Genomic DNA, 55,228 nt, shown 5'->3' with positions numbered 1-55,228 from the left:
CACCGTGGCGGTAGGAATGCTGGACGATCTGGTTGGCAATATCCTCGACAAGATTTCGGGCACCAGTCTGCTGGCGACCGGGCTTTTGCTGTTGACCGCCTTTGTCAGCGCGCTTGTGGCCTATTGGCGCACGGTCGAGGAGAAGAGCTGGAAGGAGTTCTTCGAGTTCGTCATCCCGCACGAGGTCATCACCCATCCCTCCGCGAAGGCCGACCTTCTGTTCTGGGTCACGAAGAAGGCCCTGATGCCTTTCCTGATGCTGCCCGCCGGAATCGTCTTTGTCACGGCGGTGGGGTATGGGACCAACTGGCTGTTTTCGACATTGTTCCACTTCCAGGCGCCTCTGACGGAGGGGCCGGCAGGGCCGATGACGGTTCTGATCTTCACCGTCAGCATGCTCCTCGCCTACGACATTTCCTATTATCTCTATCACGTCGCCCAGCATCGCTATCCGCTGCTTTGGGAACTGCACAAGGTGCATCACTCGGCCGAGGTGATGGTCGGGATCACCAAGGACCGGGTCCATCCGCTCGACGAGTTGATGAACCGAGCCTGGGACGGCATCATCGTGGGGCTCTGCTTCGGCATCTGGTCGCTGATTTCGCTGAATCTTGTCGAACTGACCGTTTTTGGCGTCAACGTCTATGTCATGCGTAACATCCTGATGATGGATTTCGTCAGGCACACGCATTTCAAGATCTCGTTCGGCCCGCTCAACAATTTGATTCTGTGTCCTCACTGGCATCAGTTGCATCACAGCGTCGATCCGCGCCACTACGACAAGAACTTCGGGCTGCTCTTCTCGTTCTGGGACCGGCTCTTCGGAACAATGTGTGTGCCGAGGCCTGACGAGGACTTCAAGTTCGGGCTGGTCGACCGCGATGTGCGCGACTATCAGTCGCTCGCAGGCCTCTACGTCATGCCCCTGAAGCGGATGTGGGGACATATCGCCAGGCGCATCAGGCCCGGAAAGCCACGGTCACGCACCTCGCGAGCGTCGGAGGGGACACGGCCATGAACGCCCCTGTTGTGCTCGCAATCCCGCGGATACGCACCTTCGAAGTCGTGACATCGGCGGCGCGCCTGGCCGAGATCGCACCAGCCTGGAGCGCGCTCTGGCAGCGGGCTGGTGGGCTTGTCTTCCAGCATCCGGACTGGATCGCGGCCTGGTGGCGCACCACCCCGCAGCAGGAGCGGCGCGCGCTCAGGATTGGGCTTGCCTGGAACGGCGACCGGCTCGATGGCGTGATAGCGCTAGCGACCTTCACGCGTTCAGGCATCCGCATACTCGAATGGGCGGCGAAGGATCACAGTGACTATGGCGACGCGCTGGTTGCACCCGACAGCGACCCGCGGGCGATCTCCCGCCTCTGGCAATATGTTTTTGACCAGGGTGGCTTCGACCTGATCTATCTCAACCGCCTGCTACCGGATGCCGGTGTTCATGCCCTGCTGGAACCGGCTCAAGGCAAGGCGCTTCGGCCCAATCACCGCACTGAAATCAGCTATCGTGTCGCTGGCTCCTGGCAGCGTGGGGCGGAATGGTTCGAGACGTTGTCCAAGAAGGGCCGGCAGAACTATCGTCGAGGCCGCAAGTTCATGGAAGAAAGCGGTGCATTGCGTTTCCGGCTGCTGGATGCGGCGGAGCCGCGCGAGCCGGTGCTCGAGCGCGTCGCGACGTTGAAGCGCCTCTGGCTCGCTCGCCATGGTCGTGCCTCGGATCTGTTCGATAGGGGCTCGCCGGTTCTCGCCGCGCTTACCTCGGTGCTGGCCGACCTAGGGCTGTTGCGCATCTTCGTGCTGGAGCTTGACGACACGATCGTCGCCGTCTCGATCAATTTCGAGCAGCACGGTGCGATGATGGCTTTTGTGACCACCTATGATCCCGAATACGAGCGCGCCTCGCCGGGCATGGTGCTGATGATGGACTATATCCAATGGTCGTTCGACCGTGGCCTTGCCACCATTGATTTTCTCTGCGGCGGCGAGGATTTCAAGCGGCGCTTCGCCACGCAATCAGTCACTCTGTCGACCATGATGGGCGCGCGCGGCTTGCGCGGCCATCTTGCCGCGCTGGCCGATCAAGTGAGCCACGTTTCGAAATCATGGAGGACGCGGCGGCAGCCGAAGGCCGAGCCACCTGACGAGTAACGAACATAATCGTCGATTGCTTTGGTGGGCTTTGCCGACGCTTAGAGCGCGCGAACGGCTTCCAGCACGGATTCGGCATGGCCCTTGACGCGGACCTGGCGCCAAATGCGGGCGATGCGCCCGTCCTTGCCGATCAGAAAGGTGGCGCGCTCGACGCCCATATATTTGCGCCCGTACATCGTCTTCTCGACCCACAAATGATAGGCCTCGATCACCTTGCGCTGCTCGTCGGCGACGAGATCGACGGTGAGATCGTGCTTCGCCTTGAATTTGTCGTGTTTCTTGACGTTATCGGGAGACAGCCCGATCACCACGGCGCCGGCCTTCTCGAACTCGGGCTTCAATTTCGAGAAGCCGATCGCCTCGTTGGTGCAGCTTGTGGTGTCGTCCTGCGGGTAGAAGTAAAGTACAATGAGCTTGCCCCGGAACGCGTCGAGGCTGAGCGAGCCGCCGCCGTCACGCGGAAGATCGAATTGGGGCGCTGCGTCGCCCACCTCGAGATCAGCCATATCAATGCCCTTGTTGGCGGTTACGCGCGGGAAAGCATCGATATAACGTGAGGGGGGATTCGTCCATGACGAGTTCGTCACAACGGAAGATTGCTTGGATCAGGAAGACCCGCAGCACGAGAAGATCAGGTTCAGGCGTGACGAGATCACCGACCTGGCGAAGCTCCCGTCCGCTTGCAGCGTGCCGCCGCTTGGCCGCGCGGTGGTGCGGCGACGCTTCCGCATCTTCGGCCGCTTGTTTGCCGGACTTTGCGCGCTCATGCTACTGGCGGCGGCGGGCGTCTATGTGCTCGGAGCCTCGGGCATCGGCACGGAACGGCTCCGCGCCGAGGCGGAGACCGCCATCGAGAAGCTGGCAGGCGTCGATGTCAATGTCACTGTCGGCGCGGCGCGGCTGACGCTGGACGGATCGAGTTTCGTCGCCCTGCAGGTGAACGATGTCAGCCTCAAGACTGCCGACGGCAAGCCGATGGCCGAAATCGGGCGCGTGCGCTTCGGCATGCGCCTCCTGCCGCTGCTTTCAGGCGATGTCAGACTGACCAGCGCCAAATTTTCCAATGCACGCATCGTCGTGGCCGCCATGCCTTCGGGCGGCGGCGACTGGACGGCTGCGCTGCGCAACGAGAATGGGCTTGTCGACCCAGAGAAAGTGTCGGCGGCGGTGTTCGCCAGCGTCAACGATGCGCTTGATGCCGTGCGCGAGGACTCGATGCGCCAGATCGATTTGCGCAACGTCGAGTTCGAACTGGCGGATACCGGGCTGGTCAAGCGTGTGACCGTCACCTCGGCAACCGTCGCGCAGACAGGTACGGGGCGCATGCAGTTCTCCTACGATGCCGATGTCGACGGCCGGCACGCGACCTTGATGGCCTCGGCGACTCGCGATGCGACGGCAAGGCGCATTTCGTCGCTGGACGCCAATCTTGAGATAGAGGGCCCCTCACGCGGGGACAATTCTACAGAGATCGCCCAGGCGGACAATGGCGCCAAACTGGGCTCGATTGCGCTGAAGCTTTCGGGCTCGCAAGCGTCGGGCGACAGCCCGTCGCGCCTGGCGGCCTCGCTCTCGCTTGCCGGTTCCGTGGTCGACCTGGACGAACGCGGGCTGCTGCCTGTCGATGTCCATGCCGATGCCACGCTGATGGCCGGCTCGAACAAGATCTCGGTCGACCGGCTGCTGATCAAGAACGGTCGCTCCAGCTTCGACTTTGCCGGGTCGATCGGACCGAAGCCGGCGGCTGCCGGAGAGGAGCCCGCATACCGCTACGACCTCACCAGCGACGGCTCGACGCTGGCGCCCTCGGAATCGCCCGAACCGGCGCTTCAGTTCCTGGCCCGCGTCGCGGGCGTCTATCAACCGAAGAGCCGTAAGCTCGTCGCCGAGCAGATCGGCGTCCGCTCCGGCGGAGCAGGTGAAGTCTTGGGCGCGGCCACAGTCGCCTTCGTCGACAATGGTCCGCCAGGAGTATCGCTGTCACTCAACGTTCACGAAATGCCGGTCTCGCATGTGAAGCAATTGTGGCCATGGTTCTCGGCCCGCAATGCGCGGCTTTGGGTGCTGGGCAACCTGTTCGGCGGCACGGTTACCGATGCCAACCTGCAGTTTCAGGTCGCGCCTGGGCGCCTGCACAACGGGGTGCCGCTCACCGGCGACGAAGTGTTCGGCCGTTTCCAGATCGAAGGCTCGCGCTTCGATACCGCCGGGCGCATCCCGCCGGTCCGCGACGCCGTCGGCGTCGTCGCCTTCCACGGCAACGATGTCGATATCGCGCTCTCCTCGGGCAGTGTCTACATGCCGAGCGGCCGCACCGTGGCGGCAAGCGGCGGCACGCTGACGATCAAGAACGCGAACCTGCCGATTGTGGTCGGCGGGCTCGACATTGACGTCGCGGGTGAGGCGCCGGCGATCGCCGAGCTTGCCTCCTATGAGCCGATCAATGCCATGCGCCATGTCGGGCTGGCGCCCGAGGACCTGTCCGGCACCGTTACCGGCCACGTCAGGGCGGACATCCCGCTGACGAAGGGGATGGACACCTCGAAGCTCGATTGGCTGGTTTCCCTCGACTATCAGGACCTGTCGCTCGCCAGGCCCTTCGAAGACCAGACCGTGACCGGGGCGAACGGCTCGATAACTGTTGGGCCAACGCAGGCGGTGATTTCGGCGGCGGCGAAGCTCAACGGCATTCCGGCCGAGCTCGATCTGGTCGAGCCGCTTGCCGATGACGGGCCGGCGCGAAGCCGCAAGGTCACGCTGGTTCTTGACGACAAGACGCGCAACGCCAGCATGCCAGGCCTGTCGGACCTGCTCTCGGGAACCATCAAGGTGGCGATCGACAAGAGCGGCGAGGGCGCCCAGCAGGTCTCGGCGGACCTGACCAATGCCAGACTCGACATTCCCTGGGCAGGCTGGAGTAAGGGTGCCGGCATTCCGGCCAAGGTCGCTTTCAACATGGCAAGGTCCGGCAGCACCACCACGCTGTCGGATTTCGCTCTCGACGGAAAGAGCTTTTCGATCGACGGCGATGTGACGCTGGTCAACGGCGCGTTGTCCGCGGCCCGCTTCAGCAAAGTTGCGTTGAACCGAGGCGACGACGTTGCCGTTTCGGTTAAGCGCGCCGGCAAGAGCTACGCCGTCGACGTCAGCGGCGCGTCGCTCGACGCCCGCTCGCTGATCAAGCAGTTTACCTCCGATGTCGACACTGCCACCAAGGGCGCCGGCAGCAACGCGATCTCGGTGAGCGCCGATGTGACATCGCTGACCGGTTTCCACGACGAGGTGCTTTCCAATCTGAAGCTCGAATACAGCGCGGCCGGATCGCGCGTGAACGGGCTCAATGTCAGCGCCGCGGCAAGCTCGGGCGCCCCGATTACGATCAATAACACCGCCAGCGAAGGGGGCCGGGTGCTCAGGGTGAAGTCGGCCGATGCCGGCGCGATCCTGCGTTTCCTCAACGTCTACGAACATATGGAAGGCGGCGCGATCACGCTGTCGCTCTCGGGCGCCGCCGACGGGCCGATGAAGGGACAGGTGGATGCCCGCAACTTCTATGTCGTCAACGAGCCCAAGCTCGCCTCGATCGTATCGACCACGCCGGCCGGCGATACACGCAGCCTGAACGAGGCCGTCAAAGGCAACATCGATACGTCCAGGGTGCAGTTCGAGCGCGGCTTCGCCGAGATCGACAAGGGTTCCGGCTATCTGAGGCTGGCGAACGGGCTGCTGCGCGGTCCACGTATTGGCACCACCTTCCAGGGAACGCTCTACGATCCGAACAACAACATGGACATGACCGGGACCTTCATGCCGGTCTACGGCCTGAACCGCATCTTTGGCGAATTGCCGCTGTTCGGGCCGCTGCTCGGCAACGGTCGCGACCGTGGCCTGATCGGCGTCACCTACCGGCTGCGCGGCAATGCCAACAAGCCGACCCTCAACATCAATCCGCTGTCCGTGGTGGCGCCCGGGATATTCCGCTCGATCTTCGAGTACCGGTAATCTTGATCCCGTAAGCGGTCTCCGGTTGTGGGGAAGGATGGCGATCGAGAAGGCGCGCCGATCAGCTCGGCCGCACCAGCACGTGCTTCTTCTTGCCGAGCGAGAGCTTCACTACGCCTTCCGGGCCGAGGTCCTGAAGCGTGACGACGCGCCGGTCGTCAGTCAGCGGTTGGTCGTTGACGCGCACGGCGCCGCCCTGGATATGGCGGCGCGCTTCGCCGTTCGAGGCGGCCAGCCCGGCTGCGACGAACAGCGCCAGGATGCCGATCCCGGCTTCGAGGTCCGATCTGGCGACTTCGACCTTGGGCAGCGTGTCGGCGAGCGCGCCTTCCTCGAAAGTCTTGCGCGCCGTCTCGCTTGCCGTCTCGGCCGCCTCGCGGCCGTGCAGCATGGCCGTGATCTCGGTGGCGAGGATTTTCTTCGCTTCGTTGATTTCCGAGCCGCCGAGCTTTTCCAGCCGCGCCACCTCATCCAGCGGCAACGTCGTGTAGAGCTTCAGGAAGCGGCCGACGTCGGCATCCTCGGTGTTGCGCCAGTACTGCCAGAACTCGTAGGGGCTCAGCATGTCGCCGTCGAGCCAGACCGCACCCGAGGCCGATTTGCCCATCTTGGCGCCCGACGAGGTGGTGAGCAGCGGGGTGGTCATGGCGAAGAGCTGCACGCCCTCCATGCGGTGGCCCAGGTCGATGCCGTTGACAATGTTGCCCCACTGGTCCGAGCCACCCATCTGCAGCCGGCAGCCGACGCGCTTGTAGAGCTCGACGAAATCGTAGGCCTGCAGGATCATGTAGTTGAATTCGAGGAAGGACAGCGACTGCTCGCGGTCGAGCCTGAGCTTCACGGAATCGAAGGCCAGCATGCGGTTGACGGAGAAATGCCGGCCCACATCGCGCAGGAAATTGACGTAGTTGATCTGCATCAGCCAATCGGCATTGTTGATCATGAGCGCGTCGCCGGGGCCGTCGCCGAATTTCAGGTAAGGCGAGAAATTGCGGCGGATGCCGACGAGATTGTCTTCGATGTCCTGCGGTGTCAGCAGCTTGCGCGCCTCGTCCTTGAACGACGGATCGCCGATCATCGTGGTGCCGCCGCCCATCAGCGCGATCGGCCGGTGGCCGGTCTGCTGCAGCCAGTGCAGCATCATGATCTGGATCAACGATCCCGCATGCAGGCTCTTGGCTGTGGCGTCGAAGCCGATATAGGCGCTGACAATTTCCGTGGCGAAGAGCTTGTCGAGGCCGGATTCGTCCGAGATCTGGTGGATGAAGCCGCGCTCGCTCATGATGCGCAGGAAATCGGATTTGAAGGCGTGCATGTTCTCTTCCTGGAGATTGCCGGGCACCAAGACCAAGCTGGATATGAAGGCGCGCGTTTAGCATCCAACCGCCGTTAGCAAAAGTGGTTTCCAGTTTCGCGTCCGATCGCGCGGGCCCCGGCGTATCCTTGCTTCACCCATCTTGCTGGCGTAATGGAGGCGCCGCGCAAAGACAGGCGCCCACGCGCCGCCACGGGGCTATCCCGCAGTTTCAGATCGGACGAGCTCCCGCGATGAACAGGAACTATCTCTTCCTCTTTCTGTTCAGCATCGTCATGACCTTCGCCGGTCTGGCCAGCCTGCCGCCGGTGGATCGCGATGAATCCCGCTTCGTCCAGGCGACCAAGCAGATGGTCGAGACAGGCGACTACGTCGACATTCGCCTTCAGGACGTCACGCGATACAAGAAGCCGATCGGCATCTACTGGCTGCAGTCGGCGGCGGTGGCGCTGAGCGGCGAGGGGGCCGCGGCGCCGATCTGGGTCTATCGCCTGGTCTCGATGCTGGGCATCGCGATCGCGGTGGTCGGCATCGGCTGGACCGGAACAAAACTCTTCGGCGCCAATGCCGGGCTGGCCGCTGGCCTGATGATGGCGGCGATCTTCGCCACCGCCTTCGAAGGGCGCGACGCCAAGACCGACGCCATGCTTCTCGCCTGCTGCGTGATCGCGCAGGGCGCGCTGGCGCAGGTTTATCTGGCCGCCAAGCGCAACGAGCCGGTTCCCGGGCACCTGCCCTGGATCTTCTGGATCGCGCAAGGCTTGGGCATCCTGATCAAGGGTCCAGTTTCGCCGTTGCTGTCTCTGCTGACGGCAGCGGTCCTCTTTGCCTTCGATCGCGATTGGCGCTGGCTCACCAAGATGAAGCTGGCGCGCGGCGTGGCGATGGTGCTCTTGATCGTGCTGCCGTGGCTCGTCCTCATCACCTGGAAGAGCGGCGGCGCCTTCTTCCAGGAAGCGGTTGGGAAGGACATGCTGAACAAGGTCGCGCAGGGCGAGGAATCGCACGGCCTGCCGCCCGGCTTCTACATGCTGACTTATTCGCTGTTCATGTGGCCATTCGGATTGATCGCGGTCGGCGCCGGGCTGCAGGCGATCAACCGGTTCTGGGACGATCCGCGCCTGCGCTTTTGCCTGGCCTGGTACATCCCGTTCTGGCTGCTCTTCGAGGCAATCCCGACCAAGCTGCCGCATTACGTGATGCCGGCCTATCCGGGCATGGCGCTGTTGATCGGCTGGCTGCTCACTCTGCCGGCGGACCAGGCCAACGCGCCACTGAAGCGCTGGCAGACATGGCTGTGGTGGGCGACCGCCTTCGGCCTTGCAGTGGTGGCGATCAGCCTTGCCGTGGTCTGCGTCGGCGCGCCGCTTTATCTTGCCCAGACCTTCTCCTGGTGGAGCATACCGGCGGCGGTCTCCGCTCTCGTCACCGGCTATCTTGCTTTCCCGCGGCAATTGCAGGTGCCGCTTCCGCGCATCGCCGCAATCGCGGTCGGCGCCGGAATCACCTTCAGCCTGCTGTTCGGCGTCATCGCGCCGTCGCTGAAGCCGATCTGGCTTAGCTCGGCCATCAAGGCTGCGGTCGACGCCAACCGGCTTTGCGACACAACCGTGCTTGCCTCGGCGAAGTTTCAGGAGCCCAGCCTGGTCTTCCTGGTCGGCACCAAGACCTTGCTCACCGACGTCGAGGGCGTGGCGCGGCATCTGCTCGACGATCCGTCCTGCGCGCTTGGGCTGGCGCCGATCAAGGACGAGCAGAAGCTTGCCGATGTCCTGGCCGCCCAGGGCAAGTCGGCCAAGCGCCTGACCGAGATCGACGGCATCAACTATTCGTCAGGAGACAAGCTGTCGCTCGGGCTTTACCGGGTGGCGCCGTGATGAATAGCGTCCGATATCGAATGCCTCTATAGACTCGCGCTATAGCCATGTCCGCCGCGCCCCTTGCCCTTTACCGCCGCTCGCTCGGCAATTTCCGCGACACGATCTCGATCGTGATGCGGCGCTTTGCCGTGCGGCCGGCGCGCTATCCGCGAATTCTATGGAGCGTCTGGCTCATAGCCTGGGCGCTGCTTACCGTGGCGGTCTTCCTGCGCCTCGACGCCGGGGCGGGCGAGATGCGCGGGGAATGGTCACCCGGCTTCGTGCGCTTCACCGATTTCTTCACGCAATTCGGCCTCGGCGGCTGGTATCTCATCCCGGCGGCGCTTTGCCTCGTCGCCGCCAATTTGACGGATTGGCGCGGCCTTTCCCGGCAGCGTCGGATGCTGGTCTACAACTGGACCTGCTTCGCCTTCCTGGTGCTCTGCGCCGCCGGTCTGTCCGGTCTTGCGGTGAACCTGTTGAAATACGGCATCGGCCGCGCCCGGCCGCTCTATTTCAACGATTTCGGCGTCCTGTCGCTGCATCCCTTCGCCATGGACGCGCGCTTTGCCGGCTTTCCGTCCGGCCATGCCACGACAATGGGAGCGGTCTTCGGCATCCTGCTGCTCTTGTTCCCGCGGCGCTGGTATATCGCGCTGGCGGTCACCGCCTGCATCGCCTCGACCCGCGTCTTCGTCGGCGCGCATTATCCGAGCGACACGGTCGCGGGCTTCGGCCTCGGGCTGGCGTTTGCAGTGGTGTCGGGGCTGGTGTTCGCCCGGCTCGGTTTCATCTTCGGCCAGACAAGCTCGAAGCTGCCGGTGCGCAAGCGGACATTCCGGCTGGCACCCTTCCGTGCGCCGAGACACAGGGTTTCGATGGCCGGCGAAAACGGTGAGTTAGGCGCCGACCGGACGCCAACCCATTAAAGCTCTTCGACTGTACAACTGTCCCGCTTAGCGCAGGCGCTTCGGCCTCGGATCGGCGAGCTCGCCGGCCAGGCGCCGGTCGAGATAGTCGGCGCATTCATGGATCAGCAACTCGGCGTCATTAGCGAAGAAGTGGTTGGCGCCGGGCAATGTCTTCTGGGTGATGGTGATGCCCTTCTGCGTATGCAGCTTGTCGACCAGGCCCTGCACGTCCTTGGGCGGAGCCACCTTGTCCGCATCGCCATGAATGATCAGGCCGGATGACGGGCAGGGCGCCAGGAATGAGAAATCATAGGTGTTGGGCTGCGGCGCGACCGAGATGAAACCCTCGATCTCGGGCCGGCGCATCAGAAGCTGCATGCCGATCCACGAGCCAAACGAATAGCCGGCGACCCAGCAGCTCTTGGAATCCGGATGCAGCGACTGCACCCAGTCGAGCGCCGCGGCCGCGTCCGACAATTCGCCGGTGCCGTGGTCGAATTCGCCCTGGCTGCGACCGATCCCGCGGAAATTGAAACGCAGCACGGTGAAATCGCGCTTCTGGAACATGTAGAAGAGGTCGTAGACGATCTTGTTGTTCATCGTGCCGCCGAATTGCGGGTGCGGATGCAGCACGATGGCGATCGGGGCGCTCTTTTCCTTGGAGGGCTGATAGCGTCCCTCCAGGCGACCAGCCGGACCGGCGAAAATGACCTCAGGCATAAAATACTCCACGTGGCATATGAATGCGCTAGCCCGGAACTCTTTCGGCCCTAACTGTCCTGCGGCCCCAAACCTTCCGTGGCCTTGACGCCGGGCGAGCGTCTTCCTAGAAGCTAGTTTAGAATTGTTCAAAACTGGGAGGCCGAAACCCGATGGTCCGGCCGCCCGCGCCGCAAGCCGGGTAAATAGGACGGCTTGCCTTGCAATTTCAAGGAAATAACGCGCTATCCTCGCGGGATAGTTGGCGGAAGGACGAACTGAGCGAAAATGGCCGCAACCCGCGCCTATCTCGACTACAACGCCAGCGCGCCGCTCATTGCGGAAGCGCGGGCGGCGATGGTCGCCGCGCTCGATGCCGCCAATCCGTCATCAGTCCATACTGAAGGACGTGCCTCGCGCCGACTGGTCGAGGACGCGCGCCGCGACGTGGCGCGACTGGTCAACGCCAGGCCCGAACATGTCGTCTTCACCTCCGGCGCCACCGAAGCGGCCTCGACGCTGCTTACGCTCGACTGGCAGATGGGGCGCGGCGCCATCCGTATGAGCCACCTTTACGTCTCGGCGGCCGACCATCCCTGCGTCCTGAATGGCGGGCGCTTCGCGCCGGCGCAGGTGACGAGGATCGGGGTCGACAGCAACGGCATCGCCGATCTCGAGGCGCTTGCCGCCGCGCTCGCCCAGCATGACAAGGCGGCCGGCTTGCCGCTGGTGGCGATCCATGCCGCCAACAACGAGACCGGCGTCGTCCAGCCGGTCGGCCGCATCGCCGAGATCGTCAAGGCCGCCGGCGGGGTTCTGGTGGTTGACGCCGTGCAGGCGGCCGGACGGATTCCGCTCGATATGTCAGCTCCTTATGCCGACTATCTGATCCTGTCCTCGCACAAGATCGGCGGTCCTAAGGGCGTTGGCGCGATCGTCGCCGCGTCCGACCTGATGATGCCGCGGCCGCTGGTCAATGGCGGCGGCCAGGAGAAGGGCCACCGCGCCGGCACGGAAAACGTCGCCGGGATTGCCGGTTTCGGCGCCGCCGCGCGGGCGGCACTTGCCGGCCTCGACGACATGGACGCCATTGCGCGCCGACGCGACGAGATCGAAGCCATCGTGACTGAACTGGCGCCGGACGCGGAAATCTTCGGAAATGGCGTTCAGAGGCTTGCCAACACGACATTCTTCGCTATTCCGGGCATCAAGGCCGAGACGGCGCAGATCGCTTTCGATCTTGCCGGCGTCGCTCTGTCGGCGGGCTCGGCCTGTTCGTCGGGAAAGGTTGGGCCAAGCCATGTGCTGAAGGCCATGGGCCGTGGCGACAGCCTGGGCGGGTTGCGCGTGTCGATCGGCCGCGCGACCGGCGCCGAGGAGATAGAGGCCTTCCGGGCCGCGCTGGCGGGCATTGTCGCGCGCCGTGCGGGCAAGGAAGAAGCCGCCTGAGGGCGGCGAAGACGAATTCAGGCCCTGCGGCCTGGTAGAGCCGTGCGTTTTGTCCTGGCCGGGTGAATTTCCGGCGGAAACGCACTATATGGAGCTTACTCCGTTGCGCACCCCTGCTGGGATGCGACCACAGCGGTGCCATAGTTTGAAAACTGCCGGGCCTTGACCCCGGCGTGGATGGAGAACGCTTATGCCTGCTGTGCAGGAGACGATCGATCGAGTCCGAAAGATCGACGTCGACCAGTATAAATACGGATTCCAGACAGAGATCGAGATGGACAAGGCCCCCAAGGGCCTGAGCGAAGACATTATTCGCTTCATCTCGGCCAAGAAGAAGGAGCCGGACTGGATGCTGGAATGGCGCCTGGGGGCGTATCGCCGCTGGCTGACGCTGGAAGAGCCGACATGGGCGCGCGTGCACTATCCGAAGATCGACTTTCAGGACATCTATTACTACGCCGCGCCGAAGAGCACGCCGGGGCCGAAGTCGCTGAGCGAAGTCGACCCTGAACTGCTCAAGGTCTACGAAAAGCTCGGCATTCCGCTCAAGGAGCAGGAAATCCTGGCCGGCGTGCAGAAGCCCGCGGTAGCGGACGAGGAAGCGGAGATAGGCGACAACGTCTACAAATCCGGCCGCGTCGCGGTCGACGCCGTGTTCGATTCGGTTTCCGTGGTCACCACCTTCAAGGAAGAGCTCGCCAAGGCGGGCGTCATCTTCTGCTCGATCTCGGAAGCGATCCGCGAGCATCCGGAACTGGTGAAGAAGTACCTCGGTTCGGTCGTGCCGACCTCGGACAATTTCTACGCGACGCTGAATTCGGCCGTGTTCACCGACGGCTCCTTCGTCTTTGTCCCCAAGGGCGTTCGCTGCCCGATGGAACTGTCGACCTATTTCCGCATCAACGAGAAGAACACCGGCCAGTTCGAGCGCACGCTGATCATTGCCGAGGAGGGGGCTTACGTCTCCTATCTCGAAGGCTGCACGGCGCCGCAGCGCGACGAGAACCAGCTGCATGCGGCGGTGGTCGAACTGATCGCGCTCGACGATGCAGAGATCAAATATTCGACGGTGCAGAACTGGTATCCGGGCGATGCGGAGGGCAAGGGCGGCGTCTACAATTTCGTCACCAAGCGCGGCGATTGCCGAGGCGACCGTTCCAAGATCTCCTGGACGCAGGTCGAGACCGGCTCGGCCATCACCTGGAAATATCCGAGCTGCATTCTGCGCGGCGACGATTCCTCGGGCGAATTCTATTCGATCGCGGTGTCGAACGGCTACCAGCAGGTCGACAGCGGCACCAAGATGATCCATCTCGGCAAGAACACGTCGAGCCGTATTATCTCCAAGGGCATCGCAGCAGGCTTCTCGCAGAACACCTATCGCGGTCAGGTCTCGGCGCATCGCAAGGCGACCAACGCGCGCAACTTCACCAATTGCGATTCGCTGCTGATCGGCGACCAGTGCGGCGCGCACACCGTACCCTACATGGAAGCCAAGAATGCGACGGCGAAGTTCGAGCACGAGGCGACGACGTCGAAGATCTCCGAGGACCAGAAGTTCTACGTCATGCAGCGCGGCATCCCTGAAGAGGAAGCGATCGCGCTGATCGTCAACGGCTTCGTCAAGGACGTCATCCAGCAACTGCCGATGGAGTTTGCCGTCGAGGCGCAGAAGCTGATCGGCATCAGCCTCGAAGGCAGCGTCGGATGAACGGAGATAAATGGTTCAGGCCGAAGCGCCACGGCTATGGCGCGACACCCGACAATTGGAAAGGCTGGGCTTTCGTGGTCGCCTTGATCCTGATTGCTGCCGCGCTGTCGGTAGGTCTGATCAATCTCGGTGCGCCTGCTTGGCTGATCATCCTCGTCGTCATTGCCCTGACGGGCGCAACCATCCCGCTCATCAAGGCCAAGACGGACGGCGACTGGCGCTGGCGTTGGCATTGAATTTGGACGGATAGTTTTGGAACGGAACGAAAATGCTTGAGATCAAGAACCTCCACGCCCGCATCGTCGATGACGGCACCGAGATCATCCGTGGCCTGAACCTGACGGTGAAAGCCGGCGAGGTCGCGGCCATCATGGGGCCGAACGGCTCGGGCAAGTCGACGCTGTCCTATATCCTCGCCGGACGCGAGGACTATGAGGTCACCGAGGGCGACATCCTCTACAACGGCCAGTCGATCCTCGAAATGGATCCGGCCGAGCGCGCCACCGCCGGCATCTTCCTGGCCTTCCAGTATCCGATGGAGATACCGGGCGTGGCGACAATGGAATTCCTGAAAGTGGCGATGAACGAGCAGCGCAAGGCACGCGGCGAGGAGCCGCTGAAGGTTCCGGAGTTCCTGAAGCGCGTGAAGGAAGCGGCCGCCTCGCTCAGCATGGACATGAACATGCTGAAGCGGCCGCTCAATGTCGGCTTCTCCGGCGGCGAGAAGAAGCGTGCCGAGATCCTGCAGATGAAGCTGCTCGAGCCAAGACTCTGCGTGCTGGACGAGACCGATTCCGGTCTCGACATCGATGCGCTGAAGATCGTGTCGGACGGCGTCAACGCTTTGCGTTCGCCGGAGCGCGCCATCGTCGTCATCACCCACTACCAGCGCCTGCTGGAGCATATCGTGCCGGACTCGGTGCACGTGCTCTACAAGGGCCAGGTGATCAAGTCGGGTGACAAGTCGCTGGCGCTCGACCTCGAGGCCAACGGCTATGCCGGCGTGATCGGCGAAGCCGCGTGAGATGGGAGCGGTCGAGGCAAGAACGATGAACATGCACGCACAGCCCCAGCGGACCTTGGCCGAGACGGCGCTGATCGATGCCTTCGGCGAGCGGCTGTCGCAGCTGCCCGGCGACGGCGCGGTGATGGTCAAGCGCGACGACGCGATCGAGGCGATCAAGCACGGCCTGCCGACGCGGCGCGTCGAATCCTGGCACTATACGGACCTGCGCCGGCTGCTGACCTCGGTGCCGGCATTCGAAGCGGGCGCGGTTGTAAAGGCGCTTGCGCCGGTTCTTGAAGGGTCGGTCGTGCTTCCGGTGCTGAACGGCGTCTCCAACACCAAGCTGCCGGATATCGAAGGCGTCACCGTGCAGCGCCTGTCGGAGAAGCTGACCGACGGCAGCGTCGCGCCCGGGCTCGAACGCTATGGCGACGACGACGCGATCGGCGCGCTGAATACGGCTTTCGTGGCCGACGGCTTTTTCGTCGATATCGCCGACGGTGCCGAGTTGGAAAAGCCGGTCGAATTGCAGAACCTGCAGGCCGGCGGCCAGTCGCATGTGCGGCTCTTGGCGCGTGTCGGTGCTGGCGCCAAAGCGGTGATCGTGGAGCGCCAGACGGGTGAGGGCGACGAGGCGCTCGTCTCTTCGGTCAGCGAGCTCGTGGTCGGCGACGGTGCCGAGGTGACCTGGCTGATCGTGCAGGAGCAGCCGGAGACGGCCACGCATCTCGCCCAGTTCAAAGCGCATATCGGCAAGGACGCAAAGCTGACGCTCTTCGTAATGAACGCCGGCGGCAAGCTCGTTCGCCAGGAGGTCGTCGTCAGGACGACGGGCGAGGGCGCCGATTTCAAATTGCGCGGCATCAACCTTCTCGCCGGCGACACGCATACCGACACAACCATGGTGCTCGACCACGCCGTGCCGCACACGACCTCGACGGAAGTGATCCGCAACGTGGTGACAGGCAAGGCGCGCGGCGTCTTCCAGGGCCGCATCAACGTGCATCAATACGCGCAGAAGACCAACGCCAAGATGGCTTGCAACACGCTGCTTCTGTCGGACGACGGCGAGTTCTCGACCAAGCCGGAGCTAGAAATCTTCGCCGACGACGTTGTCTGCGGCCATGGCGCCACCGTCACCGAGATCGACCACAACCATCTGTTTTACCTGATGGCGCGCGGCATCGACGAGAAGTCGGCGCGAGGCCTGCTGGTGAAGGCGTTCGTCGCCGAAGTAATCGAGGAACTGGATGACGAGGCGCTGGTCGAAGCGCTCGAAGAGCGGCTCGACGGCTGGTTTTCGACGCACGGGTAGCGGCTTCCCCTTCCCCTTGTGGGAGAAGGTGGAGCGGCGCGCAGCGCCGAGACGAATGAGGGGTGCTGGACGGAGTGAGGCGGTGCCTCGAGAGAGCTTGTGATGGACCAGAAGATCGAAACCACCCCGTATGACGTCGAGGCGATCCGCCGCGACTTCCCGATCCTGTCGCGCCAGGTCTACGGCAAGCCGCTGGTCTATCTCGACAACGGCGCTTCGGCGCAGAAGCCGCAGGTGGTGCTCGACACCATCCAGCACGCCTATTCCCAGGAATATGCCAACGTCCATCGCGGCCTGCATTTCTTGTCGAACGCCGCGACCGATGCCTATGAGAACGCCCGCAAGTCGGTACAGCGGTTTTTGAATGCGCCGAGCACCGACAACATCGTCTTCACCTCCAACACCACCTCGGCGATCAATACGGTCGCCTATGGCTGGGGCATGCCTCGGATCGACGAGGGCGATGAGATCGTGCTGTCGATCATGGAGCACCACTCCAACATCGTGCCGTGGCATTTCATCCGCGAACGGCAGGGCGCCAAGCTGGTGTGGGTGCCGGTCGACGATCTCGGCGCCTTCCATATCGAGGAATTCGAGAAGCGGCTGACCAACCGCACCAAGTTGGTTGCCATCACGCATATGTCCAATGCGCTGGGCACGGTGACGCCGATCAAGGAGATCGTGCGGATCGCGCATTCGCATGGAATTCCCGTGCTCGTCGACGGCAGCCAGAGTGCGGTCCACATGCCGATCGACGTGCAGGACCTCGACTGCGATTTCTTCGTCTTCACTGGGCACAAGGTCTACGGCCCGTCGGGGATCGGCGTGCTCTATGGCAAGAAGGACAGGCTGGAAGAGATGCGGCCGTTCATGGGCGGCGGCGAGATGATCGAGGAGGTGACGGAAGACATCGTCACCTACAACGAGCCGCCGCACCGTTTCGAGGCAGGCACGCCGCCGATCGTGCAAGCGATCGGGCTGGGCGCGGCGTTGGACTACATGGAAAAGGTGGGCCGCGAGCGCATCGCAGCGCATGAAGCCGACCTCAAGACGTACGCGCATGAGCGGCTCAGGGCGATCAATTCTCTGCGCATCTTCGGCGACGCGCCTGGCAAGGGCGCCATCATCTCGTTCGAATTGCAGGGCATCCACGCGCATGACGTGTCGATGGTGATCGACCGGCAGGGCGTTGCCGTCCGCGCCGGCACCCACTGCGCGCAGCCGCTGTTGAAACGCTTCGGCGTCACCTCCACATGCAGGGCATCGTTCGGCATGTATAATACCATGGCTGAAGTCGACGCTTTGGCCGAGGCGCTGGAAAAGGCGCGAAAGTTCTTCGGGTGATGATGATGAACGATGTGAGCGCGACCCAAGAGACTGCTCCGGAAACGGCTAGCAACGGCATCGTCTCCGCCTCGGAGATTCCCGCCGACGAGTTGGCGCGGCTGACCGATGACATCGTCTCGGCGCTGAAGACGGTCTACGACCCGGAAATCCCGGCGGACATCTACGAACTCGGCCTCGTCTATAAGATCGACATAGAGGACGACCGTTCGGTCAAGATCGACATGACGCTGACCGCGCCCGGCTGCCCGGTGGCGGGCGAGATGCCTGGATGGGTGGAGAACGCGGTCGGCGCCGTCGAGGGCGTGTCCGGCGTCGAGGTCAACATGGTGTTCGACCCGCCATGGACGCCCGACCGCATGTCGGAAGAGGCGCAGGTCGCGGTCGGGTGGTATTAGGCGAGCACAGGCTGGCGCACTTGCGCCAGTGGCAAAACTTCACCATTTTAGGTGAGAATCATTCGGCAGGCCTTGAACCTGCAGGGAATGGAGAAGGAAAAGCATGGGACGCTTTGCCGTCATCACGATGACCGAAAAGGCCGCCGACCGCGTGCGCGAGATCGTCGCAGCGCGCGACAACGCGCACGGCATCCGGCTCGGCATCAAGAAGGGTGGTTGCGCCGGTATGGAATACACCGTCGACCTGGTGACTGACCCGAACCCCAAGGACGATCACATCGAGCGCGACGGCGCGCATGTGTATGTCGCGCCGGAAGCCGCGCTCTTCCTGTTCGGCACCGAGATGGATTTCGAGCAGACGACGCTGCGCACCGGCTTCACATTCAAGAATCCGAACCAGAGCTCGGCCTGCGGCTGTGGCGAATCCGTTGAATTGAAGCCTGCCGACCTCAAGGCGCTTGCCGAGGCGCGCGCTTCGGCCTGACCAAGCCCGCCGGCGCTTCCGCTCAGTCCGGCAGCGCGGCAATAACGACCAGCTCAACAACAAGATCGGGCTGCGCCAGCGCAGCGACGCCGATCACTTCCGATGGCGGCGGGTTGTTGTAGCTGCAGTGCTTCGGGCAATGTTCGGCAAAGAATTCGTCCAGCACGTCCAGACGGAAGTTGGGCGAGCTGAGGACGCCGCCGGACGGAAACGGCCCTTTGACGTAGAACGTCACCTTGACCAGATGGTCGAGCGAGCTGCCAAGTTCCTCCAGATCGGACTTGATATTCGCAAGGATTTCGCGCCATTGCGTGGCCGCGTCACCCACGGCGCCGCCCTGATGTTTCGAGGGATCATAGTCGTCGACGGTGGCTGTGTTGCCGGAGAGAAAAACATATCCCTTCGCGCCCGAGACCACCGTCCCCTTGCCCCAAGGCATCAAACGATCGCCTTTGAATTTCTTGTGCGTCGTGAGGTTCATTTCTGCTCCTGTCGCCAGATGGTTGCCTTGACGCAATTCCGGGTGGAACACCGATGGGCGGTTTTGGTGGAATTGCTCTAATCAACCCACATGCCCGTGCGCTTGTGCCAGTCGGCGATTGATTCCTCTGGATAGACCTCGAAGACCTTGTCCTTCTTGCCGACCACTGGCTCGACCCAGTTCGCCTTGTATTTCAGCATCAGATGCACCTTTTCCGGTGGCTTCGGCAGGTCGGTGTCGATTGCCGAGGCGAAGGGATGGACAAGCTCCGGCCAGGTCGGGTCGTAGAGCCAGAGCGCCGAGCCGCATTTGCGGCAGAAATTGCGCTCGCCGGTCGAGACCTCGCAATGCGGATGCTCGTCATCCTCGATTTCGGCGCGATAGACGCCAATGCTGCGCTTGCCCGCGATTTTCAAGGTCTCGTAGTCGGCGCCGAGATTGATGGCGAAACCGCCGCCGCCCTGCTGCTTGCGGCAGATCGAGCAGTAGCAGAGCATAAACGGCACGGGCGTGTGGCTTTCCACCTCGAAGCGGACAGCGCCGCAGCGGCAGGAGCCTTTGAGCAGGACGGGCATGGCGGGAACTCCGATTCCAGGTTTCAACCTGTCAGCATGCTTTTGGTTGCGGCGATGACAAGGCCGATGACGGATGAGATGATCGCGCCATGGATAACACGCGACTTGAAGAACTGTTCGAAAGTCTTGGTCCGATCAGCATCCGCAAACTGTTCGGCGGCAAGGGTATCTATTGCGACGGCGTCATCGTCGCGGTGGTGGTGCGCGGCGAGCTGATGCTCAAGGCGGATGAGGAAACCATTCCGGTTTTCGAGGCCGCCGGCTGCGGCCAGTGGACCTACACCGGCTCGCGCCACGGCAAGGCGGTGGCGATGCCCTATTGGAGCGTTCCCGACCAGGCTTTCGACGATCCTGACGAGATGGCCGTGTGGGCGCGGCGGGCTTATGAGGCGGGACGGCGGGCGGGGAAATAGGCGCTACAGCGCCTTTGCTATCTCCGCCGCCAGCCGCGCATTGTTCTCGACCAGCGCTATATTCGTCTTGAGGCTGCGGCCGCCGGTGAGTTCCAGGATCTTCGACAAAAGGAATGGCGTCACCGCTTTGCCGCTGACGTTCTGCGCCTGGGCCGCCTTCTGCGCGGCCTCGATATAGCCGGCCATTTCGTCAGCCGGGATCTCGTCATTCTGCGGCACAGGGTTGGCGACCAGAATGCCGCCTCCCAGACCCAACGCCTGGCGCGTGCGGTAGAAATGGGCGATGTCCTCAGGCGCCTGCAGCGTCAGAGGCGCGCGGAAGGGCGACTGCCTGGACCAGAAGGCGGGCATCGTTTCGCTGCCATGGCCGATGACCGGCACGCCGCGTGTTTCGAGCACCTCCAACGTCTTTTCGATGTCGAGGATCGCCTTGGCGCCGGCCGAGACGACGATGACTGGCGTGCGCGCCAGCTCATCGAGATCGGCTGAGATGTCGAAGCTTTTTTCGGCGCCCTTGTGGACACCGCCGATGCCCCCGGTGGCGAACACCTTTATCCCGGCCATATGCGCGGCGATCATCGTCGCCGCGACCGTGGTGCCGCCCGTGCGCTCTTGAGCGACTGCGAAGCCGAGATCGGCGCGCGACAGCTTCATTGCGTCGCCGGTCATGGCGAGCGATTCGCGTTCGCCGTCGGAGAGGCCGATCTTGATGCGGCCGTCGACCACGGCGATCGTCGCCGGCACCGCGCCGCCCTCGATGATGATCTGCTCGACCTTGGCGGCCATCGCGCCATTGTCGGGGTAGGGCATGCCGTGGGTGATGATCGTCGATTCCAGCGCCACCACGGGCCGGCCGGCGGCAAGCGCCTCCGCCACGGGCGGGTGGACATCGACGAAGGGGCGGGCGGTTTCCGGCGTCATGGCTGTTCTCCGGCAAGGAGGAATTGGATCGTGGTCGCCCTATGCCACCTCCCGTGCCTCCGGCACAAGGGCAAGCGCCTGCGTGAAGTCGGCGGTCGTGAAGGATGGCACCGCCTCCGGACTCTCGATGGCGAGCATCGCCGCCGCGACGCCCTCGCGCAGCGCGGCGCGCAGCGGCAGTCCGCGCAGCAGGGCGGCGACCGTCGCGCCGGTCAAGGCGTCGCCGGCGCCGGTTACATCGGCGATCCGGCGCGGCGCAGGCGGCTCGATTTCAAAGATGCCGGTGTCGTCAAAGCCCAGCACCGGGGCGTTGCCGGCCGTAATCACACCGGCATCCAGCCGACATGCCTAAGTGCGTCGACAAGCGTGGTCCCAGACAATTCGGGACCGACCAAAGCGGCGGCTTCGCGGCGATTCATGAAGAGCAGCGACAGATCTTTGAGCAGCGGCGTCAGGCGGACGACCTTGGCCGGCGAGACGGCGATGGCAAAGACCGGCCGGCCGCCGGCGAGCGCCACCAGACGCTCCAGCGCCGCCGTCGGCAGGTTGGCGTCGCACAGGATGGCGTCGGCCGCGGCGATCGCCTCGCGCACCTTGGAACGCCTTATCTGCTTGGGAAAGGCGAGATCATAAAGCGCCATGTCGGCCAGCCCGACAATCAATTCGCCCTCGGCGTCGATCAGCGCCGTGTAGCTCGGCGTTGTGCGGTCGAGGAACACCACCGAGAGGTCCGTTATCCCCGCGCTGTCGATCGCCGAGGCAACCGAGTCCGCCGCCGCATCGCCGCCGCGCACCGAGATCAATGAGGCCGACACGCCGCGCTTCACCACGCTGCGCAGGGCGTTGAAAACGACGCCACCGACATCCTCGCGCATCATGCCGGGATTGGAGGCCGCCGGCACATAGGTGCCCGAGACCTGGCCACGCCGGTCGATATGGGCGCCGCCCAAAGCCAGGATCGTTGGGGCCAGGATAGTTGGGGATGTGGGCATTTCGGGTCAGTGACTTTCATTGATCGTGCGGCTGCGCACACTAGGTTCCATCGGGTCGCCCTGCAATCGGAGTCGCGATTCGGATGGCCGGACATCGAAATCCCTTCTGGACCAGCGGTTCTGGTTTGCCCTATCCCGGATGTATCCCCTTCGAACATGTGAGAATTTTCCGGCCGGTTGCCCAGCCGCGCGCCTCTCACCATATACGGTGATTCCCTTGCATATTGACGAACCGGCGCGGAGGTTGAAGTAATGCCAATAAAATGGCGGGGTCCGGGGGAGCAAATGGGGATTGTTGATCTTCGCAGGTTTGGCGACGACCAAATCGTGATTCACTATGGCGGCGAACTTACAAGTGTTGACGCCTATACGTTCGCCAATTCTCTCGTTGCCTTTGCCGACACGCTGCGGGCCGTCAACGGCGTACTGAACCCCGGCCAGAATATTGAAATTCGGCTCGACGCCGTTGGAACTGGAAGTTTCCGCGCTCGGATTAAAAAGATCAAAAAGGGGCTTGGGGGATTCTGGTCACGCGCGCCGGAGCAACTCTTCTGGGCCGTCTTTGCCGCAGTTGTATTAACCCCTTTGGTTACCGACAAAGAGACGGTAGACGTGTTTGATGACCGCGTCGAAATTCATCGCGGCGGCGACACGATCATAATTTCTCGGGAAGCCTACGAGCAGCTTCCTAACGTCCGGCATAACCCAGAGGTGCAAAAGCACCTCCAACGGGCGTTTGAGGTGATAGAGCACGATGAGGCTATCGAGAATTTCGGGGTCACCCCCAAAATCGATGACCCTCAACCGCTTGTCCAAATTCCTCGCGACGAGTTCGCCCGGCTCGCCTCCGGTCCAGACCTAATCGAGGGGGACGGATCAAAGCGTCGCTCGCGCAAAGAGAATGCTCGCTTAGTCATCCTCAAGGCATGGCTCAAAGGTGGAAAACGGAAATGGTCATTCGAGTGGAATGGCGTGCCGCTTTCGGCCCCTATCGCTGACTTGGGTTTCCAAGGGCGCCTTGACAGACACGAGCAACTAATCGGCAACGGCGACGCTATGGACGTGGTTCTTGAGTACTACCAGGATTTTGACGAATCGATCGGAACGTGGGTCAATGACCAGCATTCTTTCGTCGTGTCGACCGTGGTAGAGTATCTTTCGCGTGGCGGCGCACAGGGACAGATACTGAATGGCTCATAATCCCGAAAAGCGGTTCGACCGACTTTTAAGGGCGATGGCGACCAAGCCACCGCTCACGGTCCCGGGCGCGGGAACGATTGCAGCAAAAGGTCAAGCATCAAGTGCGGATGCTTCCGCAGGTTCTGCCGGAACTCGAACTCCCAAAGGTAGCTCTGCAACCACTTCTCCGAAACGGCCACGTAAGTCCCGCGCATAGAGCGCTTAACGTGCGACCAGAACGCTTCGATGTTGTTGGTGTGGACTGCACCGTTCACGTACTCGCCGGCACTGTGGTTGACGGTGCCATGAAGATAGCCAATCTCTGACAGTTCGCGGAACGCGCCAGCCTCATCGGTGGCGATGCGAGAGCCGGGCTTAACCCAAGCGAAGATCGCCGGCATGACATGCTTGCGGCCACGGCCCGGCAGGATGCGGGTGATAACCTCACCGCCCCGTTCGATGGCACCGAAAACGACCGTCTTGTCGTCCTCGCCCATCTTGTCCTTGCCGCCGTAAAACATCTTGTCGGCTTCAACGATGCCGCCGTCCTTGCCACCAAGCGGAGTGTCACCGTCAACGTAGCCCATGTACTGGCGGATCAGATTGCACATGCGCCAAGCGGTCTTGTAGGTCACGCCGATAGTGCGCTGGACTTCCTTAGCCGACACGCCGTTGCGGGACGCGCAGAACAGGAACATGACGGTGTACCAGTCGCGCAAGGACGTGCGCGTGGCTTCAAACGGCGTGCCAGCGGTCGGATAGACCTGATTGCCGCAGAACTGGCATTCGTAGCAACGGCGAGCCTTCACGCGGTGGAAGCCAGCTTCCTTGCCGCACTTGGCGCAAACGTGCCGCTTGCCGTACCGCGTCGCCATGAGGTGATCGAGGCACGAATCATCGGTCGGGAACCGTTCGAGGAACGATTTGAGGGTTTCGGGTTTAGGGGTCGTGCTCATGCGACAACATATAGCACTTCATGCTACATGTTTCAAGGGGATACATCTGCCCTATCCCTGGTGAGACAAAAATAGAACAAATCCAGATATTGATTGTGTTTCAGATATTTGCCGCCTCTTGCCAAATGAGAACAAAAAAGGTACAAAACAGCAGGGATCACGGATTGTCCGGCCTTCATTGACGACCAAGGGGTGATGTATCATGGCTCAGAATACTTTGCGGCTTGTAGAGGATAAGGCAGTGGACAAATCAAAGGCTCTGGATGCGGCGCTGTCGCAAATCGAGCGCGCTTTCGGCAAGGGCTCGATTATGCGGCTCGGCGCCAACGAGCAGGCGGTCGAGATCGAAACCGTACCGACCGGCTCGCTCGGCCTCGATATCGCGCTCGGCGTAGGTGGCCTGCCGCGCGGCCGTATCGTCGAGATCTACGGCCCGGAAAGCTCGGGCAAGACGACGCTGGCGCTGCACACGGTTGCGGAAGCGCAGAAGAAGGGCGGCATCTGCGCCTTCGTCGATGCCGAGCACGCGCTCGATCCGGTCTATGCCCGCAAGCTCGGCGTTGACCTAGAAAACCTGCTGATCTCGCAGCCCGATACCGGCGAGCAGGCGCTGGAAATCTGCGACACGCTGGTGCGTTCGGGTGCCATCGACGTTCTGGTGGTCGATTCGGTCGCGGCACTGACGCCGCGCGCTGAGATCGAGGGCGAGATGGGCGACGCGCTGCCGGGTCTCCAGGCTCGTCTGATGAGCCAGGCGCTGCGCAAGCTGACTGCCTCTATCTCGCGCTCCAACACCATGGTCATCTTCATCAACCAGATTCGCATGAAGATCGGCGTCATGTTCGGCTCGCCAGAGACCACGACCGGCGGCAATGCGCTGAAATTCTACGCCTCGGTGCGCCTCGACATCCGCCGCATCGGCTCGGTCAAGGACCGCGACGAGGTCGTCGGCAACCAGACCCGTGTCAAGGTGGTCAAGAACAAGCTGGCTCCGCCCTTCAAGGTGGTGGAGTTCGACATCATGTATGGCGAAGGCGTGTCGAAGACCGGCGAGCTTGTCGATCTCGGGGTCAAGGCCGGCGTGGTCGAGAAGTCGGGCGCCTGGTTCTCCTATAATTCGCAGCGTCTCGGCCAGGGTCGAGAGAACGCAAAATTGTTCCTGCGCGACAATCCCGACACGGCACGCGAGATCGAGATGGCGCTTCGGCAGAATGCAGGGCTGATCGCCGAGAAATTCCTCGAGAATGGCGGCTCCGAAGGCGGGGACGACGGTTTCGGGGACGAAGCCGGTGCCATGTAGTCCGGTTCCAGGAAGTTCGCGCAGCGGTTTCCTGTTCTGGATTGTGCGAAAGCAATTCGTCGGCTTAGCCGGAGTTCGGCCACAATCCTGGTTTATTTGGTTATGCTTATGTAATTGAGTTCTTAAGTAATGCGTACCCCGAGCCGCCGGCCTTCGCGCCGGCGGTTTTGCGTTTCGGGTAGCGTCGAGCGGCCGACGGAATTGGCCTAAAGCGCGTCGCGATGTTTCAGATTCGCTCCATGCGCTTTAGGTCTTTGGTTTTACGCATGTCTTTATCCCCGAAACCGGTTCCCACTTTCGGGAGACGTGCTTTAACTCCGTGTTTCTGGACAGGCTCAAGAGCTATCGCTAAAAGGCCCATCTATCTCTGAAATATCAGAGCCCATTTGCCGCCGGCCGGGCCGGCGGTTCTTGCGAAAAAGGCAGTGTGCAATGAGTGGCGTGAACGACATCCGGTCGACATTCCTCGACTACTTCCGCAAGGAGGGCCACGAGATCGTCGCCTCCAGTCCGCTGGTGCCACGCAACGATCCCACGCTGATGTTCACCAACGCCGGCATGGTGCAGTTCAAGAACGTCTTCACCGGCCTGGAGAAGCGACCTTATTCGCGCGCCGCGACCGCGCAGAAGAGCGTGCGCGCCGGCGGCAAGCACAATGACCTCGACAATGTCGGCTACACCGCGCGCCATCTCACCTTCTTCGAGATGCTCGGCAATTTCTCGTTCGGCGACTATTTCAAGGAGCGCGCGATCGAGCTTGCCTGGAACTTGATCACCAAGGGTTTTGGGCTCAAGAAGGACAAGCTGCTTGTCACCGTCTATCACACCGACGATGAGGCGGCCGGGTACTGGAAGAAGATCGCCGGCTTCTCCGATGACCGCATCATCCGCATTCCGACCTCGGACAATTTCTGGGCGATGGGCGACACCGGCCCGTGTGGTCCCTGCTCGGAAATCTTCATCGACCGCGGCGAGCATATCTGGGGCGGACCGCCCGGCAGCCCGGAGGAGGATGGCGACCGGTTCCTGGAATTCTGGAACCTGGTGTTCATGCAGTACGAACAGGTCACCAGAGAGGAGCGCATCGACCTGCCGCGCCCCTCGATCGACACCGGCATGGGCCTGGAGCGCATGGCCTCCATCCTGCAGGGCGTCGAAAGCGTCTTCGACACCGATCTGTTCAAGCATCTGATCGATGCGGCGTCCTCCGCGCTCGGCCAAGGGCCGAACCAGGAGAACGTGGCGTCGTATCGGGTTATCGCGGATCACCTGCGCTCGTCCTCCTTCCTTGTGGCGGATGGCGTGCTGCCCTCCAACGAAGGCCGAGGCTATGTGCTGCGCCGCATCATGCGCCGCGCCATGCGCCACGCGCAGCTGCTTGGCGCCAAGGAGCCGCTGATGTGGCAGTTGGTGCCGGCGCTGGTGCGTGAGATGGGCCAGGCCTATCCCGAGCTGGTGCGTGGCGAGGCGCTGATCGCCGAGACGCTGAAGCTCGAGGAAACACGTTTCCGCAAGACGCTGGTGCGCGGCCTCGGCCTGCTTTCGGACGCGACCGAGACGCTCAAGGCCGGCGACATGCTGGACGGCGAGACGGCCTTCAAGCTTTACGACACCTACGGCTTCCCGCTCGATCTGACGCAGGACGCGCTGCGCCAGCGCAGCATCTCGGTCGATATCGCCGGTTTCACCAACGCGATGGAGCGGCAGAAGGCCGAGGCGCGCGCGCATTGGGCGGGCTCGGGCGAGGCCGCGACCGAAACGGTCTGGTTCTCGGTGCGCGAAAAGACCGGCGCAACCGAATTCCTCGGCTACGAGACTGAAGCTGCGGAAGGCATCGTCCAGGCGCTGGTCAAGGACGGCAAGACCATAGACAGTGCCTCTCAGGGCGACGCGGTCGCCGTGGTCGTCAACCAGACGCCGTTCTACGGCGAATCCGGCGGCCAGATGGGCGACACCGGCGTCATCTCCGGCGACGGCTTCTCGATCGAGATTTCCGACACGCAGAAGAAGGCGGATGGCCTGTTCGTTCACATCGGCAAGGTGGTGAGCGGTACGGTGAAGACGGGCGCCGCCGTCGAGCTGAAGGTCGACCACGCCCGCCGCTCGAAGCTGCGCGCCAATCATTCCGCGACGCATCTGATTCACGAGGCGCTGCGCGAGGTGCTGGGCACCCATGTGGCGCAGAAGGGTTCGCTGGTCGCGCCCGACCGCCTGCGCTTCGACATCTCCCACAACAAGCCGATCTCGCCTGATGACCTCGAGGAGGTCGAGCGCATGGCAAACGAGATTGTCGTGCAGAACAGCCCGGTGACGACGCGGCTGATGTCGGTCGACGACGCGATCGCCGAGGGCGCCATGGCGCTGTTCGGCGAGAAATATGGCGACGAGGTGCGCGTCGTGTCGATGGGCACCGGCCTGCATGGCGCCAAGGCCAATCGCCCCTATTCCGTCGAGCTTTGCGGCGGCACGCATGTCCGCTCGACCGGCGACATCGGCCTGGTGCGCATCCTCTCGGACAGCGCAGTGGCGGCTGGCGTGCGCCGCATCGAGGCGCTGACCGGCGAGGCGGCGCGCAAGCATCTGGACGAGCAGGACAGGCGCCTGAAAGCCGCGGCGGCGACCTTGAAAATTGCGGCGGCCGATGTGCCGTCACGCGTCGAGGCGCTGCTTGAAGAGCGCAAGAAGCTAGAAAAGGAACTGACCGAAGCGCGGAAGAAACTGGCGCTGGGCGGCGGTTCGGCCGTTGCCGATGCCCCGGCTGCGAATGAGACCGTCGCCGGCGTCGGTTTCCTCGGCAAGGCTGTCAGCGGCGTGGCGCCAAAGGACCTGAAGCCGCTAGCGGACGCCGGCAAGAAGACGCTCGGCTCCGGCGTGGTGGTCTTTGTCGGCGCCGGCGAGGACAACAAGGCGAGCGTGGTCGTCGGCGTCACCGAGGACCTGACCGGCCGCTTCAGTGCCGTCGATCTCGTCCGCGTCGCGTCGGCCGCGCTTGGCGGGCAGGGCGGCGGCGGGCGGCCAGACATGGCCCAAGCCGGCGGCCCGGATGCCTCCAAGGCCAATGATGCGATCGCAGCGGTAAAGGCGGCGCTCGAGGCGGCATAAGCTGGTTGGCTTAGCGTAGGCCGGCTCCTAATTCTGCGAGGTCAGCGCTGCCCTTCATCTGGCTGCCGCCATCTTCTCCCCGGTGAACGGGCAGAAGGGCGCTGTCATCGCGGCTTTCGCAAATCGCCGGCGTTGCACCCGCTTCTTGCTCCCCTCGTTCACGTGGTGAAATCCCCGGTTCACCCTCCGTAGCTGCAGCGAAGGAGGGCAGGGCAATGAGGGGCAGCGCCGACGCTGAGCGCGCTACGCGACTTTTTCCGTATTCATAAAGGTCAGGCGTTCAGCTATCCGCGCATACCAATCGCGCATCTCCGCGAACCGTGCCAGCAGATCGCGCCCTTCCTCGACCTTTAGGAAATAGGCAATGATCGGCGCAGCGTGCAGGTCGGCCAGCGTCAGCTGCTCGCCGAGCAGCCAAGGTCCCCTTGCCTTCAGCGATGTCACTACCTTGAGCACCGTCTCGGCCTGGCGGAGCCCGCCGGCAATCAGCGCCTCGTCCGGCGGCATCTTCTCCAGCCGCTCGACCGCCACATCCCAGACCATGGCGCGGTAGCCATAGGCGTCGAGCATGCCGATGATCTGGTTCATCCTGGCACGGCCGTGGGCGTCGGCCGACTGCAGGGCCGGACCATCGAAGGCTTCGTCGACATAGCGTGTGATGGCGCCCGTCTCGAACAGACGGAAGCCGTCATGCTCGAAGGCCGGGATGCGGCCGAACGGGTGAAGCTCCAGATACCAGGCCGGAATTCCCTCGGGGGCGAAGATGTCGAGCGGGACAAGCTCGTAGTCGACGCCCTTTTCCTCCAGCGCTAATCGCGCGATGCGCACATAGACACTGTAGTCGGCGCCGTAGAGGATCGGCTTTGCCATTTTGCTATTCCTCTTTGTCTTGGCTGTCCCGTATCCAGACACGCAGCGGGCCGGTGGCCTCAAAGCCGCAGGCCAATGCTTCGTCCAGCCCCTCGCCGGCGTCATACCCGACCAGGGCGCGACTTCCAGCAAACGCATTGGCAGCCGCCCGCACCGCATTGCGATATATCGGACTGCCATCCGTAGCAAAGACATTTGACACCCTAGTCACCCGCTCGGATCTATTGGCTATGCAGCCGGCGGTGAAGCCGTTAGTCGTCCGTCGGCCAAGGACAGCGATGGCGGGGTCGGCCAGGACTGCTTTTGGAAAGACACGGCAGCTGGAGGGACTTGCGTGATCCGCCCAGGCAAATTCCCACATCTCCAAGCTGGCAGCGTCCTCAACACGTTCCCAACCCGAAGGCGTCGTCACCGGATGACTTAGGTCCATCCAGGTCCAGCTTGCCTCGAAGAGCTGACTGAACCCGAGCGGCTGGAGATCAAGACGGCAGAACCCATCCTTGACCGAAAAGCTGGCGGCAAGGACGGATGTCAGTCTGGCAATTTCCGCAAGTTGAACCGCTCCGGCATCGGCCTCCAGAGTGGCGACATTGGGGTAGTAGGGAGGTGCTTGCCCGTCGCTGGACCAGTAGGAGTCGCTTCTCCGGTCGCTTAGGCCATGCGCCTTGAAAATAGCCTGACAGAGATCGACATTGTTGCCAGCGCAAAGGCGAGCCCTTTTGCTGGCAACGCTCGACACTTCTCACCCCATGGCCTTCTGCAAATTCTCGTCGATCTTGTCGAGGAAGCCGGTGGTCGAAAGCCAGGGCTGGTCGGGGCCGATCAGCAGCGACAGGTCCTTGGTCATGAAGCCGCTCTCGACGGTCTGGATGCAGACTTTTTCCAGCGTTTCGGCGAAGCGCTTCAGCTCGGCATTGTCGTCGAGCTTGGCGCGGTGGGCGAGGCCGCGCGTCCAGGCGAAGATCGAGGCGATCGAATTGGTCGAGGTTTCCTCCCCCTTCTGGTGCTGGCGATAATGGCGGGTCACGGTGCCGTGCGCGGCTTCCGCTTCCACCGTCTTGCCGTCCGGCGTCATCAGCACCGAGGTCATCAGGCCGAGCGAGCCGAAGCCCTGCGCCACGGTGTCGGACTGCACGTCGCCGTCATAGTTCTTGCAGGCCCAGACATAGCCGCCGGACCATTTCAGGCTGGAAGCGACCATGTCGTCGATCAGGCGGTGCTCGTACCAGAGTTTCCTTGCCTTGAACTCGGCCTCGAATTCCTTGTCGTAGACTTCCTGGAAGATGTCCTTGAAGCGGCCGTCATAGGCCTTGAGGATGGTGTTCTTGGTCGACAAATAGACCGGGAAGTTGCGCAGGAGGCCATAGTTCAGCGAGGCGCGGGCGAACTCGCGGATCGACTCGTCGAGGTTGTACATGGCCATGGCAACGCCGGCGCCCGGCGCGTCATAGACCTCGTGCTCGATCACCTGGCCGTCCTCGCCGACGAACTTGATCGTCAGCTTGCCCTTGCCGGGGAAGCGGAAGTCGGTGGCGCGATACTGGTCGCCAAAGGCGTGACGACCAACGACGATCGGCTTGGTCCAGCCCGGCACCAGGCGCGGCACGTTCTTCATGATGATCGGCTCGCGGAAGATGGTGCCGCCGAGGATGTTGCGGATGGTGCCGTTGGGCGACTTCCACATCTTCTTCAGCTTGAACTCCTCAACGCGCGCTTCGTCGGGAGTGATCGTCGCGCATTTCACGCCGACGCCCCATTTCTTGATGGCGTTGGCCGAGTCGATCGTCACCTGGTCGTTGGTGGCGTCGCGGTGCTCGATGCCGAGGTCGTAATATTCAAGCTTCAGATCGAGATAGGGGTGGATCAGCTTGTCCTTGATGAACTGCCAGATGATGCGGGTCATCTCGTCGCCGTCGAGCTCGACGACCGGGTTCGCCACCTTGATCTTCGCCATGGAAAGAGTGCCTCGTTGCTGGGGAACTGAACGGCCTTGCCCGCATGGTTTCGGCCGGGGATGCGGAGCGTATATCAAAGGCGTTTTCGGCGCGCAAACCACGATCCACGCCGGGATCGACGTGTGCCGCCGTTGTGAATGCTTCATTTTCCGGTCCGGATGTGGCAGGGGACGCCGAAACGCCGCAAACCCCGGTTACCCATAGCCATGCCAGCCATCGAAGATAGAGCCAACACCACATCCGCCGGACCGGCGATCATCCTGGTCGAGCCGCAACTCGGCGAGAATATCGGCATGGTCGCGCGGGCGATGGCGAATTTCGGCCTGTCCGAGCTCAGGCTGGTCAATCCGCGCGACGGCTGGCCGAGCGAGAAGGCGCGCGCGGCCGCCAGCCGCGCCGACCACGTCATCGACGCCACCCGGGTCTTCGACGATCTGGCGTCGGCCGTTGCCGACCTGAACTTCGTCTTCGCCACGACGGCGCGCGAACGCGACGGCTTCAAGCCTGTACGTGGCCCGGTGGAAGCGGGCAGGGCGCTCAGGGCACGCGTCGAGGCGGGCCAGCGCACCGGCATCCTGTTCGGGCGCGAGCGCTTTGGCCTCTATAATGACGAGGTCGGGCTCGCCGACGAGATCGTCACTTTTCCGGTCGATCCCGGTTTCTCCTCGCTCAACATCGCGCAGGCGGTGCTTTTGATGTCCTATGAATGGATGAAATCCGGCCTGGCCGACGAGACCCAGACCAATTTCTCCGGGCCGGAGCTGGTGCCGGCCACCAAGGAGCAACTGCACAGCCTGTTCGCCTATCTTGAGAACGCGCTCGAAGCGCGCGGTTACTTCCGTCCTGAGGAAAAGAAGCCGAAGATGGTCGACAATCTGCGCGCCGTATTGACGCGCGCGGGCTTTGCCGAGCCGGAGCTGAAGGTTCTGCGCGGCATCATCTCCTCGCTCGATCGGTTCTCACCGGCCATGCCGCGCGGCGACGGCTCGCCTGGCGATGATCCGAGGCGGCTGCCGGCGGCTGCGCGAAGTCGCGCCAAAGACGAAGAAAGTTAACATCGATAAGCTGTGAGCATTTGAAGTAACCGTTTTTTATTCGATTGTGCCTCATCCTTGCTGCGATAGTGGGGGCGGCACATGTTTACATCCAATATTGGCCGGCTGAGCTTTTTCCTTTACTCTCTCGGTCTCGCCGTCGCCGAAACCGTGGTGATCGTTGTCTGCATTGTCAGCACGATCGGTTTCCAAGGACTGATCAATTCGGGACCGGGCCCGGCGCGGCAGGGCATGGCAGGCGCCGTCCTGATTGCGTCGCTCATCTTTGTCGTGCTGCGCGGCAACCTCGCATCGCGCCGCACCCGCGACGCCAATGGACGCCGGTGGATCCTGTGGGCCTATGTCGCCCTTTCCACCGTCTATGCTCTTCTGCAAGCGGGCGTGCTGCTGGTCGTCAAATTCGACGATCCCGAGAGCATTCCGGGCGGGCTGAACCTGCTTGGGCTTTCGATATTCGGGCTCTGGTGCGCGATCCTCTGGGCGAAGTCTGTCGCCGGCAGCAATATCGATGAATTGACTGATGTTTTCGAGTTCGACGGCCCGCTTCCGGCATCGACACGCACTGCACGCACCGCTGTGCCCGCGCCACGTGCCGCGGCGTCAGCCGCACGCGTTCCGCCCGCGCCGCAGCCTTTCGGCAGGCCGTGCCCCGCCGGCTTCGGCAAACGCGGGATATGAATGAGCCTTGAAGCAGAACGATTTCAGCTTGGATCGATCTGAAATCTGAAGCCGACTCCAAATCCACGAGATGGAGACTGCGCAAAAGCTGCTCGCATTCGCCTCTTCAAGACCATGATCATCCGCGATAGAAGCGCGATCGATCCATCACGGATCGAATGCTTTTCACGGTCGGATGATAATGAGCGATCAATCAAGCCAGCGCCCCATCCTGATGTTCGATTCCGGCGTTGGCGGCCTGACCGTGCTGCGCGAGGCGCGCGTTCTGATGCCGGATCGCCGCTTCGTCTATGTCGCCGACGACGCGGCTTTTCCTTACGGCGCCTGGGAGGAACCGGCGCTCAAGGATCACATCCTTACGCTGTTCGGCAAATTGCTCGACCGTCTCCAGCCGGCGATTTCGGTGATTGCCTGCAATACCGCATCCACCCTGGTGATCGAGGCGCTACGCGACAAATTCCCCGGACATCCCTTTGTCGGCACGGTGCCGGCGATCAAGCCGGCCGCCGAGCGCACGCGATCCGGGCTTGTTTCGGTGCTGGCGACGCCCGGCACGGTGAAGCGCCAGTACACGCGCGACCTGATCAGCAAATGGGCGCAGAAATGCCATGTCCGCCTGGTCGGCAGCGACCGCCTGGCGGGGTTGGCCGAAGTCTATATGCGCCAGGGCTTTGTCGACGAAGAAGCCGTGCGCGCCGAAATCGCGCCCTGTTTCATCGAGCGCGAGGGCAACCGCACCGACATCGTGGTGCTCGCCTGCACGCACTATCCGTTTCTCGTCAACCGCATGCGCAAGACCGCGCCCTGGCCGGTCGACTGGATCGATCCGGCCGAAGCGATCGCTCGGCGCGCCATGTCGCTGCTCGAGCCGGTTGGAGAAACGTCCGGCGACAGCGAGCCTGATTTGGCCGTCTTCACATCCGGCAAAGTGGATTTCGCCACTCGGCGGCTGATCCAGGGCTTTGGACTGACCGCCCGCTAGGCCGCGGCAGGCTCGAAGACAATGCTGCGCTGATCCGGATCGGCCGAGACCAGTCTTAACGTGAGATCGTCGCCCTGCCTGAGCCCGTAGGCCTTCACGTTGGCAACGACAGGCATGTCGGCAAGCTGTGCGCGCACGCCATGATCGACGAAGTCGGTGACGACGGCCTTGAATGTCTCACCCTCGTGCCCCTTGAGCATGACCGCCTCGGCAAGGTCGATAGCCGCATGGTTGATCTGCGAGGCTCGGGCATCGCTTCGCCCCATTACCTTCGGCAATCTGGTGAAAGCGTCGCTCACGGCCTGCGGCACGGGCTGGCCGTTGGCGATTGCCAGCGTGCAGCGCACGACGTATCGGTCGGCCAACCGCCTGAGCGGCGCCGTGGCATGCGCATAGGTCGCGGCCATTGCCTCGTGCCAGGGCACAACACCTTCCTGGTAGGGCTGGTAGGACGCGCCGTTGCCCGCGCGGCGGATTTCCAGCATCAGTGCGGCCTGTTTCGGATCGGCCGGATCGAGTGTGCGCTGATAGTCGCGCAGGCTGGTGGAGGCCGGCCAGGAAAGGCCGAGCGCCTGTGCCGCGTTGCGCAGCCTCTGCACCTTGGATGCATCCGGCCCCGACATCACCCGGAACAGCCCGGTCTTGTGCGCCAGCATGGCATCGGCGATAGCCATGTTGGCGGCCAGCGAAAGCGCGGCGTTGTCCTGCTCGGATTGCAGCAGCGGCCTGAACGAAAGGCGGAACGTGCCGTCGGCGAGCCTCTCCACTTCCTGTTCCGGCGGGTCGACGCGCGAAGCGCCGCGGCCCTCTTCGTTTGCCGCCATGCGCCGCGCCAATTCCGTGAAGCCGGCCGGAACGTCGGAGGGTTGCACGCTGTCATAGGCGAGCTTGGCGCGGCTTTGGATGATGGCGCGCTCCGCGCCGTCCAGCTTCACCGCGCCGTCCCCGGCAACCCTGATCGTGAAGATGACTGAGGGACGCGGTCCATCGGGCAACAGGCTCGCCGCAGCCTCGGCAAGCACCGGCGGGTAGAGCCCGGCCTTGCCGTCCGGCAAATAAAGCGTCTCACCTCGGTTCCAGGCTTCGAGATCAATCGCGTCGCCGTCCTCGGCGAACCAGGCCACGTCGGCGATGGCATAATGCAAGAGGAGATCGCCGCCGCTCGCCTCGATAGAGAAGGCCTGATCAAGATCGGTGGAGCTCGCCGGATCGAGCGTGACGAAAGGCATCGCGGTGCGGTCGGCATGCTGGCTAGGCACACGCTTGGCCGCCGCTTCCGCCGCAGCCATCACCTCCGGCGGAAATCGATCCGGCACGTGGAACTCGGTGCGGATCTTCGCGAGGCCGGTAGAGAGGGCCTGTGAGGGATCGGTCAGCGATTTCATGCCGTTGTCCTACACTGGGGTTCCGGACACGGGAAGTCTGCCAGCGAAGGTCGGGCTTCCCGGGATTGAAGCTGCGGACGCCGGAACTGGCGCCGGAGCGCGGCGTTTCTACTCTATCTGATTGACGCAATTCCTGACGGAAAACGTTTCACACTTTTCCTGGAATTGGTCTCCAGCAAAGGAGAAACGACCATGCCCGCCACATCGCAAGCCCAGCAAAAGGCAGCCGGCGCAGCGCTTTCCGCCAAGCGGGGTGAGACCAAGAAGAGCGAGCTCAAAGGCGCGTCGCGTGAGATGTATGACTCCATGAGCGAAAAGCAGCTCGAGGAATTCGCCGAGACTAAGCGCAAGGGCCTGCCCAGCAAGAAGTCATAGATCGCGGGATCGGATGAAAAAGCCCGCGGTGTTGGCCGCGGGCTTCCGTCGAAGTCTTGCCGAAAGAAGGCTAGCGGCGCCACCAGCAGTATTTCGTCTTGTAGCGCACGACATGGCGGTGGCCGTGGCGCCAGACGACTCTTTTCTTCACCACGACGCGGCACACCTGCTTGTGGCCGTGCCAATGCCTGGCCATGGCCGGTTCAGGCGTCATGACCGCCATCGACCCAGCCAGGACGGCGGCTCCGGTCAGGGTAAGGAAGAATTTCTTCATGGGAATTCGCACTCCTCTGCTCCAGTCCCTTCATCATGTGCGGGCGTTCGCATCCGAAGACGCCGCATCCGCCCCCGATACCGCCGGCGTGCAACTTTCCGCCACATCCAGCGCCGCATGCAACGCAGGAATGGTATAGGCTTGCCCTCAATGTCGCCAGCCGCAAGCTTGACAGCGGTTAAATCTGTGTTTAACAGGCCCCCAAACACCGGGTGGCGACGCCCGGTGGTTTCTTTTGACGTGTCCCGTGGGTTTTCCGTCGCGTTGCGTGGAAAACCCTGTCAGGTCTCGAAAACGGAGGCCAGAGGAGGGCGCGTTTCCTTCACCCGGAGCCATGGGGTTTCGGGTATATTGTTTGAAAGGGAATGCGATGAGCAAGCGCGAATCCGCGAAATACAAGATCGACCGCCGTCTCGGCGAAAACATCTGGGGCCGCCCGAAGTCCCCGGTCAATAAGCGTGAATACGGCCCCGGCCAGCACGGCCAGCGCCGCAAGGGCAAGCTTTCCGACTTCGGCCTGCAGCTGCGCGCCAAGCAGAAGCTGAAGGGTCACTATGGCGACGTTTCGGAAAAGCAGTTCCGCAAGGTCTATGAAGAGGCCAACCGCCGCAAGGGCGACACCTCCGAGAACCTGATCGGCCTGCTGGAGTCGCGCCTCGACGCGATCGTCTATCGCGCCAAGTTCGTGCCGACCATCTTCGCCGCCCGTCAGTTCGTCAATCACGGACATGTCAACGTCAACGGCAAGCGCACCAACATCGGTTCGTATCGCTGCAAGCCGGGCGACGTGATCGAGGTGCGCGAGAAGTCGAAGCAGCTCGTGATCGTTCTGGAATCGGTCGCTCTCGCCGAGCGCGACGTGCCGGACTACATCGAAGCCGACCACAACAAGATGACCGCGACCTTCGCCCGCGTTCCGGGCCTGTCGGACGTTCCTTTCGCCGTGCAGATGGAACCGAACCTGGTCGTCGAATTCTACTCGCGCTGATCGGATCAATCAGCCGCAGCATCAAAGGCCGCCTCTCGGGGCGGCCTTTTCTTTGGCGGTCAGGTCCGCTAAGCCGGGCGCTGACAACGCGGAGCCAGCACCATGAACATGCTGCCAGATGTGAAATCCCTCGAGCCGATCGGCGACGATGCGGAAGGCGGTTTCCATCCGCTGTTCCGCGACGTCCCGTCCTCGGTCGAGTTCAACAAGCTGCGCAAGCGGCTGCTCAGGCTGACGCGCCAGGCGATCGAGGATTTCGCCATGGTGAGGCCCGGGGAGCGTTGGCTGGTGGCGCTTTCGGGTGGCAAGGATTCCTACGGCCTGCTCGCGCTTCTGCTCGACCTAAAATGGCGTGGCCTGCTGCCGGTTGAGCTGCTCGCCTGCAATCTCGATCAGGGCCAGCCGAATTTCCCGAAACACATCCTGCCCGACTATCTCAACGCCAACGGCATCGCGCATCGCATCGAATACCAGGATACCTATTCGGTGGTGACCGACAAATTGCCCGAGGGCAGCACCTATTGCTCGCTCTGCTCGCGGCTCAGGCGCGGGCATCTCTATCGCATTGCGCGCGAGGAGGGGTGTTCGGCGCTGGTGCTCGGCCACCACCGCGAGGATATCCTCGAGACCTTCTTCATGAACCTGTTCCATGGTGGCCGTCTCGCCGCCATGCCGCCCAAGCTTCTCAATGACGAGGGCGATGTCATGGTGCTGCGGCCGCTCGCCTATAGCGCAGAGGCCGACCTCGAAAGGTTCGCCAACGCCATGAAATTCCCAATCATCCCGTGCGATCTGTGCGGCAGCCAGGAAGGGCTGCAGCGCAACGCCATGAAGGCGATGCTCGACGATATCGAGAAGCGCATGCCGGGCCGCAAGGACACGATGATACGCGCCATGACCAATGTGCGGCCTTCGCACCTGCTCGACCGAAAACTATTCGATTTCGCCGCGCTCGATGCGCGACTCACCACAGGGCAAGATATTTCCGATGACATTTGACGACCGCGCGATCGACTGGCTGGCCGACCTTCTTGCCGAAGCGGCCACGACCGAAATCATGCCGCGTTTCCGGCGGCTGGGCGAGGGCGACGTGCGCCAGAAGACATCCGCCGCCGACCTCGTCACCGAGGCGGACGTCAATGCCGAAAGGCTGATCACCGCCAGGCTGCGGGAGCGCTATCCCGACGCCATGGTGGTTGGCGAGGAAGCGTGCTCCGATAACCCGGCGCTGCTCGCCGGCCTTGGCGATGCCGCGCTTGCCTTCGTCATCGATCCGGTCGACGGCACTTTCAACTTCGCCTCCGGCGTGCCGCTGTTCGGCGTCATGGGCGGCGTCGTCGTCAATGGCGAGACCGTAGCCGGCATCATCCACGATCCGGTCGGCAAGGATTGGCTAATCGGCGCCAAGGGCGCGGGCAGCCATATCCGCCACGCGCATGGCGCGCTGGAAAAGGTGCGCGTCGCGTCGCCGGTGCCGATGTCGCAGATGACCGGCGCCGTTTCCTGGCAGTTCCTCGAAGAGCCTGAGCGCTCGCGGCTCGCCCGCAACCAGACCAAGACGCTGTCGCAATTCGCCTATCGATGCGCGGCGCATGAATATCGGCTGCTTGCGAGCGGCCACGCGCATTTCGTGCTCTACAACAAGCTGATGCCCTGGGATCATCTGGCGGGCGCGCTGATCCATCAGGAAGCCGGCGGCCATGTCGCGCGCGTCGACGGCAGCGCCTACCTGCCGTCGCATGTCGACGGCGGCCTCCTGGTCGCGCCGGACAAGCACAGCTGGGAAGAGCTGCGTCGCGAGCTCTGGGCTGAATAGGAATAGACCGCGCGCCGGCCGGCGACCCCCCGGCCAGACAGCAGCAATCTAGTGCAAATCGGTGACATGCCCCGAAACAGGGGGATTATGGGGCTGGAACATCCTGCCCCGCTCGGCGATCAGGATCATCAGCAAGGCGGCAACCGAGACGCTGCAGAAGCCGGCGGCCAGAGGCGTGACCGTGCCGTTATAGGCCTGGCCGATCGCCGCGCCGATCAGGGCGCCGAGAAAAGTCTGCATGAAGCCCAGGATGGAGGCCGCCGTCCCGGCGAGTTCGCCGAGCGGCTCCATGGCCAGAGCGTTGAAATTCGCGCCCAGTCCGCCGAACGGCAGCATCGCGCCAGCAAAGAAAGTGACGAATAGCCAAAGCGGCATCTGCATCTCCAGCGAGACCACCAGCCAGGCAAGGCTGATGCACAGGAAGATGAGCAGCGCGCCCTGCGACAGGCGGCGCATGCCAATCTGTCCGACCAACCGCGAATTGAGATAGTTGGAGAAGGCAAGCACGGCGGCGACACCGGCAAAGATCAGCGGGAACAATTCGCCGACATGGAAGATGTCGATGTAGATCTGCTGCGCCGAGCTGATGAAGCCGAACATGGCGGCGAAGATGAAGGTGCTGGCGAAGGCATAGCAAAGCGTAAGCCGATTGGTGAGCACGATGCGGAAGCCGCCGACGACCGAGCTTACCGTGAGCGGCCGGCGATATTCCGCATGCAGCGTCTCCGGCAGGCGCAGCAGAGCCCAGGTCGAAACGATCAGCGCGCCGATGGCCATGGTCACGAAAATCCAGTGCCAACTGGCAAACAGCATCACGAACTGGCCGATGCCCGGCGCGATGACGGGGATGGCCATGAACACCATGAAGATCAGCGACATCACCTCGGCCATACGCCGGCCTTCGAACGTGTCGCGCACGATCGAGACGGCGATGACGCGGGTTGCGGCCGCACCGATGCCCTGGATGAGACGCCAGGTCAGCAACAGAGCGAAACCGGGCGCAATGGCGGCGGCAGCCGCGGCCACGACATAGACAACCAGGCCAAAGACCAGTGGCGCGCGGCGTCCGAAGCGATCCGAAATGGGACCGAACAAAAGCTGTCCGCCGCCAAAGCCAAGCATATAGGCGGTGATGACATATTGGCGGTGGTTCTCGCTCTCGACGCCAAGCGAGGCGCCGATCTGCTGCAGCGCAGGCAACATGATGTCGATTGCCAGGGAGTTGAGCGCCATCAGCGCTGCGCACAGCGCGATGAATTCCCAGCGCGGAATGGGCAAACTGCTTGCCCGTTGCGACGCTTCTACCTGCTTGTCCACGGCAAAGTCCGATCTTTCAAACGAACAAGCGCCGGCTTGCCGGCGCGCTGGTTCGTCTCATCCCCGCGATGCGGGTTCATAATTGCCGAGGTGGGGGCGGCCCCGGGCGATGCTTGCCGGCCGGAGGGTCAGCCTCTGCGCCGGCGAGCGCGATTGAATCAGGCAGCGCCTTTCACGCTGACGCCCTTTTCGACCAGGAAGTCCTGCAGCTCGCCAGCCTGGAACATCTCACGCACGATGTCGCAACCGCCGACAAATTCGCCCTTCACATAGAGCTGCGGGATGGTCGGCCAGTTGGAGTAGTCCTTGATGCCCTGGCGCAGTTCGGCCGAGTCGAGCACGTTCACGCCTTTGTAGTCGGCCCCGATGTAATCGAGGATCTGCACCACCTGGCCGGAGAACCCGCATTGCGGGAAGCCGGGCGTGCCCTTCATGAAGAGCACGACGTCGTTGCTCTTCACTTCATTGTCGATGTAGTCGCTGATGCCGGTCATGGACAATCCTTTCACGCCTGTGGGAGTCAGGCTCGAAACATGTCCATCAAATAAACCCATAGGGTGGCTGAAACAAGACGTTAGCCGTGACGCTACTTGAATGGCGCAAGGGATAACGCGATTTTGGGCCAAACCTGAGGGCGATGCGCTCAGTCCGGGACGCTGGTCTGCAGCGCCAGCGCATGCAGCACGCCGCCCATATTGCCCTTCAGCGCGTCATAGACCATCTGGTGCTGCTGGACACGGCTCTTGCCGCGGAAACTCTCGGCCACCACTTCGGCTGCGTAATGGTCGCCGTCGCCGGCGAGATCACGGATCGTCACCTTGGCGTCTGGAATGCCTTGCTTGATCAGTTTTTCGATGTCGTGGGCATCCATTGCCATGGCAAAATCCTGTCTCGTGCACGGGCAGCTAGGCAGCACCGGTATGATCTGACTCGCGAGCCTAAAGCCTTTCCGGCCCGGATTGAAGCCGTTCTGTCCGCGACAACGGCCTAAGAATTATCCTGCTTCGAATGGACTACGCCGTCCTCGGTGATGTCATCGCGGGTCGAGAAGGCCCGGCCAAGGCTGAAGGTCAGTATGTAGAGCGGAATGTTGATCAGCAGGCCTACGATCGGAAGATAGCTCGTCATTCGCCAGCCGGACGAGAAGAAGGGTTGGCCATAGCCGTCGCAGACCAGAGACGAGCCATAGTCCCAAGTCGCTCCGATGATCGCGGCAACGAGGAAGAGCTTGATGCAGGTCGCGATATGTCGTGTCCGCGCCGGCTGCGGCGCGAGCCTATCCCACAGCACCAGGCAGACGACCGGAACCGCGTAGATCAGTGTCTGCAGGACGAGCATCGGCAAAGCGGCGTTGGCCGCGGCAAGGAACTCGGCGCGGGTTTCCAGCCGCGGACAGACCTCGCTCGAGGTGGTCGACAGCAGCAGGAAAACGAACGGGCCGAGGAACCAGAAGAAGAACAGGGACGGCCAGAAGACGACTGCAACCAGGGCCCTGGCGGGTAAATCATGTCGCACAAAAAAGGATTCATGCGACATGATTTAGGTCTTTTGTCGCAAGCATGTCTTCTTCCCGAAACCGCTGCACACTTTCGGGAGACATGCTTCTGGTCAACTGGCCTGGTCCATGAAGCGCGGGAACCAGCCTTCATGGGCGGCCTTCAGCTCGCTCACCGGGATCGGCCGTGCGTCACCCAGCTTCAATTCGCGTCCGCCAGTCGTGCCGATCCAGGGGGCGAAGATGCCGAGCTTGCCCTGCTCCTGGCGGATCCTGTCCCATTCGCCGCTTTGCGGATCAGTCGACAGCGTCAGCAGGTAGCGGCCCTGGTCCTCGCCGAACCAGACCGGGATCGGATCGGTGCCGGTCAGCCCCGGAATGGTGGCGCCGATGCCGGAGGCCATCGCCATTTCGGCGAGCGCTATCGCCAGGCCACCGTCCGAGACGTCATGGGCGGCGGTGGCGATGCCGGAAGCGATCAGCGCGCGCACATGGTCAGCGACGCGCTTTTCATGCGCGAGATCGACGGGCGGCGGCGGACCGTCGGCGCGGCCATGGATGTCGCGCATATAGATCGACTGGCCGAGATGGCTGCCCCAGCTCGGTGGCGCGCCGACCAGCACGATCATCTGCCCCTCGGCGGCAAAGCCGATGCGGGCCATCTTCGACCAGTCGGCAATCAGCCCAACGCCGCCTATGGTCGGCGTCGGCAGGATGCCGCGGCCATTGGTTTCGTTGTAGAGCGAGACATTGCCGGAGACGATCGGGAAGCCCAGCGCGCGGCAGGCATCGCCGATGCCCTTAACGGCGCCGACGAACTGGCCCATGATCTCGGGCCGTTCCGGATTGCCGAAATTGAGGTTGTCTGTGGCGGCGAGCGGCAGCGCGCCGGTGGCGGTCAGGTTGCGCCAGCATTCGGCCACGGCCTGTTTGCCGCCTTCGTAAGGGTCGGCTTCGCAGTAGCGCGGCGTGACGTCGGAGGAGAAAGCGAGCGCCTTGGTCGGATGGCCTTCGACGCGCACCACCCCGGCATCGCCGCCCGGAAGCTGCAGCGAATTGCCCTGGATCAGCGTGTCGTATTGCTCCCACACCCAGCGGCGCGAGGAGAGATCCGGCCCTCCCAGCATTTTCAGCACCGCATCCGCGACATCCGCCTTCGGCACATCGTTTGCGGCCAGCGGCGCCGGCTTTTTCGCCTCGACCCAGGGGCGGTCATATTCCGGCGCCTGGTCGCCCAACTCCTTAATCGGCAGGTTGGCGACTTCGTCGCCCTGGTGGATGACGCGGAAGCGCAGATCGTCGGTGGTCTTGCCGACGATTGCGAAGTCGAGCCCCCATTTGCGGAAGATCGCCTCGGCTTCCTTTTCCTTTTCGGGGCGAAGCACCATCAGCATGCGTTCCTGGCTTTCCGACAGCATCATTTCATAGGCGCTCATGCGCTCCTCGCGCACCGGCACCTTGTCGAGATCGAGCTCGATGCCGAGATCGCCCTTGGCGCCCATCTCGACGGCCGAGCAGGTGAGACCGGCGGCACCCATGTCCTGGATGGCGATGACAGCGCCCGACGCCATCAATTCAAGGCAGGCTTCCAGCAGGCATTTCTCGGTGAAGGGATCGCCGACCTGCACGGTCGGGCGTTTCTCCTCGATCTTGTCGTCGAACTCGGCCGAGGCCATGGTGGCGCCGCCGACGCCGTCGCGTCCGGTCTTGGCACCGAGATAGACCACCGGCAGGCCGACGCCCTTGGCCTGCGACAGGAAGATGGCGTTGGTCTTGGCAAGGCCCGCCGCGAAGGCGTTGACCAGGATGTTGCCGTTGTAACGGGCATCGAAATTGACCTCGCCGCCGACCGTCGGCACGCCGAAGGAATTGCCGTAGCCACCCACGCCCGAAACCACGCCGGCGACCAGATGCCGGGTCTTGGGATGGTCCGGCGCGCCGAAGCGCAGCGCGTTCATCGCCGCAACCGGCCGCGCGCCCATGGTGAAGACGTCGCGCAGGATGCCGCCGACGCCGGTTGCCGCGCCCTGATAGGGCTCGATGTAGGAGGGGTGGTTGTGGCTCTCCATCTTGAAGACGACGCAATCGCCGTCGCCGATATCGACCACGCCAGCATTCTCGCCTGGACCCTGGATCACCTGCGGTCCGCTGGTCGGCAGGGTGCGCAGCCATTTCTTCGAAGACTTGTAGGAGCAGTGCTCGTTCCACATCGCCGAGAAGATGCCGAGCTCGGTGAAGCTTGGCTCGCGTCCGACCAGATCGAGGATGCGCTGGTATTCGTCGGGCTTCAGGCCGTGCGCGGCGACGAGCTCAGGGGTGATCGGCACGGAATTGGAAATGGTCATGAGCGGCGATTTTTGTCCGTGGGAAAGGGGAGTTTTCGAGTCCTCCTCTTATCGCAAGCTTTTCGCGCGATACACCCCATAGGATGACGAAAATGCCGGAAAACTGCGCCTGCCGGTGATGCGCAGGCCCGGAGCCCGAGGCTCGATCAGGAAAAACTGTCGTAGCCGGCGCGGCCTTCGTCGAGCAGGCGGCGGATGACGGCGACGCCGCCGGCGACATCCTTGCTTTGCCGCGGTTGCGAGACGCCGAAGCGCACGCCGTGAAAGACCTGCTCGGAGCGGCCGGCCTTGAACTCGTCCTCGTCGTCGATCAGCACGCCTTGCGCCAGGCAGGCATTCTTGAAGGTGCCGGACAGCCATGGATCGGGCAGGGTCAGCCAGGCGAAGGGCACGTTGTCCCTCGCCTTGAAGTCGAATCCTGCCAGCACGTCTCGCACGATAGCGAGGCGCGCCTGGATTTCGGCAATGCAGCGCTTGCGGATCTCGCCCGCCTGGCCCGACGTCACCAGCCGCGTGCCGACTTCGGCCAGCAGGAAGGGCAAGCCGCCGGTCATCATCTTATGGGCGACACGGATGCGGTGACGGTAGGCCGGCGGGCAGGAAAGCCACCCGCCGCGCACGCCAGCCGCGACCGACTTCGACAGGCCGCCTGCGACGATGGTGCGCTCGGGCGCATATTCGGCCAGCAGCGGAGTCGGATCGTCAGTGAGCTCGCCGTAAAGGTCATCCTCGATCAACGCGACATTGTATTCGCGCGCGATTTTCGCGATCGCCTGGCGCCGCTCCGCCGACAACGTCACCAGCGTCGGGTTCTTCGCGGTCGGCATCAGGAACATGACCTTTGGGTGTTTCTGCGCGCAGACGCGCTCGAAATCATCGGGGTCGATGCCATTGTCGTCGGTCGAAACCAGCGCGATGCGTCGTCCGATCAACCCCGCGCTGCGTGCGATCTGCGAATAGGTGAGGTGCTCGAAGACCACGTAGTCGCCGGGCATGGTCAGGGCCGCGATCGCCGCCATGACCGCGGCATGGGTGCCCAGCGTCGGCACGATCGAATCGGGCGAGGGGCGGAAAGCATTGCGCGCTAACCAGCGGCTGCCTGCCTCGTACCAGCGTTCGGGAAAATCGCGCGTGTAGCTCGATATTTCGTACGGATGTTCCTGGGCAGTGCGCGCCAGGATGTCGGCAATCACGGCACCTTGGCCGACATCGGGCGCGGCGGTGCTGTCGAAGCGCAGCTTGCCGCTCGGCGCGTCGATGGGGCGTGTGCCTTGCAAGCCAGATTCGACGTCAGGTTTCGGGGCTTCGGCGCGCTGGCCAAGCACATAGGTGCCGCGACCGACCTCGCCGCTCACCAGACCTCGTTCACGCAGCAGCTGATAGGCCCTGCCGATGGTGCCGACAGTCGTGCCGATGTCATAGGCGAGATCACGTTGCGGCGGCAGTTTCGCACCGGCGTCGATGACGCCCTTGTCGATATCCGACTCAATGCTGTCAGCTAGGCGCTGATAGAGCGGACCGGAGCCAGTGGAGAGGTCAGGGAGCCAATTTGTCATGGTGACAATTTTCTATATTGCAACGTGTGATGAGTCAATTCATATCGAGTCTGCGATTGGAAAGGTACAATCGAGACAAGGCAGAACGACAATGGATACAATCAAGACAATCCGCTACGCTCCCCGGGCTTTTGGCGCGCAGGCCGAGCCCTTGGCCCATCGCGGCTTTGTCGGCCGGATGGTGGTTGTTCTCCGTTCCATCGCCAGGCAGATTGACCGCATGCTCGAGCGGCGGCGCGGCCGCCTCGCGCTGCTGGAGATGACGGACGAGCAGCTCAAGGATATCGGCATCTCGCGCTGCGACGCCCACCGCGAAGGCATCAGGTCATTCTGGGAGTGATGACCTAGCGCGTCTCACCGTTTCACAGAAACGGTGAACGCACTATCCCGTTGTTTTTGCGCAATTCCGGAAGGAAAACCGCTCACACTTTTTCTGGAATTGCTCTATCGGCGGCCCGATTGGACGCGGGTTGCGGATTTTCCGCGCAACCGGCCGATGCCGTGATCGATCAGCACGGCAAGCACGCTCAAACCGATGGACAGGGTGGTGACGGCCACAGCCGAAACGGCGACGCTGGCCGCGCCATTCTTGGCCACGTCGAGGAACGGGTAGGGTACTTCGCCGGCGAAGTACCCGCGTATCAGCGCGTAGGCGAGATAGGCGAGCGGATAGATCATCCACCAGGAGATATCGCGCCAGCGCGTGCTGCCGTCGGCGCCCGAAGTGAGCCACCACACGACGAAGATGAACGGCGTGACATAGTGGAGCAGGATGTCGCAAAGCAGGAACAGGCCCTGTGGTTGCCAAAGCCCGGCCAGCACGGTCGCGTAGACGATGAAGACCAGCGTGATGGCGACGGCGATGCCGGCGCGAATGCGCTGCCCGGCGAAGGCCGGGAACCAGGCAAAGCCGCTGGGCGACAGCAGTGAAGCATGCACCATCACAGCGGCGATGTTGGTCAAGATGGTGAAGAAGCTGAAGAGAAAGACGATCGAGCCGAGCAGGCTGCGCCCGGCGGCCATCGACGCCGGAATGGTGATCGCGGCCTGCAAGAAGAGCCCGATAAGCCCGATACCCAGTCCCGCCATCTGCAGGAACCGGCTCATGGCAGGTTCACGCAGCAGCCGCGCAGGACGGGTTGCCTGCCTGCCAGCGGGCGATGTCCGCGCTGATGCGCGCGCCGAGCGGCTCGTTCATCAGTGGCCCAAAGACGTCGACGCGGCTGGAGTTGCCCTGCGCCTGCACGACCAGCAGCGGCTTGCCGCCATAATGCTTGGCGGGAACGAGCAGGAAGCGCGGCGTGCCGCTGTAGGAGTTGAGCTCGTTGGCCATTTGAAAGGCCTTGAAGGCCGGATCCTTGCTGGCGATCCAGCATTTATGCGCCGAGATGGCGACCTGTTCCATTGCAAGCAGCGAGGCGCTCTTGCCTGAGGCAACAGGCGTCGTCTTGGGGCTGGACTGGCAGGAAGCCAAGGCGAGCCCGGAGACGGCCAGGAGAGCAAGGCGAGCGATCGTCAGTCTCATGGTCAGTCCGCCCCAGCGTTCCGATAGCATATTAAAGGATCAAGCCGCGATGCCGAGGGCGCTTTCGAACAGCGCCCGGCCGTCATTGCCGCCATGCGCCGCTTCGATCAGGTTTTCAGGATGCGGCATCAGGCCAAGCACATTGCCCTTGTCGTTGACGATGCCGGCAATGTCGTTGATCGAGCCATTGGGATTGGTGCCTTCCGCATAGCGGAACACGACCTGGCCTTCGCCTTCGAGCCGGGCGAGCGTCTCGGCGTCGGCGAAGTAGTTGCCGTCGTGATGTGCAACCGGTGAGCGGATGATCTGCCCCGGCTTGTAGTGCCGGGTGAACATGGTGTTGGCGTTGGCGATCTCGAGCTTCACCTGACGGCAGACGAATTTCAGTGAGGCGTTGCGCATCAGCGCGCCGGGCAGTAGTCCCGCCTCGACCAGGATCTGAAAGCCGTTGCAGACGCCGATGACGGGCACGCCCTTGGCGGCCTTTTCGGCGACCGCTCGCATCACCGGCATGCGCGCCGCGATCGCGCCGCAGCGCAGATAGTCGCCGAACGAGAAGCCGCCGGGGATGGCGATCAGGTCGACATCGGGGATTTCGGTGTCGGTCTGCCACACAGTCGCCGGCGCCTGGCCGGAAATCTTGGTCAGCGCCGCGATCATGTCGCGGTCGCGGTTGAGGCCAGGCAGGAGGACGACGGCTGATTTCATTGTCAGGCGATCTCCACCGCGTAATTCTCAATCACCGTGTTCGCCAGAAGCTTGTCGCACATGGCCTTGAGATCGGCTTCGGCCTTGGCCTTGTCAGTTCCGGTGAGCTCGATGTCGAACAGCTTGCCCTGGCGAACCTGACCGACGCCGTCGAAGCCCAATCCAGAGAGGGCATGCTCGATCGCCTTGCCCTGCGGGTCGAGGACGCCGTTCTTGAGGGTCACGGTGATGCGGGCTTTCATCGATACTCCTAAGTGATGGATCAGGCGGTGGACCTGCGATAATCCGGCAGGCCCGTCGGTATTTAGTGCTTCAGGCCCTTGGGCGCATCGGAAGAGGCTACGAGGACCGGACCCGTCGGGCGCGGCGGCTCGTTCTCGTTGATGATGCCGAGACGGCGGGCAACCTCCTGATACGCCTCGACCAGGCCGCCCATATCGCGGCGGAAGCGGTCCTTGTCGAGCTTGTCCTGGGTGGCGACGTCCCACAGCCGGCAGGAATCGGGCGAGATCTCGTCGGCGACGACGATGCGCATCATGTCGCCCTCGAACAGGCGGCCGCACTCGATCTTGAAGTCGACGAGCTGGATGCCGACGCCGAGGAACAGGCCGGAAAGGAAGTCGTTGACACGGATGGCTAACGCCATGATGTCGTCGATCTCCTGCGGGCTCGCCCAGCCGAAGGCGGTGATGTGCTCTTCCGACACCATCGGATCGTCGAGCGCGTCGGCCTTGTAATAGAACTCGATGATCGAGCGCGGCAGCACCGTGCCTTCCTCGATGCCGAGGCGCTTTGACAGCGAGCCGGCGGCGACATTGCGCACGACGACCTCGAGCGGGATGATCTCGACTTCCTTGATCAACTGCTCGCGCATGTTGAGCCGGCGGATGAAGTGGGTCGGGATTCCCATGCGGTTCAAGTGGTTGAAAATGTGCTCGGAAATACGGTTGTTGAGCACGCCCTTGCCATCGACCACTTCATGTTTCTTCTTGTTGAAGGCGGTGGCATCGTCCTTGAAGAACTGGATCAGCGTGCCCGGCTCAGGTCCCTCATAGAGGATCTTGGCCTTGCCTTCGTAGATGCGGCGGCGATTTTTCATTTGATTTTTCTCTGGGTCTGCGGGCAGGCGGCAAATGACCGGTTCCTGTCCGTCTGCCTAAATTAGTATGGCGACGGTGGCGTTCAATGCCGGTGTTATCGCAATCGCCTGGTTTGCTCAATCGCCAAATCCGGCGAATCAACCGCTTTCGGGATTGAAATGCCGCAGCGCAGCATGCGACGAAGTATATTGACCGGGTCGCGGCCTTTTGATTTGTGCTTGCCCATCACACATATTCACCGCGAACGCGAATCGGATTGATCGGAGGGACGCCATGAGCAGCATGAAAGACCGCGAAGAGGGCTTTGAGCGCAAATTCGCCTTCGACGAGGAGCTTCGCTTCAAGGCCGCGGCACGGCGCAACAAGGCCCTTGGCCTCTGGGCCGCCGAGAAGCTGGGCAAGTTCGGCGCCGATGCCGAAGCGTATGCCAAGGAAGTGGTCGTCTCCGACATCGAGGAAGCGGGCGACCATGACGTCTTCCGCAAGATTCGCAAGGATTTCGATGCCGCCGGCGTCAACCAGTCCGACCATCAGATCCGCCGCACCATGGACGAGTTGATGGCCCAGGCGATCGAGCAGATCAAGAATGCCTGAGGCCGGATTCTAGCTGGACCAATCGACCGCGCGGCCAAACCGGGCGGTTTTTCTTTGCCTTTGCCGTCGTTTCCGGCTGAAACTGCGGGTTGTCATCAAGGAAGGTCCGATGTCGCTCAAATCCCGCCTGGTCGCCGACGAAACGCTGTTCACCGCTTGGTCCGGGGTGCCGGACGCGCTGACGGTGGAGATTATCGCCAAGCAGGATTTCGACGCCGTCACCCTCGACATGCAGCATGGCGGCCACCATGAGGACAGCGTGCTGCGCGGTCTCGCGCCGGTGCTCGCTGCCAACAAGCCGGCGCTGGTGCGCATTCCGGTCGGGCGCTTCGACATGGCGAGTCGCGCGCTCGATTTCGGGGCTGAGGCAGTGATTGCGCCGATGGTGAACTCGGTGGCCGACGCACGGCAGTTCGCCGCCGCGATGAAATATCCGCCCATGGGCGAGCGCTCCTGGGGGCCGACTTACGCATTCCCGCGCCACGGCAAGGGCGACCATGCCGAATGGCTGCGCGATTCGAACCAGCGCACAATGGCCTTCGCGATGGTCGAGACACGGGCGGCATTCGAGGCGCTCGAGGGTATCCTCGACACGCCCGGCATCGACGGCATCTTCGTCGGACCTTCGGATTTTTCAATCGCCTGGTCGAACGGAACGACCGTCAATTCGACGCTTGAAAGCATGATGGAGACGGTTGCTTCGATCGCCGAGCGGACGCGCAAGGCCGGAAAGCATGCGGCGATCTACGTCATCGAGCCGGCGATTGCCGGCCGCGTGGTGTCTATGGGCTACCGGCTGCTCGCGATGGGCTCGGACCACACGCTGATCTCGCTCGGCGCGAAGACCCTTTTGAAGAGCATGCGGGATTCCATCGGCGCCTAAGGCGTGCTGATATTCAGGTGAGGCCGGCCTGCAAATGCCGGTTTCCTGCGCTTTCGGTGCTCACGTACTTCAAGTACGCTCCGCTCCGGTTCTCGGAAACCGCCACTTTCGACTCGGCCCGACCTGAATCTCAACACACCTTGGGTCGCATCAGGGCTGCTTCAGTTCCGTCAGGAATTTGGCGAAGGTCATCGAACCCTCGGGCCACGGGCCGAAGCCGGCGTCGTGGTTGAGATGGCCGGCCTCGCCGGCGTCGATGAAGAGCGATCCCCAGGCAGCGGCAATATCCTCGGCGACCTCGAAGGCGCAGAACGGGTCGTTGCGGCTGGCGATCACGATCGAGGGGAAGGGCAGGGGATCGCGCGAATAAGGGCCGAAGGTCATCAGGTGCCTCGGCCTGATTTCCGGATTGGCGACATCGGGCGGCGCGACGAAGAAGGCGCCGGCGACCGGCTTCCTGAATTGCGGGATGGCCTGCACCGCCGCCGCGACGCCAAGCGAATGCGCAACGAGCACCACGGGCCGCTCGGCCTCGTTGACGGCGTTAGCCACACTCGCCGTCCATTCCTCGCGCACGGGCTTGGTCCATTCCGCCTGCTCGACTCGGCGGGCCGTCGACAGTTTCGACTGCCAGCGGGTCTGCCAATGCTCGGGACCGGAATTGGTGTAGCCCGGCACGATCAGAATATCTGCGTCTTTGACTTTCATGGCGCGGATGTAGCGAGCGGCCTTGCCGGCTGCAACCCTGTCGGACATATCGATACGATCACAATCGTGAACAACTTGTTCGATTCTTGCTGCCTTGTGTGAACGATCGCAATGGACGATCTGAAGGGAAGGAGAGCCGGTTGCCTGGAGATCTCATGTTGGGAACCAGCGCCTGCCGGATGGAGAAGTTGATGAGCGAACTGCCTTTTGCCGCGACCACCCCGGTCAGTGTTTCGCGCGTTGGGTTGAAGGCGCGCGATGCCGAGAGCTTGGCCGCCTATTACCGCGCCGTCGTCGGTCTGCAGGAACTGAGCCGTGCCGACGGCGCGATCACGCTTGGCGCCGCCAACCGGCCGTTGCTGGTGCTTGAGCAGGATGCTTCGGCGAAGCCCGACGATCCGCGCGGCGCCGGCCTTTTCCACACCGCTTTCCTGTTGCCGTCGCGAGCGGACCTTGGCCGCTGGATCAGCCACGCCGCCGCCAATCGCATCGGCATCGAGGGCGCCTCGGACCATCTGGTCAGCGAGGCGCTCTATCTGACCGATCCGGAAGGCAACGGCATCGAGATCTATGCCGACCGCCGCCCGCAGGACTGGAAATGGAACGGCGACAAGGTCGCCATGGCGACCGAGCGGCTCAACCTGCCGGCAGTAGTGGGGAGCGTGCCGACGGGCGATGCCGGCTGGCAGGGCGCGCCGGAAAACACCATTGTCGGCCACGTGCATCTGCGCGTCGGCCGGCCGGAGGATGCGGAGGCCTGGTGGCATGATCAGTTCGGCTTCGACACCGTTGCCAAATATGGCAGCCAGGCAGTGTTCCTGTCGTCCGGTCATTACCACCACCATATTGGCGCCAATGCCTGGCAGAGCGCCGGTGCGGGAAGGCGCGATCCGTCTCGCGCGGGCTTGGCCTGGGTCGAGATGCGCTCGGACAATGTTCAGGAGGAGATAAGCCGTGAGGATCCGTGGGGCACGGTTATCAGGACCGTGCCTGGGAAGGGATGATCTGAGGTGGGCGACAGCTTCTTTCCCCGCGTGAACGGGGAGAGGAGGGTTACGCTTCCCTAAACACCCGCCTGAAGATCGTGTCGACATGCTTGGTGTGGTAGCCGAGGTCGAATTTCTCGCGGATCTCGGCTTCGGAGAGGGCTGCTCTCACGTCCTTGTCGGCCAGCAGTTCCTTGAGGAAATCGGCGCTGTGCTCCCAGACTTTCATCGCGTTGCGCTGCACCAGGCGGTAGGCGTCCTCGCGTGACAGGCCGGCCTGGGTGAGCGCCAGAAGCACGCGCTGCGAATGCACCAGCCCGTGGAACTTGTTGAGGTTCTTCTCCATGTTCTCGGGATAGACGAGCAGCTTGTCGATGACGCCGGTGAGGCGCGCCAGCGCGAAATCCAGCGTCACCGTCGCGTCCGGCCCGATCATGCGCTCGACCGAGGAATGCGAAATGTCGCGCTCATGCCAGAGCGCCACGTCTTCCATGGCAGGCAGGGCCATCGACCGCACCATCCGCGCAAGGCCGGTGAGGTTTTCGGTCAGCACCGGATTGCGCTTGTGCGGCATGGCCGACGAGCCCTTCTGGCCCGGGGAGAAATACTCTTCAGCTTCAAGCACTTCGGTGCGCTGCAAATGGCGGATCTCGACGGCCAGGCGTTCGACTGACGAGGCGACCACGCCCAGCGTGGCAAAGAACATGGCATGCCGGTCGCGCGGGATGACCTGCGTCGACACCGGCTCCGGCTTCAGCCCAAGCTTTGCCGCCACATGCTCTTCGACATAGGGCTCGATGTTGGCAAAGGTGCCGACGGCGCCGGAGATCGCACAGGTGGCGATGTCCTCCCGCGCGTGCACCAGCCGCTCGCGGCAGCGCGAGAACTCGGCATAGGCTTGCGCCAGCTTGACGCCGAAAGTAGTCGGCTCGGCATGGATGCCGTGGCTGCGGCCGATGGTGACGGTGTCCTTGTGCTCGAAGGCGCGGCGCTTCAGCGCTGCAAGAAGAGCATCGATGTCGGCTACCAGGATGTCGCTGGCGCGGGTCAGTTGCACGGCAAGGCAAGTGTCGAGCACGTCCGACGAGGTCATCCCCTGGTGGATGAAGCGGGCGTCCGGTCCGACGAATTCGGCGAGATGGGTGAGGAACGCGATGACGTCATGCTTGGTGACGCGCTCGATCTCGTCGATCTTTGCGACGTCGAATTTGGCCGCGCCGCCTTTTTCCCAGATGGTCCTTGCCGCTTCCTTCGGAATGACGCCAAGCTCGGCCAGCGCATCGCAGGCATGCGCCTCGATCTCGAACCAGATGCGGAATCGGGTTTCGGGCGACCAGATGGCGACCATTTCCGGTCGGGAATAGCGAGGGATCATCTGTTTTCTGTCCTGCCTGGGAGAAGCGTCGGTCGCGTCCTAACAGAGGCGGGCCCAATGCTCAACGCCGCTTGCCGCGCAAACCAGATGCTGGCCCGACAAGTGCCGCAAACCCGCCGGAAAATAGGCCCGCACGCCAAGCCCGGGAAACTTGTAGAGCACGGTGAGCGGCGTGGAGGTGAATTCATGCCTATCACGCCATGGTGAACGACACGTGCCGTGCGATGCATCCAATCCGGCGTTCATTTGTTATTGTCGGCCGTCTCGCATCCGAAAGGGCACATCCAGCGGAGAAACCAGCATGAGCACCGACATCAGCAAGATACGCGGACATATGGAAGTGATCGGCGCCGATGGCGTCCATATCGGCACCGTCGACAAGGTCGAGGGTGACCGGATCAAGCTGACCAAGGCCGACAGCGGCATGGGCTCGCACAAGGGCCATCATCACTATATTTCGCTCGCCCTGGTCGCAGAGATCGACGCGCAGAAGGTATGGCTTTCCGCGAATTCCGATGTCGCCGTCGTCTTCGAGGAAGAAAGGTCCGATCCGACCTGATCGGCGCCTAGCCAATCAGCGACCAGACGGGGAACAGATCGCCGTCGGCGGGTGTCGCGGCGTGCACGCCGCGGCTGATGGCGCGCGCCATGGTCGCGCCCGCCGCCGCGAACAGGTCGATCGCGGCATCCGCGCCTAGCTCGATGCCGCTCCTCCCGGTCGCCAGCGCAAACACCAGATCGCCGTCCGCCGGCGTATGGGTCGGCCAGATGGCGTGGGCAAAGCCGTCATGCGCCGAAATCGCCAGCCGCTTGGCCGCGGCCTTGGTCAGCACGGCGTCCGTGGCGATGACGGCGATGGTGGTGCTGCCGGCTTCTTCATGTCCGCCGACGCGCCTGTCGCGGTATTTCAGCAGGATCTTCCTGGCGTCTTCGGGCATGGGATCGGGATAGCCCAGGCCGCCGAACTCTTCGTCGATCTCGAAGGGCGCCGCCCAGAAATGGCGGCTGCGGCCGACCGTCACCGAGCCGGTCGGGTTGACGGCGGCGAGCGCGCCGATTGTGACGCCGCTGTCGAGCACGGTCGAGGCGGAGCCCAGGCCGCCCTTCAGTCCGAAGGTGAGCGCGCCGGTGCCGGCGCCCGCCGTGCCGATGGCGAAATCCACGGCCGCCGCCTGCACGGCCTCATAACCAAGCTCGCGATAGGGCGGATAACGGCCCCAATCCTTGTCACCGCCATTGCGCAGGTCGAACAGGATCGCGGCCGGCACGATCGGCACGCGGAAGCCACCTACCTCGACGCCGATGTTCTTCTCGCGCAACGCCGCCTGCACGCCCGAGGCGGCGTCGAGGCCGAAGGCCGAGCCGCCGGACAGGACGACGGCATGGATGGTCGCGATCGAATTCTGCGGCTCCAGCAGGTCGGTCTCTCGCGTGCCCGGCGCGCCGCCCAGCACCTGGACTCCAGCCACGGCGGGTTCATCGCACAGCACCACGGTGACCCCGGATTTCAGCCTTGGGTCGATGGCATTGCCAACACGGAGGCCCGCAACGTCGGTGATCAGATTGCGCAGTCCGGTGCGGAACATCACTTGTCCTCCAACTGAACGAAATGCGTGCCGTCGAAGCGGAAGAGGCGGAACGGGTTCTGGCTGAGGTCGCCCTTGTCGTCGAAGCGGATGGTGCCGATCGCTG

Annotated in this window: 56 protein-coding genes and 1 pseudogene (1 of these 57 cut by a window edge); 29 read left to right on the top strand and 28 right to left on the bottom strand. The window is 63.0% G+C overall.

Going from position 1 to position 55,228, the window contains the following annotated elements; translation table 11 throughout:
- Window positions 1-16 precede the first annotated feature (16 nt).
- Together P9272_RS14750 and P9272_RS14745 are read left to right on the top strand one after the other, a co-directional pair.
- A complete protein-coding gene (locus P9272_RS14750) occupies window positions 17-1,018 on the top strand; it encodes a sterol desaturase family protein (RefSeq protein ID WP_278161099.1) in 1,002 nt (333 codons plus the stop codon).
- Complete coding sequence (locus P9272_RS14745) at window positions 1,015-2,151, top strand: GNAT family N-acetyltransferase (protein WP_278161098.1); 1,137 nt, start codon at window positions 1,015-1,017, stop codon at window positions 2,149-2,151. Before P9272_RS14750 ends, P9272_RS14745 begins: the two co-directional genes overlap by 4 nt.
- Before the next feature lie 41 nt (window positions 2,152-2,192).
- Here P9272_RS14745 and P9272_RS14740 read toward each other — a convergent pair whose 3' ends face one another.
- Window positions 2,193-2,660, bottom strand: coding sequence for a peroxiredoxin (locus tag P9272_RS14740; RefSeq protein ID WP_278161096.1), 468 nt, complete (start codon window positions 2,658-2,660; stop codon window positions 2,193-2,195).
- A gap of 94 nt (window positions 2,661-2,754) precedes the next feature.
- Here P9272_RS14740 and P9272_RS14735 point away from each other — a divergent pair, with 94 nt between their 5' ends.
- The gene (locus P9272_RS14735) at window positions 2,755-6,156 is read left to right on the top strand and encodes a DUF3971 domain-containing protein (protein WP_278161095.1); all 3,402 of its coding nucleotides are present in this window, start codon (window positions 2,755-2,757) and stop codon (window positions 6,154-6,156) included.
- Between the two features lie 61 nt (window positions 6,157-6,217).
- On the opposite strand, the gene tyrS is transcribed toward P9272_RS14735, so the two are convergent.
- Window positions 6,218-7,471: a tyrosine--tRNA ligase gene (tyrS, locus tag P9272_RS14730; RefSeq protein ID WP_128257276.1), complete on the bottom strand. Its 1,254-nt coding sequence runs from the start codon at window positions 7,469-7,471 to the stop codon at window positions 6,218-6,220.
- A gap of 233 nt (window positions 7,472-7,704) precedes the next feature.
- Between tyrS and P9272_RS14725 the strand changes: the two genes are divergently transcribed.
- Window positions 7,705-9,348 (top strand): glycosyltransferase family 39 protein, encoded by a 1,644-nt coding sequence (locus P9272_RS14725; RefSeq protein ID WP_278161094.1) that lies wholly within the window; start codon window positions 7,705-7,707, stop codon window positions 9,346-9,348.
- Between the two features lie 47 nt (window positions 9,349-9,395).
- Window positions 9,396-10,259: a phosphatase PAP2 family protein gene (locus P9272_RS14720; RefSeq protein ID WP_278161093.1), complete on the top strand. Its 864-nt coding sequence runs from the start codon at window positions 9,396-9,398 to the stop codon at window positions 10,257-10,259.
- 27 nt (window positions 10,260-10,286) lie between these two features.
- Here the strand turns inward: P9272_RS14720 and P9272_RS14715 are convergent, their stop codons facing one another.
- Complete coding sequence (locus tag P9272_RS14715) at window positions 10,287-10,961, bottom strand: alpha/beta hydrolase (protein WP_095818525.1); 675 nt, start codon at window positions 10,959-10,961, stop codon at window positions 10,287-10,289.
- A 267-nt stretch (window positions 10,962-11,228) separates the two neighbouring features.
- Between P9272_RS14715 and P9272_RS14710 the strand changes: the two genes are divergently transcribed.
- The 8 genes from P9272_RS14710 to sufA all read left to right on the top strand — a co-directional run bounded on the left by P9272_RS14710 (window position 11,229) and on the right by sufA (window position 18,647).
- Complete coding sequence (locus P9272_RS14710; protein ID WP_278161092.1) at window positions 11,229-12,389, top strand: cysteine desulfurase family protein; 1,161 nt, start codon at window positions 11,229-11,231, stop codon at window positions 12,387-12,389.
- Window positions 12,390-12,579: 190 nt separating this feature from the next.
- Window positions 12,580-14,100 (top strand): Fe-S cluster assembly protein SufB, encoded by a 1,521-nt coding sequence (gene sufB, locus P9272_RS14705; protein ID WP_278161090.1) that lies wholly within the window; start codon window positions 12,580-12,582, stop codon window positions 14,098-14,100.
- Window positions 14,097-14,336: a hypothetical protein gene (locus P9272_RS14700; RefSeq protein ID WP_128257271.1), complete on the top strand. Its 240-nt coding sequence runs from the start codon at window positions 14,097-14,099 to the stop codon at window positions 14,334-14,336. Before sufB ends, P9272_RS14700 begins: the two co-directional genes overlap by 4 nt.
- A gap of 32 nt (window positions 14,337-14,368) precedes the next feature.
- Window positions 14,369-15,124, top strand: a complete 756-nt coding sequence (gene sufC, locus P9272_RS14695; protein ID WP_278161088.1) for a Fe-S cluster assembly ATPase SufC — start codon at window positions 14,369-14,371, stop codon at window positions 15,122-15,124.
- 25 nt (window positions 15,125-15,149) lie between these two features.
- Window positions 15,150-16,421, top strand: coding sequence for a Fe-S cluster assembly protein SufD (gene sufD, locus P9272_RS14690; RefSeq protein WP_278161086.1), 1,272 nt, complete (start codon window positions 15,150-15,152; stop codon window positions 16,419-16,421).
- A 102-nt stretch (window positions 16,422-16,523) separates the two neighbouring features.
- A complete protein-coding gene (locus tag P9272_RS14685) occupies window positions 16,524-17,765 on the top strand; it encodes a cysteine desulfurase (protein WP_128257268.1) in 1,242 nt (413 codons plus the stop codon).
- Between the two features lie 5 nt (window positions 17,766-17,770).
- A complete protein-coding gene (locus tag P9272_RS14680) occupies window positions 17,771-18,163 on the top strand; it encodes an SUF system Fe-S cluster assembly protein (RefSeq protein WP_278161085.1) in 393 nt (130 codons plus the stop codon).
- 103 nt (window positions 18,164-18,266) lie between these two features.
- Window positions 18,267-18,647, top strand: coding sequence for a Fe-S cluster assembly scaffold SufA (gene sufA / locus P9272_RS14675; RefSeq protein ID WP_278161084.1), 381 nt, complete (start codon window positions 18,267-18,269; stop codon window positions 18,645-18,647).
- A 22-nt stretch (window positions 18,648-18,669) separates the two neighbouring features.
- Here the strand turns inward: sufA and P9272_RS14670 are convergent, their stop codons facing one another.
- Both P9272_RS14670 and P9272_RS14665 read right to left on the bottom strand, forming a co-directional pair.
- Window positions 18,670-19,128 carry a RidA family protein gene (locus P9272_RS14670; RefSeq protein ID WP_278161083.1) on the bottom strand — a complete coding sequence of 153 codons (459 nt, stop codon included), beginning with the start codon at window positions 19,126-19,128 and terminating at the stop codon, window positions 18,670-18,672.
- Window positions 19,129-19,205: 77 nt separating this feature from the next.
- A complete protein-coding gene (locus P9272_RS14665) occupies window positions 19,206-19,703 on the bottom strand; it encodes a GFA family protein (RefSeq protein WP_128257264.1) in 498 nt (165 codons plus the stop codon).
- Between the two features lie 89 nt (window positions 19,704-19,792).
- On the opposite strand from P9272_RS14665, the gene P9272_RS14660 reads away from it, so the two are divergent.
- Window positions 19,793-20,116 carry a TfoX/Sxy family protein gene (locus P9272_RS14660; protein WP_278161082.1) on the top strand — a complete coding sequence of 108 codons (324 nt, stop codon included), beginning with the start codon at window positions 19,793-19,795 and terminating at the stop codon, window positions 20,114-20,116.
- Between the two features lie 3 nt (window positions 20,117-20,119).
- Here P9272_RS14660 and P9272_RS14655 read toward each other — a convergent pair whose 3' ends face one another.
- Both P9272_RS14655 and P9272_RS14650 read right to left on the bottom strand, forming a co-directional pair.
- Entirely contained in the window at window positions 20,120-21,037 is a 918-nt protein-coding gene (locus P9272_RS14655) for a pseudouridine-5'-phosphate glycosidase (RefSeq protein WP_278161081.1), read from the bottom strand.
- Between the two features lie 39 nt (window positions 21,038-21,076).
- Window positions 21,077-22,029 (bottom strand): annotated as a pseudogene (locus P9272_RS14650) (carbohydrate kinase family protein).
- A gap of 285 nt (window positions 22,030-22,314) precedes the next feature.
- On the opposite strand from P9272_RS14650, the gene P9272_RS14645 reads away from it, so the two are divergent.
- Complete coding sequence (locus tag P9272_RS14645; RefSeq protein WP_278161080.1) at window positions 22,315-23,229, top strand: hypothetical protein; 915 nt, start codon at window positions 22,315-22,317, stop codon at window positions 23,227-23,229.
- Between the two features lie 53 nt (window positions 23,230-23,282).
- On the opposite strand, the gene P9272_RS14640 is transcribed toward P9272_RS14645, so the two are convergent.
- A complete protein-coding gene (locus tag P9272_RS14640; RefSeq protein WP_278161079.1) occupies window positions 23,283-24,164 on the bottom strand; it encodes an IS1595 family transposase in 882 nt (293 codons plus the stop codon).
- Between the two features lie 202 nt (window positions 24,165-24,366).
- Here P9272_RS14640 and recA point away from each other — a divergent pair, with 202 nt between their 5' ends.
- Window positions 24,367-25,464, top strand: coding sequence for a recombinase RecA (gene recA / locus P9272_RS14635; RefSeq protein ID WP_128257260.1), 1,098 nt, complete (start codon window positions 24,367-24,369; stop codon window positions 25,462-25,464).
- 432 nt (window positions 25,465-25,896) lie between these two features.
- Window positions 25,897-28,566 carry an alanine--tRNA ligase gene (alaS, locus tag P9272_RS14630; protein ID WP_278161078.1) on the top strand — a complete coding sequence of 890 codons (2,670 nt, stop codon included), beginning with the start codon at window positions 25,897-25,899 and terminating at the stop codon, window positions 28,564-28,566.
- Window positions 28,567-28,809: 243 nt separating this feature from the next.
- Here the strand turns inward: alaS and P9272_RS14625 are convergent, their stop codons facing one another.
- From P9272_RS14625 to P9272_RS14615, 3 genes are read right to left on the bottom strand one after another with little or no spacing between them, the layout of a single operon-like run.
- Window positions 28,810-29,436: a glutathione S-transferase family protein gene (locus P9272_RS14625; RefSeq protein ID WP_278161077.1), complete on the bottom strand. Its 627-nt coding sequence runs from the start codon at window positions 29,434-29,436 to the stop codon at window positions 28,810-28,812.
- A 4-nt stretch (window positions 29,437-29,440) separates the two neighbouring features.
- Window positions 29,441-30,175: a hypothetical protein gene (locus P9272_RS14620; RefSeq protein ID WP_278161075.1), complete on the bottom strand. Its 735-nt coding sequence runs from the start codon at window positions 30,173-30,175 to the stop codon at window positions 29,441-29,443.
- Window positions 30,176-30,178: 3 nt separating this feature from the next.
- A complete protein-coding gene (locus P9272_RS14615; RefSeq protein ID WP_278161074.1) occupies window positions 30,179-31,390 on the bottom strand; it encodes an NADP-dependent isocitrate dehydrogenase in 1,212 nt (403 codons plus the stop codon).
- A gap of 207 nt (window positions 31,391-31,597) precedes the next feature.
- Here P9272_RS14615 and P9272_RS14610 point away from each other — a divergent pair, with 207 nt between their 5' ends.
- The 3 genes from P9272_RS14610 (at window position 31,598) to murI (ending at window position 34,106) form a co-directional block, all read left to right on the top strand.
- Window positions 31,598-32,446 (top strand): RNA methyltransferase, encoded by an 849-nt coding sequence (locus P9272_RS14610; RefSeq protein WP_278161073.1) that lies wholly within the window; start codon window positions 31,598-31,600, stop codon window positions 32,444-32,446.
- Between the two features lie 81 nt (window positions 32,447-32,527).
- On the top strand, window positions 32,528-33,124 hold the full coding sequence (locus P9272_RS14605) for a hypothetical protein (protein WP_278161072.1): 597 nt from the start codon (window positions 32,528-32,530) through the stop codon (window positions 33,122-33,124).
- 181 nt (window positions 33,125-33,305) lie between these two features.
- Window positions 33,306-34,106 carry a glutamate racemase gene (gene murI, locus P9272_RS14600; protein WP_278161071.1) on the top strand — a complete coding sequence of 267 codons (801 nt, stop codon included), beginning with the start codon at window positions 33,306-33,308 and terminating at the stop codon, window positions 34,104-34,106.
- Here murI and P9272_RS14595 read toward each other — a convergent pair.
- Entirely contained in the window at window positions 34,103-35,491 is a 1,389-nt protein-coding gene (locus tag P9272_RS14595) for an RNB domain-containing ribonuclease (protein ID WP_278161070.1), read from the bottom strand. The genes murI and P9272_RS14595 overlap by 4 nt on opposite strands.
- 192 nt (window positions 35,492-35,683) lie before the next feature.
- Between P9272_RS14595 and P9272_RS14590 the strand changes: the two genes are divergently transcribed.
- Entirely contained in the window at window positions 35,684-35,866 is a 183-nt protein-coding gene (locus P9272_RS14590) for a DUF3008 family protein (RefSeq protein ID WP_278161069.1), read from the top strand.
- A gap of 70 nt (window positions 35,867-35,936) precedes the next feature.
- Here the strand turns inward: P9272_RS14590 and P9272_RS14585 are convergent, their stop codons facing one another.
- Complete coding sequence (locus tag P9272_RS14585) at window positions 35,937-36,140, bottom strand: hypothetical protein (RefSeq protein WP_126060593.1); 204 nt, start codon at window positions 36,138-36,140, stop codon at window positions 35,937-35,939.
- A gap of 370 nt (window positions 36,141-36,510) precedes the next feature.
- Between P9272_RS14585 and rpsD the strand changes: the two genes are divergently transcribed.
- The 3 genes from rpsD (at window position 36,511) to P9272_RS14570 (ending at window position 38,944) form a co-directional block, all read left to right on the top strand.
- Window positions 36,511-37,128, top strand: coding sequence for a 30S ribosomal protein S4 (rpsD, locus tag P9272_RS14580; RefSeq protein ID WP_040981269.1), 618 nt, complete (start codon window positions 36,511-36,513; stop codon window positions 37,126-37,128).
- A gap of 108 nt (window positions 37,129-37,236) precedes the next feature.
- On the top strand, window positions 37,237-38,127 hold the full coding sequence (gene ttcA / locus P9272_RS14575; RefSeq protein ID WP_278161108.1) for a tRNA 2-thiocytidine(32) synthetase TtcA: 891 nt from the start codon (window positions 37,237-37,239) through the stop codon (window positions 38,125-38,127).
- A complete protein-coding gene (locus P9272_RS14570) occupies window positions 38,117-38,944 on the top strand; it encodes an inositol monophosphatase family protein (RefSeq protein WP_278161068.1) in 828 nt (275 codons plus the stop codon). Before ttcA ends, P9272_RS14570 begins: the two co-directional genes overlap by 11 nt.
- A 48-nt stretch (window positions 38,945-38,992) precedes the next feature.
- On the opposite strand, the gene P9272_RS14565 is transcribed toward P9272_RS14570, so the two are convergent.
- The 6 genes from P9272_RS14565 to P9272_RS14540 all read right to left on the bottom strand — a co-directional run bounded on the left by P9272_RS14565 (window position 38,993) and on the right by P9272_RS14540 (window position 45,657).
- Window positions 38,993-40,261 (bottom strand): multidrug effflux MFS transporter, encoded by a 1,269-nt coding sequence (locus tag P9272_RS14565; RefSeq protein WP_278161067.1) that lies wholly within the window; start codon window positions 40,259-40,261, stop codon window positions 38,993-38,995.
- Between the two features lie 158 nt (window positions 40,262-40,419).
- Window positions 40,420-40,755, bottom strand: a complete 336-nt coding sequence (gene grxD, locus P9272_RS14560) for a Grx4 family monothiol glutaredoxin (RefSeq protein ID WP_040981263.1) — start codon at window positions 40,753-40,755, stop codon at window positions 40,420-40,422.
- 149 nt (window positions 40,756-40,904) lie between these two features.
- Window positions 40,905-41,138 (bottom strand): BolA family transcriptional regulator, encoded by a 234-nt coding sequence (locus P9272_RS14555; RefSeq protein ID WP_128257247.1) that lies wholly within the window; start codon window positions 41,136-41,138, stop codon window positions 40,905-40,907.
- A gap of 110 nt (window positions 41,139-41,248) precedes the next feature.
- Window positions 41,249-41,797, bottom strand: coding sequence for a hypothetical protein (locus tag P9272_RS14550; protein WP_278161066.1), 549 nt, complete (start codon window positions 41,795-41,797; stop codon window positions 41,249-41,251).
- Between the two features lie 72 nt (window positions 41,798-41,869).
- Window positions 41,870-44,101 (bottom strand): phosphoribosylformylglycinamidine synthase subunit PurL, encoded by a 2,232-nt coding sequence (gene purL / locus P9272_RS14545; protein WP_278161065.1) that lies wholly within the window; start codon window positions 44,099-44,101, stop codon window positions 41,870-41,872.
- Between the two features lie 146 nt (window positions 44,102-44,247).
- On the bottom strand, window positions 44,248-45,657 hold the full coding sequence (locus tag P9272_RS14540) for a PLP-dependent aminotransferase family protein (RefSeq protein ID WP_128257244.1): 1,410 nt from the start codon (window positions 45,655-45,657) through the stop codon (window positions 44,248-44,250).
- Between the two features lie 91 nt (window positions 45,658-45,748).
- Here P9272_RS14540 and P9272_RS14535 point away from each other — a divergent pair, with 91 nt between their 5' ends.
- Window positions 45,749-45,997, top strand: a complete 249-nt coding sequence (locus tag P9272_RS14535) for a DUF1127 domain-containing protein (protein WP_128257243.1) — start codon at window positions 45,749-45,751, stop codon at window positions 45,995-45,997.
- A 104-nt stretch (window positions 45,998-46,101) separates the two neighbouring features.
- Here the strand turns inward: P9272_RS14535 and P9272_RS14530 are convergent, their stop codons facing one another.
- The 5 genes from P9272_RS14530 to purC all read right to left on the bottom strand — a co-directional run bounded on the left by P9272_RS14530 (window position 46,102) and on the right by purC (window position 48,989).
- The gene (locus tag P9272_RS14530; protein WP_278161064.1) at window positions 46,102-46,764 is read right to left on the bottom strand and encodes a Pr6Pr family membrane protein; all 663 of its coding nucleotides are present in this window, start codon (window positions 46,762-46,764) and stop codon (window positions 46,102-46,104) included.
- A gap of 7 nt (window positions 46,765-46,771) precedes the next feature.
- Window positions 46,772-47,182 carry a hypothetical protein gene (locus P9272_RS14525; RefSeq protein WP_278161063.1) on the bottom strand — a complete coding sequence of 137 codons (411 nt, stop codon included), beginning with the start codon at window positions 47,180-47,182 and terminating at the stop codon, window positions 46,772-46,774.
- Window positions 47,183-47,221: 39 nt separating this feature from the next.
- Complete coding sequence (gene purQ, locus P9272_RS14520) at window positions 47,222-47,890, bottom strand: phosphoribosylformylglycinamidine synthase subunit PurQ (protein WP_128257240.1); 669 nt, start codon at window positions 47,888-47,890, stop codon at window positions 47,222-47,224.
- A 2-nt stretch (window positions 47,891-47,892) separates the two neighbouring features.
- Window positions 47,893-48,132, bottom strand: a complete 240-nt coding sequence (purS, locus tag P9272_RS14515; RefSeq protein ID WP_278161062.1) for a phosphoribosylformylglycinamidine synthase subunit PurS — start codon at window positions 48,130-48,132, stop codon at window positions 47,893-47,895.
- Between the two features lie 62 nt (window positions 48,133-48,194).
- Window positions 48,195-48,989: a phosphoribosylaminoimidazolesuccinocarboxamide synthase gene (gene purC, locus P9272_RS14510; protein WP_042644540.1), complete on the bottom strand. Its 795-nt coding sequence runs from the start codon at window positions 48,987-48,989 to the stop codon at window positions 48,195-48,197.
- Between the two features lie 274 nt (window positions 48,990-49,263).
- Here purC and P9272_RS14505 point away from each other — a divergent pair, with 274 nt between their 5' ends.
- Together P9272_RS14505 and P9272_RS14500 are read left to right on the top strand one after the other, a co-directional pair.
- The gene (locus tag P9272_RS14505; protein ID WP_278161061.1) at window positions 49,264-49,584 is read left to right on the top strand and encodes a DUF1476 domain-containing protein; all 321 of its coding nucleotides are present in this window, start codon (window positions 49,264-49,266) and stop codon (window positions 49,582-49,584) included.
- A 109-nt stretch (window positions 49,585-49,693) separates the two neighbouring features.
- The gene (locus tag P9272_RS14500; RefSeq protein ID WP_128257238.1) at window positions 49,694-50,467 is read left to right on the top strand and encodes an HpcH/HpaI aldolase/citrate lyase family protein; all 774 of its coding nucleotides are present in this window, start codon (window positions 49,694-49,696) and stop codon (window positions 50,465-50,467) included.
- A gap of 150 nt (window positions 50,468-50,617) precedes the next feature.
- On the opposite strand, the gene P9272_RS14495 is transcribed toward P9272_RS14500, so the two are convergent.
- Window positions 50,618-51,175: an alpha/beta hydrolase gene (locus P9272_RS14495; RefSeq protein ID WP_128257464.1), complete on the bottom strand. Its 558-nt coding sequence runs from the start codon at window positions 51,173-51,175 to the stop codon at window positions 50,618-50,620.
- A gap of 191 nt (window positions 51,176-51,366) precedes the next feature.
- Between P9272_RS14495 and P9272_RS14490 the strand changes: the two genes are divergently transcribed.
- On the top strand, window positions 51,367-52,179 hold the full coding sequence (locus P9272_RS14490) for a VOC family protein (RefSeq protein WP_278161060.1): 813 nt from the start codon (window positions 51,367-51,369) through the stop codon (window positions 52,177-52,179).
- Window positions 52,180-52,228: 49 nt separating this feature from the next.
- Here P9272_RS14490 and purB read toward each other — a convergent pair whose 3' ends face one another.
- Window positions 52,229-53,536, bottom strand: coding sequence for an adenylosuccinate lyase (gene purB / locus P9272_RS14485; protein WP_278161059.1), 1,308 nt, complete (start codon window positions 53,534-53,536; stop codon window positions 52,229-52,231).
- Window positions 53,537-53,837: 301 nt separating this feature from the next.
- Between purB and P9272_RS14480 the strand changes: the two genes are divergently transcribed.
- Window positions 53,838-54,095: a DUF2171 domain-containing protein gene (locus tag P9272_RS14480; protein WP_128257235.1), complete on the top strand. Its 258-nt coding sequence runs from the start codon at window positions 53,838-53,840 to the stop codon at window positions 54,093-54,095.
- Window positions 54,096-54,102: 7 nt separating this feature from the next.
- Here P9272_RS14480 and P9272_RS14475 read toward each other — a convergent pair whose 3' ends face one another.
- Window positions 54,103-55,122, bottom strand: coding sequence for a P1 family peptidase (locus tag P9272_RS14475; protein ID WP_278161058.1), 1,020 nt, complete (start codon window positions 55,120-55,122; stop codon window positions 54,103-54,105).
- On the bottom strand, window positions 55,122-55,228 hold the end of the coding sequence (locus tag P9272_RS14470) for a branched-chain amino acid ABC transporter substrate-binding protein (RefSeq protein ID WP_278161057.1). The gene runs 964 nt beyond the window's last position; only the last 107 of its 1,071 coding nucleotides appear in the window; its start codon lies off the right edge, out of view; the stop codon is at window positions 55,122-55,124. Before P9272_RS14470 ends, P9272_RS14475 begins: the two co-directional genes overlap by 1 nt.

This window comes from Mesorhizobium sp. WSM4976, assembly GCF_029625685.1.
Taxonomy (GTDB): domain Bacteria; phylum Pseudomonadota; class Alphaproteobacteria; order Rhizobiales; family Rhizobiaceae; genus Mesorhizobium.
The sequence above is the reverse complement of the archived record's forward strand: the minus strand, read 5'-3'. Positions and strand labels throughout refer to the sequence as shown.

Bases quoted from the DNA above. Each gene is read 5' to 3' on its own strand.
- alaS (WP_278161078.1), top strand. From the start codon at position 25,897: ATGAGTGGCGTGAACGACATCCGGTCGACATTCCTCGACTACTTCCGC.
- P9272_RS14625 (WP_278161077.1), bottom strand. From the start codon at position 29,436: ATGGCAAAGCCGATCCTCTACGGCGCCGACTACAGTGTCTATGTGCGC.
- P9272_RS14550 (WP_278161066.1), bottom strand. From the start codon at position 41,797: ATGTCGCATGAATCCTTTTTTGTGCGACATGATTTACCCGCCAGGGCC.
- P9272_RS14530 (WP_278161064.1), bottom strand. From the start codon at position 46,764: ATGAGCCGGTTCCTGCAGATGGCGGGACTGGGTATCGGGCTTATCGGG.
- sufA (WP_278161084.1), top strand. From the start codon at position 18,267: ATGGGACGCTTTGCCGTCATCACGATGACCGAAAAGGCCGCCGACCGC.
- P9272_RS14585 (WP_126060593.1), bottom strand. From the start codon at position 36,140: ATGAAGAAATTCTTCCTTACCCTGACCGGAGCCGCCGTCCTGGCTGGG.
- P9272_RS14740 (WP_278161096.1), bottom strand. From the start codon at position 2,660: ATGGCTGATCTCGAGGTGGGCGACGCAGCGCCCCAATTCGATCTTCCG.
- P9272_RS14490 (WP_278161060.1), top strand. From the start codon at position 51,367: ATGAGCGAACTGCCTTTTGCCGCGACCACCCCGGTCAGTGTTTCGCGC.
- purQ (WP_128257240.1), bottom strand. From the start codon at position 47,890: ATGAAATCAGCCGTCGTCCTCCTGCCTGGCCTCAACCGCGACCGCGAC.
- purC (WP_042644540.1), bottom strand. From the start codon at position 48,989: ATGAAAAATCGCCGCCGCATCTACGAAGGCAAGGCCAAGATCCTCTAT.
- purB (WP_278161059.1), bottom strand. From the start codon at position 53,536: ATGATCCCTCGCTATTCCCGACCGGAAATGGTCGCCATCTGGTCGCCC.
- sufC (WP_278161088.1), top strand. From the start codon at position 14,369: ATGCTTGAGATCAAGAACCTCCACGCCCGCATCGTCGATGACGGCACC.
- P9272_RS14700 (WP_128257271.1), top strand. From the start codon at position 14,097: ATGAACGGAGATAAATGGTTCAGGCCGAAGCGCCACGGCTATGGCGCG.
- tyrS (WP_128257276.1), bottom strand. From the start codon at position 7,471: ATGCACGCCTTCAAATCCGATTTCCTGCGCATCATGAGCGAGCGCGGC.
- P9272_RS14655 (WP_278161081.1), bottom strand. From the start codon at position 21,037: ATGACGCCGGAAACCGCCCGCCCCTTCGTCGATGTCCACCCGCCCGTG.
- P9272_RS14725 (WP_278161094.1), top strand. From the start codon at position 7,705: ATGAACAGGAACTATCTCTTCCTCTTTCTGTTCAGCATCGTCATGACC.
- sufB (WP_278161090.1), top strand. From the start codon at position 12,580: ATGCCTGCTGTGCAGGAGACGATCGATCGAGTCCGAAAGATCGACGTC.
- P9272_RS14605 (WP_278161072.1), top strand. From the start codon at position 32,528: ATGTTTACATCCAATATTGGCCGGCTGAGCTTTTTCCTTTACTCTCTC.
- P9272_RS14710 (WP_278161092.1), top strand. From the start codon at position 11,229: ATGGCCGCAACCCGCGCCTATCTCGACTACAACGCCAGCGCGCCGCTC.
- P9272_RS14595 (WP_278161070.1), bottom strand. From the start codon at position 35,491: ATGAAATCGCTGACCGATCCCTCACAGGCCCTCTCTACCGGCCTCGCG.
- sufD (WP_278161086.1), top strand. From the start codon at position 15,150: ATGAACATGCACGCACAGCCCCAGCGGACCTTGGCCGAGACGGCGCTG.
- P9272_RS14590 (WP_278161069.1), top strand. From the start codon at position 35,684: ATGCCCGCCACATCGCAAGCCCAGCAAAAGGCAGCCGGCGCAGCGCTT.
- P9272_RS14615 (WP_278161074.1), bottom strand. From the start codon at position 31,390: ATGGCGAAGATCAAGGTGGCGAACCCGGTCGTCGAGCTCGACGGCGAC.
- P9272_RS14665 (WP_128257264.1), bottom strand. From the start codon at position 19,703: ATGCCCGTCCTGCTCAAAGGCTCCTGCCGCTGCGGCGCTGTCCGCTTC.
- P9272_RS14535 (WP_128257243.1), top strand. From the start codon at position 45,749: ATGGATACAATCAAGACAATCCGCTACGCTCCCCGGGCTTTTGGCGCG.
- P9272_RS14555 (WP_128257247.1), bottom strand. From the start codon at position 41,138: ATGGCAATGGATGCCCACGACATCGAAAAACTGATCAAGCAAGGCATT.
- P9272_RS14660 (WP_278161082.1), top strand. From the start codon at position 19,793: ATGGATAACACGCGACTTGAAGAACTGTTCGAAAGTCTTGGTCCGATC.
- ttcA (WP_278161108.1), top strand. From the start codon at position 37,237: ATGCTGCCAGATGTGAAATCCCTCGAGCCGATCGGCGACGATGCGGAA.
- P9272_RS14640 (WP_278161079.1), bottom strand. From the start codon at position 24,164: ATGAGCACGACCCCTAAACCCGAAACCCTCAAATCGTTCCTCGAACGG.
- P9272_RS14680 (WP_278161085.1), top strand. From the start codon at position 17,771: ATGAACGATGTGAGCGCGACCCAAGAGACTGCTCCGGAAACGGCTAGC.
- P9272_RS14610 (WP_278161073.1), top strand. From the start codon at position 31,598: ATGCCAGCCATCGAAGATAGAGCCAACACCACATCCGCCGGACCGGCG.
- P9272_RS14525 (WP_278161063.1), bottom strand. From the start codon at position 47,182: ATGAGACTGACGATCGCTCGCCTTGCTCTCCTGGCCGTCTCCGGGCTC.
- P9272_RS14500 (WP_128257238.1), top strand. From the start codon at position 49,694: ATGTCGCTCAAATCCCGCCTGGTCGCCGACGAAACGCTGTTCACCGCT.
- P9272_RS14480 (WP_128257235.1), top strand. From the start codon at position 53,838: ATGAGCACCGACATCAGCAAGATACGCGGACATATGGAAGTGATCGGC.
- rpsD (WP_040981269.1), top strand. From the start codon at position 36,511: ATGAGCAAGCGCGAATCCGCGAAATACAAGATCGACCGCCGTCTCGGC.
- grxD (WP_040981263.1), bottom strand. From the start codon at position 40,755: ATGACCGGCATCAGCGACTACATCGACAATGAAGTGAAGAGCAACGAC.
- P9272_RS14670 (WP_278161083.1), bottom strand. From the start codon at position 19,128: ATGAACCTCACGACGCACAAGAAATTCAAAGGCGATCGTTTGATGCCT.
- P9272_RS14570 (WP_278161068.1), top strand. From the start codon at position 38,117: ATGACATTTGACGACCGCGCGATCGACTGGCTGGCCGACCTTCTTGCC.
- recA (WP_128257260.1), top strand. From the start codon at position 24,367: ATGGCTCAGAATACTTTGCGGCTTGTAGAGGATAAGGCAGTGGACAAA.
- P9272_RS14475 (WP_278161058.1), bottom strand. From the start codon at position 55,122: ATGTTCCGCACCGGACTGCGCAATCTGATCACCGACGTTGCGGGCCTC.
- purS (WP_278161062.1), bottom strand. From the start codon at position 48,132: ATGAAAGCCCGCATCACCGTGACCCTCAAGAACGGCGTCCTCGACCCG.
- P9272_RS14715 (WP_095818525.1), bottom strand. From the start codon at position 10,961: ATGCCTGAGGTCATTTTCGCCGGTCCGGCTGGTCGCCTGGAGGGACGC.
- P9272_RS14495 (WP_128257464.1), bottom strand. From the start codon at position 51,175: ATGAAAGTCAAAGACGCAGATATTCTGATCGTGCCGGGCTACACCAAT.
- P9272_RS14540 (WP_128257244.1), bottom strand. From the start codon at position 45,657: ATGACAAATTGGCTCCCTGACCTCTCCACTGGCTCCGGTCCGCTCTAT.
- murI (WP_278161071.1), top strand. From the start codon at position 33,306: ATGAGCGATCAATCAAGCCAGCGCCCCATCCTGATGTTCGATTCCGGC.
- purL (WP_278161065.1), bottom strand. From the start codon at position 44,101: ATGACCATTTCCAATTCCGTGCCGATCACCCCTGAGCTCGTCGCCGCG.
- P9272_RS14645 (WP_278161080.1), top strand. From the start codon at position 22,315: ATGGGGATTGTTGATCTTCGCAGGTTTGGCGACGACCAAATCGTGATT.
- P9272_RS14745 (WP_278161098.1), top strand. From the start codon at position 1,015: ATGAACGCCCCTGTTGTGCTCGCAATCCCGCGGATACGCACCTTCGAA.
- P9272_RS14505 (WP_278161061.1), top strand. From the start codon at position 49,264: ATGAGCAGCATGAAAGACCGCGAAGAGGGCTTTGAGCGCAAATTCGCC.
- P9272_RS14720 (WP_278161093.1), top strand. From the start codon at position 9,396: ATGTCCGCCGCGCCCCTTGCCCTTTACCGCCGCTCGCTCGGCAATTTC.
- P9272_RS14750 (WP_278161099.1), top strand. From the start codon at position 17: ATGCTGGACGATCTGGTTGGCAATATCCTCGACAAGATTTCGGGCACC.
- P9272_RS14685 (WP_128257268.1), top strand. From the start codon at position 16,524: ATGGACCAGAAGATCGAAACCACCCCGTATGACGTCGAGGCGATCCGC.